Source organism: Aeromicrobium jepli (genome assembly GCF_047246605.1).
GTDB lineage: Bacteria > Actinomycetota > Actinomycetes > Propionibacteriales > Nocardioidaceae > Aeromicrobium.
Map to the genome: position 1 here is coordinate 55283 of NZ_JBFOKO010000001.1, position 57261 is coordinate 112543.

The following is a 57261-nucleotide window of genomic DNA, read 5'->3' on the forward strand; positions in this document are numbered from 1 at the left end:
CCGGTGCGTCCCGGCACTTCTCGATGTAGCGCTGGGCGGTCCGGACCTCGGTGTCTGCGGGGTACTTCTCGTACCAGTCCTTCAGCTCGTCGCATCCGGGATCCGTCGCCAGGAACTCGCCGCGGGTCTCCAGCGTGTACGTCTCGGGAGCGTCTGCGGGTTCGGCTTCGCCGCCGCACGCGGCGAGCAAGCCCGCCATCATCAGGCCGACGAGCCAGGCGCCGAATGCGACCGGCGCGAAGTGACGAGAGCGAGCGGAGCGACGAGCCACGGGACCACCTTCGAACGCGGCCGAGTCCGGCTGGGCGCCGCTCATGCCGGCGGGAACGCTACCGGAGCGGCCGACCAACCGTGGGCGAATCGGCGCGATGCGCGGATTTCGCTGACCGTGCCGTGACGCACGGAGCGCCCGGCAAGCCGCCGGGCGCCCCGTGCGTCAGGGGATCACTTCCGCGAGTACTTCACCCACGGCGTGAACGTGTTCTTGTACGGCAGGTGGTCGACGAGTGCCGGCGTGTACGGGTGGTAGCCGGAGGCGTCGATGTAGCCGGACTGGATGCTGCGAGCGTTCACCCTGACGTACTTCGGGTGGTAGAGGCAGCCGCGCTTCGGCTTGATGTGGATCGTGATCTTGCCGTGCTCGAGGTCGTAGCTCTCGCTGACCGTCTTGCCGCACTTGCCGGGGAACGGGTAGGTCTCCCAGCTCTGGCGGTACTTCTTCGAGCCATTGAGTGCACGGAACCCGCCGTCACCCGGGATGCCGACCTCCTCGGCGAACTCGGCGCCCTTCGAGCGGTGGTTCGTGTCGAGCAGGAGTCGGAACTCGCCGACGGGAGTGGACTCCGCGTTCCAGTCGACCGGCCTCATCTTCACGGTGACCCGCACGCCCTTGGCGTTGTTGACGACCTTGACCTTGTAGAGGTCGAGAGCGCTCGTCCCGCCGCCGACCGGGTCCGCCGTGGTGCGCTGCTGCGCCTGCGCGGACGACGCCGTGCCGACCAGGCCTACGCCGAGCGCGAGCGCCAGCGAAAGGCTGCGCATGACTGGCCGCCGCTGCTTCGAGGCGCCGCGGGAGTTAGTGGTGATGCGATACCTGGGCATGGTGTTCTCCGTTTTCGTGAGCCGTGCGTGTCGCATGAGAGGAGCCAGTCGTTGCGAAGTTCGTACACCGGATCGTGATCCGAAGGACAAATTGCCCCTCTGCGTGGCAGCCGATCGCACGGCTCCATCTGCATACTCGTCTCTCGCCGCGTCCGAGAGCAGTCGGTGTTCCCTGCCGGAGTGCGCGTTGCAGAGCGTGGTGGGCGAGCCTGGGCCTGAGGCATGTTCCGGAACTACAGCCGGCTAGGGCGCTATCTTCAATAGTCCGTGGGCGCCCGCGTCCGCACGAATGACCAGCTCAGTTGCAGAGCCATCGAGCCAAACGGATCACCGTTTCGAATGAACGTACTAATGAAGGGTGTGCCATGTGGTGGCAAAGCCTCTTTAAGGAGCGCCAGCCAAGTCAGTGCCATGGCGCGACAGATGCTGTGGAGGACCCGGGTGCTCGGGATTACCTCAAGATCGAGGAGTCTCGCGCTTTCAAGACGTACCGGGCGCGCGAATCCGCGGCGAGGCGCTTAGGTCAGCGCGCGCGCGCATGGAACGGTGCCCTAGTGGCGTTCTCGACCAGTACCGCCGTCGCTTCGGTCGGGCTGCTCGTCGATCCGAATATGTACGGATCGCAAGGGGATACGCTGATGGTCTGCCTCTCGGTTCTTGTGCTCGTTGTCTCGCTTACGACAGCCAATATTGACTACTCCGGCAGGAGCAGGAACATGTTCCTGAACTATCGAAACATCCAGCGGATAGCTGTTGAGATGGAGGAGTTAGGTCGGCAAACGTCGTCGCCCGTAACGCGGGATGCCGTCAGGGAACTGGTTGATCGCTACCAAGCGGTCCTGGACGAGACCGAAAATCACACGCCGGGCGACCATCTGCGGAATTTCTCCCGCACTCTCCCCCAGAGTCACCCCCACTACTCGTCCAGTGAGCAGTTGTACCGCGAGCGACGACGACGCATGCTGCTCGACTGGTCGATTACTGTCTGGCCGTATGTGACGCTGGTGGTTCCAGTCGCGCTCTTGGTGCCGTTGGTGGCCGGTCTCTGGGGTTGACCTCTTGGGGATGTGTCCGTGGTAGCGTGCCATCGGGTCCCAAGAGGGACTAAACCTCCCGCCTAGAATGCAGCTCCTCGTGGGTCTGCAAGGCGCGGACGTGCACAACGCCCGCGCGCGTGAAGCAGCCTTTTTGAGGCGGGATCAGCCGAGGCGGGGCGTAGTCTTCCGGCTTCGCCCCGCCGTCTCCTGGAGGGTTTGAGTGGAAGAGCTTTCTGCGCTTATCCGAGGCGCCGCGACAGAAAAAATCCGCAAGCATGAACGCAGCGTCAAATCGGCACAGGACGAGACGAAACGCCGTTCCCGACGGACGTCTAGGAGTGGTGCTTCGTTAGAGGTCTCGCGTCCGAGGCTTTGGGAGTACGCCCCAAGCCATGACCCCTTCCGGGTCCGAGCTCGCGCGGACGTAATCGGACACGCCATTGGGACGCGCATCAAAGAAAGGCGTTACCAACCGTTTCCGCCTGCTGGGGTCCAGATCCCAAAAGCAGACGGCTCATACCGGTCGGTGACGGCCTTCGCCATAGCAGACGAGGTCGTGTCAAAACGCCTGTATGTGTCGCTAATGAACAAGAATCGAGCGCGTCTAAGTGCCCGATCATATGCATACCGCAAGGACCTCGGTGTGCACGACGCCATCGCCCACATGCAGTCTGAATGGCGAACAGAACATCGGGTCTACGTTGCAGAGTACGATTTCACGGATTTCTTCGGGTCCATCGACCACCGTCACGTGTGGCGAACCATTGAGGAACTGGGTCTGTCTATCACGCGGACCGAGCGAAAGCTCCTAGGGGCTTTCATGCGGGCCCCCCTTCCCACGATGCTGCCTGCAAAGATGCCAAGCGATGCGCCGCGCAGAGAGAAAGGGATCCACCAAGGGAGCACCATTAGTCTACTGCTGGCGAATATTGCAGCGACGCCGCTCGACAGGCAGTTCGAGCGGCTGGGCGTCTCCTTCGCTCGGTACGCCGACGACGTTGTTGTGTGGAGTCGCGACTATGAGTCAATCAGTCGTGCTGTCGAAGAACTGCACCGGTTTGCAGATCGGTCGCAATGCAGTATCAATCATGGGAAGAGCGAGGGAGTACGCCTTCTCACGTCGCCAGCGTCGAGCAAGGCGGAATTTCGCAGTACGCATGCCATTGAATTCTTGAGTCATAGACTGTCGCTTCGCGAGACAGCTTTGGCTGACAGGGTTGTGGCCGATGTCAAACGCGAAGTGGATCAGTACATATTCAACCATCTGCTGCGCGAGCCTCTTCGCGGCCAGCAGGATCCCCGACGTCTGCGCGATAATCTTGATCGTGACTACGTGGCTCTTCTCTCGCAATTGCGTCGCTATTTCTACGGAAATCTGAGTGAAGGGCAATTGCGTCGGCTGTTGCGGGGGCCATTGCCGCCGAGGATCTCTCTCGGTGGCCTGTTGGGGAGGCAACCGCTCGTCGACGATATGGAACAACTGCGCGAAATCGACGCGTGGGTGCTGTCTCGAGTTTGGCTCGCGCTCCGCAAGCGGGCCAAGCTCCTTCGAGGGCTGGCGCCGTCGGATCCAATGCCTTGGGGTATGACACAGATTCAATTGACGGAATTGATGGCGCGATCTCGTCGCGGTGACAGAGTTGATGGCAGAGTTCCAAGTTTGGTCCGGATGTCGGAGCTTATGCAGCGAGCGGTCCGGGCGCACGGAACGCGTGTCGCACATTACGCAGGGTCTCTATACCAGTGGCATTGAGTCGAAGAGTGGCTTGGCATTGGCGGCGATCGTACTTTTGGGTCGTCCCGTGCAGCCCGTGTTGAGACTCATTCCGTCAATTACGTGTGCGCCGGAAGACCGAAGCCCCCGCGCCCTTCTGGGCGCGGGGGCTTTCTCGTGCTGAACTCAGCGAACCGGGACGCGCCCACCATCAACCGAGAAGGTCTGACCGGTCATGTAGTTGCAGTCCGGGGAGGCCAGGAAGACGTACACGCCGGCGATCTCCTCGGGCTCGGCCCAGCGGCCCAGCGGGATCGACTCGAGGTACTTGTCCTTGAAGCGCTCGTCGGTGCGGATGGTCTCGGTCATCGGCGTGGCCGCGGCGGGGGCGACGGCGTTGACGATGATGTTCGCCGGGGCGAGCTCCTTCGAGGCCGAGCGCATCATGCCGAGCAGGGCGGCCTTGGCGGTCGCGTAGTTGATCTGGCCGATCGTGCCGTTGATGCCGGCGGCCGAGCTGGTCAGGATGATGTGGCCCTGCTTGAGCTCGCGCATGCCCGGCACGACGGCCTGCAGCCAGTAGAACGAGCCGTTGACGTGCGTGGCCTGGACGACGTCCCACTGCTCGTCCGTCATCTTCCACAGCATCGCCGGGCGGGTGACGCCGGCGTTGCTCACCAGGATCGTGATGGTGCCGAGCTTCTCGGCGATCTCGGCGGCGGCGGCGTTGACCGACTCGCGGCTCGAGACGTCGTTCGCGACGCCGATCGCGGTGCCGCCGGCGGCGTTGATCTCGTCGGCCACAGCCTTCGCGCGGTCGCCGTCGATGTCGGTGACAGCGACCTTGGCGCCCTCGGTCGCGTAGCGCTCGGCGATGGCCTTGCCGATGCCCTGGCCGGCGCCGGTGATGACCGCGACGCGGTCCTGCAGAACTCCAGTCATGAAAGTGCTCCTAGATAAGTAGAGAAATCAGAGAGTGGTGGCGTCGCCCAGCAGGGCGGTCACCTGGCTCGACAGCACGCCGCCGTTGCCGTGGACGAGGCCGACATGGGCGTCGGCCACCTGGCGGTCGCCCGCCTCGCCGCGCAGCTGGCGCACGGCCTCGATGATCAGGAAGATCCCGTACATGCCCGGGTGGGCGTAGGACAGGCCGCCGCCGTTCGTGTTCACCGGCAGCGAGCCGCCCGGCGCGATCACACCGCCCGACACGAACGCGCCGCCCTCGCCCTTGGCGCAGAAGCCCAGGTCCTCGAGGAACAGCAGTGTGTTGATCGTGAACGCGTCGTACAGTTCCACGACGTCGACGTCCGACGGCGTCAGGCCGGCGAGCTCGAACGCGCGGGCGCCCGACTCCTTCGCGGCCGTCGTCGTCAGGTCCGGCGTCGTCGAGATGTTCATGTGACGCGACGCCTCGGCCACCGAGAGGATCGGCACGAGCGGCTTGGCGAGGTCCTTCGCCCGCTCGGCCGAGGTCACGATGACCGCGCCGGCGCCGTCGGTCACGAGGCAGCAGTCCCGCACCGACAGGGGAGTGGAGACCATGCGCGCGCCCAGGACATCGTCGATCGTCAGCTCGTCGCGCATGAACGCGTCCGGGTTGAGCTGCGCCCACTTCCGCGCGGCCACGGCGATCTCGGCGAGGTGCTCGCGCGTCGTGCCGTACTCGTGCATGTGGCGCGCGGCCGCGAGCGCGTAGCCCGAGACCGGGAGGCGCGGGCCGAACGGGGCCTCGTACGAGGGAATGAGGTTCGCGCCCGAGGTGGCCAGGCCGCCCGAGTGCGAGCGCTGGTTGCTGCCGTACGCGATGAGCGCGACCTCGGCCATGCCCGAGTTGATCGCGGCCGTCGCGTGGCGCAGGTGCGCGACGAACGAGGAGCCGCCGGTCGCGGTCGTGTCCACGTAGCGCGGCGTCAGGCCGAGGTACTCGCTCAGCGTCGTCGCGGGGAACGTGAAGAAGGCCGAGTGGCAGAAGACGGCGTCCACGTCGGACGGCTTGAGGCCCGCGTCGGCGAGCGCGGCCAGCGAGGCCTCGCCCGCGATCTGCAGGGCCGAGACGCCCGGTCCGACCTCGCCGATCCCGGCATCGCCGACGCCCACGACCGCGGTGCTGCCGCGCAGGTCCTTCTCGAGAGTGCTCATGCGCTGGCCTCCAGGGTGACGCAGGGGTGGGGCTCGCCGCCCTCGGCGATCGGACGGATGTCGACGGCCACGCGGTCGCCGATCGAGGCGTTCACCGCGTCATCGCCGTCAAGGCGCGACATCGCGCGGAATCCCTCGTCGTAGTCGACGATCGCCACCGTGTAGGGCGCCTTGTCGCGCGGGCTGATCGTCGTCGCGGAGTAGATGGTGCCGCGTCCGGCGCTGTCCTCCCACGCCAGCGAGGTCGACCCGCAGGTCGGGCACACCGGGCGCGGGGGGAACACGGCGTGCTCGGCCTCGCACCGCTGGAAGGAGAGGGTTCCGGCCTCGATCCGGGAGCGGTAGGTCGCGTCGAGCGACCGGTGTTCCGCCTGGGTCATCGTGCCTCCTGAGGGGGTTCGGCAGGTCCGATCTGGACGATAGCATTCATGATAGTATACATTCATGCATGAACTTGCACCGACCGAAAGGGAGCGCCATGGCTGACCAGCCGCGCACCGGGGGACCCCTGGAGGGAATCCGTGTCCTGGACCTGACGCGCGTCGTCATGGGCCCGCTGGCCACGCAGGTCCTCGCCGACCAGGGCGCGGACGTGATCCTCGTCGAGGCGCCGGGCGGTGACACCAACCGCGTCATGGGCCCCGGCCCCCACCCCGAGCTCTCGGGCATCGCGCTGAACCTGCTGCGCAACAAGCGCTCCATCGACGTCGACCTCAAGTCCGACGAGGGCCGCGAGATCATCCGCGCGCTCGTCCCGCAGTGCGACGTCGTCGTCGCCACGATGCGCCCGCAGGTGCTGACGCGCCTCGGCCTCGACTACGACTCGCTCAAGCAGCTGCGCCCCGACCTGGTCTACTGCCAGGCGCAGGGCTTCCCGCTCGCCAGCGACCGCGCCGGCGAGCCCGCCTACGACGACATCATCCAGGCCGCCAGCGGCGTCGCCGACATGGTCCAGCGCGTCACGGGCGAGCCCTCGCTGCTGCCCACGATCTTCGCCGACAAGGTCTGCGGCCTCGTCATGGCGCAGGCCATCGTCGCGGCCCTGTTCCACCGCGAGCGCACGGGCGAGGGCCAGCACGTCGAGGTTCCGATGCAGCAGGCCACGGCCGCGTTCATGCTGGCCGAGCACGGCAGCGGCGCGATCTCCGAGCCGCCGGTCAACATCGAGGGCCGCCCCGCCTCGGGCTACCCGCGCGTGCTGTCGCCCGAGCGCCGCCCGCACCCCACGAAGGACGGCCTCGTCCACCTCTTCCCGTACCTGCCGCGGCACTACGCGCGCCTGTTCGCCGCCGCCGGCGTCGAGGGCGCCGAGTCCGACCCGCGCTACGTCGACCAGCGGGCCACGCTGATCCACTCCGACTCGCTGTACCGCGACGTCCGCAAGGTCGCGCCGCAGCGCACCACCGAGGAGTGGCTCGAGTTCTGCCGCACCGAGGGCATCCCGGCCACGCACGTCGCGTCGCTGCAGGACCTCGTCGACGAGCTCGACCTGGCCGAGCACCCGGCCGCCGGCGCGTACCGCGTCATCCCGCAGCTGGCGAACTTCTCGAGGACGCCCGGCAGCGTCCGCCGGCCCGCCCCGCTGATCGGCGAGCACACCGACGAGGTCCTCGTCGAGCTCGTCACGCCGACGGTGACCCATCCCGAGGGCGTCGCGCACGCCGAGACCGCGAGGGAGCTCGCATGAGACTGACACCCACCGTCCTGACTCCCGAGGAGCTCGCGCTCAAGCAGGAGGTCTCTGACTGGCTCGACGAGCGCCTGCCCGAGGGCTCGTACCCGCTCGGCCTGGGCATGGCCGGCGCGATCGATCCCGAGTTCTCCAAGGACCTCGGCTCGCAGGGCTGGATCGGCATGTCGCTGCCGAAGGAGTACGGCGGACACGGCCGCACCGCGGTCGACCGTCTCATCGTCGTCGAGGAGCTGCTCGCCCGCGGCGCCCCGGTCGGCTACCACTGGATCGCCGACCGCCAGTTCGGCCCGGGCATCAACGCCAACGGCACCGAGCAGCAGAAGAAGGAGCTCCTGCCCGGCATCGCCGCGGGCGAGTTCTCCTTCTCGATCGGCATGAGCGAGCCGGACTCCGGCTCCGACCTGGCCTCGGTGCGCACGCGCGCCGAGCAGGTGGACGGCGGCTGGCGCATCAACGGCACCAAGATCTGGACCACGGGCGCCTACACCGCCACCCACATCGTGGCGCTGCTGCGCACCTCCGAGGACCGTCACCACGGCCTCACGCAGTTCATCATCGACCGGCACACGCCCGGCCTGACGGTCTCGCCGATCGAGTTCATCGACGGCACGAAGGACTTCTGCGAGCTGTCGTTCGTCGACGTCGTCATCCCCGACGACCGCCGCCTCGGCGCCGTGGGCGCCGGCTGGTCGCAGAACACCGGCGAGCTCGCCCTCGAGCGCGGCGGCGTCGACCGCTGGATGACCGCGATGCCGCTGCTGGAGCGCTGGGCGCGCCGCGAGGCGCAGGGCGCCTCGGCGTCCGCCGCCACCGAGCTCGGCACGATCACCGCCAAGGCCTGGGCTCTGCGCGGGATGTCGCTCTCGGTCGCCCGCATGGTCGACGCCGGCAAGTCGCCCGTCACCGAGGCCGCCCTGATCAAGGAGATGGCCACCCGGTTCGAGCAGCAGTGCGTCGACACGATGGTCCGGTACCTCGGCCGCCCGCCGCGCCCGGACAGCGACGACCCGTACGAACGCCTGCTCGCCACCGCCGTGCAGGTCAACCCGTCGTGGACGATCCGCGGCGGCACGAACGAGATTCTCCGCTCGGTCATCTCGAAGGGACTGAGGAACCAGTGAGCACCGTCGACCCCGACCTGCTGGACCTGCTGCAGGACTTCTTCGCGTCCGAGGTGACGCCCGACGTCGTCGACGCGGCCGAGCGCGCCGGCGCCCTGCCCGCCGACCTGTGGGCGCGCGCCGAGTCCGTCGAGATCCCCTGGATCGGCATCGCCGAGGAGCACGGCGGCGTGGGCGGCTCACTCGCCGACACCGTCGCGATGGTCGAGGAGGCCGCTCGCCGCGCCACCCCGTTGCCGCTCGTGGAGCACCACCTCGCCGCCTGGCTGCTGGGCCTCGTCGGCGCCGACCGGATCGGCGGCCCGCTCACCGTGGCCGGTCTGCGGGACGAGATCACGGTCTCGAACGGCGCCGTCGGAGCCATCGAGGAGGTCGCCTGGGCCGCCGACGCTCTCGCCGTCGTCGCCCTCGCCCGCGAGGACGACCGCGACGTGGTCGTCGTGCTGGACCGCGACTCCTACGACGTCGAGCCGGGCACCGACCTGGCCGGCATCCCCGTGCCCACGGTCGTGCCGGGGCCCGGCACGACCGTGCGGATCTTCCCCCTGCCGGTTCCGGCCGAGGAGGTCCGCCGCCGCGCCGAGCTGCTGCGCTGCGCCCAGCTCGCCGCGCTCACCGACGCGATGGAGGAGCTGACCCGCGGCTACGTCGCCGAGCGCCACCAGTTCGGCAAGCCCGTCGGCTCCTTCCAGGCCGTGCAGGTCCACACGGTGACGCTCGCGCAGGCCGCGTCGATGTCGCTGCTCTCGGTCGACCGCGCGGTCCTGGCCCTCGAGGCCGGCTCCGGCGAGTTCGAGGTGGCCGCCACGACCGTGGTCACCACGCAGAACGCCGTCGCCGGTGCCGCCGCGGCGCACCAGGCGCACGGCGCGATCGGCATGACGCGCGAGTACCCGCTGCAGTTCCTCACGCGCCGCGTCCACGCGTGGCGCCAGCGCTGGACCGCCCAGCCCGCCGCCGAGCGCGTGGTCGGCGACTGGGCGCTGGCCGCGCCCGCCCTGTCCAAGCTCGTCTCCCGCCACCACGACGAAGGAATCCCCGCCTGATGACCGACGGACTGAACGTCTCCCGCGACGGCCACGTCACCCTGATCGAGGTCGACCGCCCGCCGACGAACTACTTCGACGTCGAGGTGCTGACGGGGATCGCCGACGCCGGCATCGCCGCCGCCGAGGAGGGCAGCCGCGCGATCGTGCTGGCCTCGAACGGCAAGCACTTCTGCGCCGGCGCCAACTTCGGCTCGGGCCCGATGGCCGACGACCGGGTGGCCTCCACGCGCCGCGTCTACGCCGCGGCGGCGCGCATCTTCGAGGTGCCGATCCCGATCGTCGCGGCCGTCCAGGGCTCCGCCGTGGGCGGCGGCCTCGGCCTCGCGTGCGCGGCCGACTTCCGCGTCGCCGCGCCCTCCACCCGCTTCCACGCGAACTTCTCGGCGCTGGGCTTCCACCAGGGCTTCGGGCTGAGCGTCTCGCTGCCGCGCATCGTCGGCCACCAGCGCGCCTCGCGCATGCTGCTGGAGTCGTGGCGCCTCACCGGCGAGCAGGCGCTCGAGATCGGCCTGGCCGACGAGATCGCCGCCGACGGCGAGGTCCGCGAGTCGGCGTTCGCCTTTGCGCACCGTCTCGCCTCTCGGGCACCCTTGGCGGTGCGCTCGATCCGTGCCACGCTGCGCGGGGGCCTGGCCGAGGAGGTCAAGGCCGTCCTCGAGCACGAGATCGGCGAGCAGACCTGGCTCTGGCAGACCGACGACTGCTCGGAGGGCATCGCGGCCAACCTGGCGCGCCGCGATCCGGAGTTCACCGGACGCTGACTGAGAGGACCACCATGCAGATCCGAGGAGCCGTGCTCGACCGCATCGGCGACCCCGCCCCGTTCACCGCGTCGCAGCCGTTGCGCGTGACCGACCTCGAGCTGGCGGCGCCCGGCCCCACCGAGGTCCTGGTGAAGGTCGAGGCCGCCGGCGTGTGCCACTCGGACCTGTCGGTGGTGGACGGCAACCGGCCGCGCCCCGTGCCGATGCTGCTCGGCCACGAGGCCGCGGGCCGCGTCGTCGAGGTCGGCTCCGAGGTCTCCGACCTCGCCGTCGGCCAGCGCGTCGTCATGACGTTCCTGCCGCGCTGCGGCGACTGTGCCGGCTGTGCCACCGACGGCCTCGCGCCGTGCCAGCCCGGCTCCGTCTCGAACGGCGCGGGCGAGCTGCTGGGCGGTGGCGGCCGCCTGACCGACGGCGACTCGCCCGTGGCGCACCACCTCGGCGTCTCGGGCTTCGCGACCCACGCCGTCGTGGACCACCGCTCGCTCGTCCCCGTCGACGACGACGTCCCGCCGCACATCGCGGCCGTCCTCGGCTGCGCCGTGCTGACCGGCGGCGGCGCCGTCCTCAACGTCGCCAAGCCCAAGCCCGGCTCGACCCTCGCGGTCGTCGGCCTCGGCGGCGTCGGCCTGGCCGCCGCGCTCACGGCGCTGGCGTTCGAGGGCGTCCACGTCGTCGGCATCGACCCGCTGCCGCACAAGCTCGAGGCCGCGAAGGCCCAGGGCGTGCACGAGGTCATGACCCCGCAGGAGGCCGTCGAGCGCGGCTTCAAGGCCGACAAGGTCATCGAGGCCGTCGGCCGCGGCTCCGTGTTCGCCGCGGCGATCGCGCTGACGGCTCCCGGCGGCTCCACCATCACGGTCGGCCTGCCCACGCCGGACGACACGATCGAGCTCTCGCCGCTGTCCCTCGTCGCCGAGGGCCGCACGGTCGTCGGCAGCTACCTCGGCTCGGCCGTCCCGAAGCGCGACATCCCGCTGTTCGTGGAGCTGTGGCGCGCGGGCAAGCTGCCGCTCGAGGGCCTCATCAGCTCGTCCATCGCGCTCGAGGACATCAACCGCGCCATGGACCAGCTGGCCGACGGCAGCGAGCTGCGCCAGGTCATCACGTTCGAGGACGGTGCCGCGTGAGCGTCGACGCCTTCATCGAGGACCTGCTGGCCGGCAAGCCCGGCGACGCGTACATCTACGGCGCCTGGACCGAGGCGGCGGACGGCAAGCGCTTCACCGTCTTCGATCCGGCGACCGGCGAGGCGATCACCTCCGTGGCCGACAGCTCCGCCGCCGAGGGCTCGGCCGCGCTCGCCGCCGCCGACGCCGCGCAGGAGGCCTGGTCGCAGGTCCCGCCGCGCGAGCGCTCGCGCCTGCTCATGGCCGCGTACGACGCCGTCGTCGCGAACACCGAGGCGTTCGCGCGCCTCATCACGGCCGAGATGGGCAAGTCGCTCGCCGAGGCCCGCGGCGAGGTCGCGTACGGCGGCGAGTTCCTGCGCTGGTTCGCCGAGGAGGCCGTGCGCATCGACGGCCGCTTCGGCACGCTGCCGAACGGCCGCCTGCGGATGATGGTCGACCGCCGTCCCGTCGGTCCGTCGCTGCTCATCACGCCGTGGAACTTCCCGCTCGCGATGGCGACGCGCAAGATCGGTCCCGCGCTCGCGGCCGGCTGCACGGCCGTCGTGAAGCCGGCCGAGCTGACACCGCTCACGACCCTCGCGCTCGCGAAGGTCCTCGAGGAGGTCGGCCTGCCCGCCGGCGTCGTCAACGTCGTCACGACGACCGATCCGGGCGGTGCCACCGGGCACCTGCTGTCCGACCCGCGCCTGCGCAAGCTCTCGTTCACCGGCTCCACGCCGGTCGGCAAGATGCTGCTGGCCCAGGCCGCCGAGGGCGTCCTGCGCTGCTCGATGGAGCTGGGCGGCAGCGCGCCGTTCGTCGTCTTCGAGGACGCCGATCTCGACGCCGCCGTCGAGGGCGCGATCGCCGCCAAGACCCGCAACATCGGCGAGGCCTGCACGGCCGCCAACCGCTTCCTCGTGCACGAGTCCGTCCGCGAGGAGTTTGTCGCTCGCTTCGGTGTCGCGATGGGTGCCCTGCGCGTCGGCGCCGGCACGCAGGAGGGCACGGACCTCGGTCCGCTCATCGACGAGCGCAGCCGCGAGCGCGTGCACTCGCTCGTCGAGGACGCCGTGGAGCGCGGTGCGCGCGTGGTCGTCGGTGGCGAGCTGCCGTCCGGCCCCGGCCACTTCTACCCGGCGACCGTGATCGACGGCGTCCTCCCGGGCTCGCGTGTCGTCACCGAGGAGATCTTCGGTCCCGTCGCGCCGGTCCAGACGTTCACCACCGAGGACGAGGCCGTCGCGCTCGCGAACGAGACTCCCTACGGCCTGGTCGGCTACGTCTACACGCGCGACCTCGACCGGACGATGCGGTTCGTGCCGCGCCTGCAGTTCGGGATGGTCGGCGTCAACACCGGCGTCGTCTCCGACCCGGGTGCACCCTTCGGCGGCGTCAAGGAGTCGGGTCTGGGCCGCGAGGGCGGCCGCGAGGGCATCGACGAGTACCTCGAGTACCAGTACGTCGGCCTGGCCCACTGACGACGGTTTCCCCGGTTAAGTAGGTTTCCTGTCACTTCACGAGGGTTGCGATCCCCGTGAAGTGACAGGAAACCGTGTTCAGTCGGCGCTGCCGGCCTCACTCGGAGGGCTTGACCGCCAGCACCTCGCACGGCGCATCGAGGATGAGGCGCTGGGCGATGCTGCCGAGGAGCAGCTTGCCGACGGGGGAGCGGTGGCGCAGGCCGATCACGAGCACCTCGGTGTCGTGCGCGCTGACCGCCTGAAGCACGCCTTCGGCGACGTCGGAGCTCTCGATCTGCTGGACGGACGCCTCGACACCCGTGGCGGCGGCCTGACGGACGATCTCCTCGAGTTCGGCCTCGGGCGCGGCGTTGGCCTCCACGAGCGCACCGCCGCGCTGGACGTTCAGCACCACCAGCGGGGTCTCGCGCAGCTGCGCCTGGCGGATGGCGGCGGGCACGGCGGCCGCGCCGGCGGGAGTGGGCGTGTAGGACAGCAGGACGGTCATGGCCTGAGTATACCGATATGTATGCATATTCGGTGTACTGTTCGTCGGCCAAGAAAGAAAAACAAACAGTCTTGACTGTTTCTGGAATCGGGCCCAGACTCGACCCGTGCGAACTCTGCGTGTGGGCAACTGCTCCGGCTTCTACGGCGACCGCTTCTCGGCGATGCGCGAGATGCTCGAGGGCGGCGAGCTCGACTACCTGACCGGCGACTACCTGGCCGAGCTCACGATGCTGATCCTCGGCCGTGACCGGATGAAGAGCGCCGACCTCGGGTACGCCAAGACGTTCCTGCGTCAGGTCACCGAGAACCTCGCGCTGGCGAAGGAGCGCGGCGTCCGGATCGTCGCCAACGCGGGCGGCCTCAACCCCGCGGGCCTGGCCGCGGCGCTGCGAGAGGCGGCCGCGGAGCAGGGCGTCGACGTGGTGGTCGCGCACGTCGAGGGCGACGACCTCATGGCACGCTCGGCCGAGCTCGGCTTCGGCGACGCGATCACGGCCAACGCCTACCTCGGCGCCTTCGGGATCGCGGAGGCGCTGCGGGCCGGAGCGGACATCGTGGTGACCGGCCGGGTGACGGACGCGTCGGTCGTCCTGGGTCCGGCCATCGCCGAGTTCGGCTGGGGACGTGAGGACTTCGACCGCCTCGCCGGCGCCGTCGTGGCGGGTCACGTCATCGAGTGCGGCGCGCAGGCGACGGGCGGCAACTTCAGCGGCTTCCGCGACATCGACACGTCGCGCCCGCTCGGCTTCCCGCTCGCGGAGATCGCCGAGGACGGCACCGTCGTCATCACCAAGCACGAGGGCACCGGCGGCGCGGTGACGGTCGACACCGTCACGGCGCAGCTGGTCTACGAGATCCAGGACCAGCGCTACCTCAACCCCGACGTCGTGGTCGACCTGACGTCGATCGAGCTCGCCGCCGACGGCGACGACCGCGTGCGCATCTCGGGCGTGCGCGGCAGCGCGCCACCGGCCTCCACGAAGGTCTGCCTCAACGCGTTCGGCGGCTTCCGCAACAGCGTCGAGTTCGTGCTGACCGGACTCGACATCGAGGAGAAGGCGGCGTGGGTGCGCCGACAGATCGAGGAGGCGCTGGCGGCGAGCCCGCCGGCCGAGATCGCGTGGGACCTCGTGCGCACCGACCGTGAGGACCCGGAGACCCAGCCGCAGGCGGCGGCGCTGCTGCGCTGTCACGTCAAGGACGCCGACCAGGCCAAGGTGGGTCGCGCGTTCAGCGGCGCCGCGGTCGAGGTGGGTCTCGCGTCGTACCCCGGCTTCACGATGACCGCGCCGCCCGGGCGCGGCGCACCGTACGGCCTCTACCGCGCGGCCTACGTCCCCCAGGCCGAGGTGCCGCACGTCGTCGTCCACGCCGACGGCTCGCGGACCGAGATCGACCCGCCGAAGGTGACCGCCGACGCGCCCACGGACGACTTCTGGAACGGGATGAACGCTTCGGTGGACGACGCACGTGGATCCCGTTCCGAAAGTTGCCGGGAGGTCCCGCTCGGCCGCCTCGTCCACGCGCGCTCGGGCGACAAGGGCGGCAACGCGAACGTCGGCGTGTGGATCCCCGCGACCCACCCGCGGCGCGACGAGGCCGCCGCGTGGCTCGCGGGATTCCTGACCCCCGACCGGATCAAGCAGCTGCTGCCCGAGGCCGCCGACCTCGAGGTCGAGGTCCACCCGCTGCCGAACCTCGCCGGCGTCAACGTGCTGCTGCACGGGCTGCTCGGCGAGGGCGTCGCCTCGTCCACCCGCTTCGACCCCCAGGCCAAGGCCGTCGGCGAGTGGCTCCGCGCCCGCATCGTCGCCATCCCCGAGGAGCTGCTCGCATGACCACCGACATCTGGACCACCCCCGAGCGGCAGGCCCTGCGGACGGCGGTCGAGGACTACACCCGCACCGAGATCGCGCCGCGCCTGCCGCAGTGGGAGGACGACGGCGAGCTCCCGCGCGACCTGCACCGCCAGACCGCGAAGGCCGGCTTCCTGGCCATCGGCTTCCCCGAGGAGGTGGGCGGCGACGGCGGTGACCTGGTCGACGCGTGCATCGCGGCCGAGGCGATGCTCCACGCGGGCGGCAGCAGCGGCCTGCAGGCCAGCCTGTTCACCCACTCGATCTCGACTCCCCACATCATCGACTCGGGCAACGCCGACCTGATCGACCGCTACGTCCGCCCGACGCTGGCCGGCGAGATGATCGGCTCGCTCGGCGTGACCGAGCCCGGCGGCGGCTCGGACGTCGCCAACATCTCGACCCGCGCGGTCCGCGACGGCGACCACTACGTCGTCAACGGCGCCAAGACGTTCATCACGAGCGGCGTCCGCGCGGACTTCGTGACCACCGCGGTCCGCACGGGCGACGCCGGTCACGGCGGCATCAGCCTGCTCGTCATCGACAAGGACACGCCCGGCTTCACGGTGGGCCGCAGCCTGCGCAAGATGGGCTGGCACTGCTCCGACACGGCCGAGCTCTCCTTCGAGGACGTCCGGGTCCCCGTCGAAAACCTCGTCGGCGAGGAGAACGCGGGCTTCTACTACATCGCGCAGCAGTTCGTGAGCGAGCGCATCAACCTCGCGACGCAGGCGCACGCGACGGCCCAGCGCAGCCTCGACCTCGCTGCGGCGTACGCCCGCGAGCGCGAGACGTTCGGCAAGCCGCTCATCGCGCGCCAGGTCATCCGCCACAAGCTGGTCGAGATGCACTCGCGCACGGCGGCGGCGCGCGCGCTCACGCACGAGGTCGTGGAGCGCTCGCTCGAGACCGACAAGTCCGACCCGAGGCTGATCCTCGACGCCGTCGTCGCCAAGAACGTCGCCGTCGCCTGCGCCGAGTTCGTGGTGAGCGAGGCCGTGCAGGTCTTCGGCGGCATGGGCTACATGCGCGAGTCCGAGATCGACCGCCACTACCGCGACGCCCGCATCCTGGGCATCGGCGGCGGCGCGACCGAGGTCATGAAGGACCTCGCGGCGAAGCTGCTGGGGTACTGACCGTGGACGTCCAGCGTGATCTCGATACGCCCCTCGCTTCGCTCGTGAGCTACTCGATCGACGGGTCCGGTGGTCGAGTGCCGGCGAGCGCAGCGAGACGGTGTGTCGAGACCACGAGGCTCGTCGGATGACGCCCGACCGGCTCCGCGGCGAGCGCATGGCCCGCCAGCGGCTGCTCGGCGAGCCGTTCCCCGACCTCGTGTCGTGTGTCGGGACGCTCGGCGCCGTGCAGTTCCAGGAGTTCGAGGACTCGCTGTGGGCGCTCGCGCGGCGCACGAAGGACCGTCCCGCGCGTGACGCCATCGCCGCGGAGATCGCCGGCGGCGCGCTCGTGCGCCACCACGTGCTGCGCCCGACGTGGCACGTCGTGCGGACCCAGGACCTCGACTGGATGCTCGACCTGACCGCCGACCGGATCCGCGCGCAGATGCGACCGCAGCTGCGCGCGACCGGACTGCTCGAGGACCGCGACCGGCTCGTCGGCCTCGTCGGCGAGATCGTCGAGGCCGCGGACGGCCCGGTCACGCGCAAGGAGGTCGGCGACGCGCTGCGCGAGCGGGGCGTGGACCTCAAGGGGCAGGCGCTCGGCCACGTCACGTTCAGCGCCGAGCTCGACAAGGTCGTCACGACGGGCCCGCGCCGTGGCAACTGGGACACGTTCGTCCCGTATGCCGCGCGCATCCCGACCGTCGAGCTCGACCGCGACGAGGCGCTTGTGCGGCTCGCCGCGACGTACCTCGCCGGCCACGCGCCCGCGACCGCCCACGACTTCGCGTGGTGGGCCGGGCTGACCGTCACGGACGCCAAGCGGGGGTTCGAGCAGGTCGAGCCCGACGAGGTCACGCCCGCCACCTCCGACGACACCGCGTTCCTGCTGGGCCTCTACGACGAGCTCGTCATCGCGTACCAGGACCGCTCGATGTACGAGGTCCCGCTCGGCTCCGGCGGCACGATCGACGTCTGGGGCGGGAACCTCGTCCTGCTCGACGGCCGCGTCGCCGGCACGTGGCGTCGCCGCAAGCCCGCCCGCAAGGCCGACCCGGCCACGGTCGAGATCGTCCCCGCGCGGGAGCTCTCGCCCACCGACCGCGAGCGCGTCGAGGCCGATGCCGCCGCGTTCGTCGACCACCTCGACATCCCCGTAGACCTGCAGTGGAAGGACGCCCCATGAGTGCAGCCCGGACCGCCGTCGACCCCACGTCGGCGACCTACACCCAGAACCGGGAGGCGATGCTCGAGCGCGTCGCCGACCTCGCCGAGCAGCACGCCAAGGCGCTCGCCGGCGGCGGCCAGAAGTACGTCGACCGCCACCACGCCCGCGGCAAGCTCACCGCGCGCGAGCGCATCGAGCTGCTGCTCGACCCCGACACCCCGTTCCTGGAGCTGGGCGCGCTGGCGGGCTGGGGCACCGACTTCACCGTCGGCGGCTCGATCATCACCGGCATCGGCGTGGTCGAGGGCGTCGAGTGCATGGTCATCGCCAACGACCCGACCGTGAAGGGCGGCTCGTCCAACCCGGTCACGGTCAAGAAGGGCTTCCGCGCGGCGCAGATCGCGGCCGAGAACCGGCTGCCCACGATCAACCTCGTCGAGTCCGGCGGCGCCGACCTGCCGACGCAGAAGGACATCTTCATCCCCGGCGGCGCGAGCTTCCGCAACATCACGCAGGCCAGCGAGGACCGCCGCCCCACGGTCGCCCTCGTGTTCGGCAACTCGACCGCCGGCGGTGCGTACGTGCCCGGCATGAGCGACTACGTCGTCATGGTCGACGGGGGAGCGAAGGTCTTCCTCGGCGGCCCGCCGCTGGTGAAGATGGCCACGGGCGAGGAGTCCGACGACGAGTCGCTCGGCGGCGCGCAGATGCACGCGAAGACGTCGGGCCTGGCCGACTACCTCGCCGTCGACGAGCGCGACGCGATCCGCCTCGGCCGCCAGATCATGCGCCGCATCAACTGGCGCAAGGCCGGCCCCACGCCGAAGGCCCGGTACAGCGAGCCGCTGCTGCCGGCCGAGGACCTGCTGGGCATCGTCCCGACCGACCTCAAGGTGCCGTTCGACCCGCGCGAGGTCATCGCCCGCCTCGTCGACGGCAGCGAGTTCGACGAGTTCAAGCCGCTGTACGGCCAGAGCCTCGTCACCGGCTTCGCGCAGCTGCACGGCTACCCGATCGGCATCCTCGCGAACGCGCAGGGCGTGCTGTTCAGTCAGGAGGCCCAGAAGGCGGCGCAGTTCATCCAGCTGGCCAACCAGGTCGACACGCCGCTGCTGTTCCTGCACAACACGACCGGCTACATGGTCGGCGCGGAGTACGAGCAGGGCGGCATCATCAAGCACGGCGCGCAGATGATCAACGCGGTCTCGAACAGCAAGGTCCCGCACATCTCGATCGTCATGGGGGCGTCGTACGGCGCGGGCCACTACGGCATGAGCGGCCGCGCGTACGACCCGCGCTTCATGTTCAGCTGGGTCGGCGCGAAGTCCGCGGTCATGGGCCCGGCGCAGCTGGCCGGCGTCATGGAGATCGTGGCGCGGCAGTCCGCCGAGTCCAGGGGCCAGGTGTTCGACGCCGAGGGCTTCCAGGGCATCAAGGACCTCGTCGAGGCGCAGATCGAGGAGCAGTCGCTGGCGTACTTCACGAGCGGCATGGGCTACGACGACGGCGTCATCGACCCGCGCGACACCCGCACGATCCTGGGCATCTGCCTCTCCGCCATCGCCAACGCGCCCGTCGAGGGCGCCCGGGGCTACGGGGTGTTCCGCCTGTGAGCCGGGTCCACCCGAAGGGACGGGATCTCGATACACCGTCTCGCTCCGCTCGCCGGCACTCGATCAGCGAGTACCCCGGCGGTCGAGTAGCTCGCGAGCGCAGCGAGCGGCGTATCGAGACCACGGCCTACCAAGGAGTTTTCGCATGACCATCAAGAAGGTCCTCGTCGCCAACCGTGGCGAGATCGCACGGCGCGTGTTCCGCACGTGCCGTGACCTCGGCATCGAGACCGTCGCGGTGTTCTCCGACGCCGACGCCGGCATGCCGTTCGTGGCCGAGGCCGACCTGTCGGTCCGGCTGCCCGGCAGCGCGCCGTCCGAGACGTACCTGCGCGGCGACCTCGTGATCGAGGCGGCGCGCCGGAGCGGCGCCGACGCGATCCACCCCGGCTACGGCTTCCTGTCCGAGAACGCCGACTTCGCCCGTGAGGTCGAGAAGGCCGGCCTGACGTGGATCGGCCCCAGCCCGGAGTCGATCGACCAGATGGGCAGCAAGATCCGCGCCAAGGAGATCATGGCCGCCGCCGGCGTCCCGATCCTCTCGGTCGACGTGAGCAACGTGAGCGACGCCGACCTGCCGCTGCTGGTCAAGGCCAGCGCGGGTGGCGGCGGTCGCGGCATGCGCGTCGTCGAGCGCCTCGCGGACCTCGAGGGCGAGCTGGAGAAGGCGCGGGCCGAGGCGGCGTCCGCGTTCGGCGACGGAACGGTCTTCGTCGAGCCCTACCTGCCGCGCGCCCGCCACGTCGAGGTGCAGGTCCTGGCCGACACGCACGGCACGACGTGGGCCGTCGGCGACCGCGACTGCTCGATCCAGCGTCGTCACCAGAAGGTCGTCGAGGAGGCGCCCGCGCCGAACCTCTCCGAGACCGCGCGCACGACGCTGCACACCGCGGCCCGCGCCGCCGCCGAGGCCGTGGACTACCGGGGCGCCGGCACGGTCGAGTTCCTGGTCGACGGCGACCGTGTGTTCTTCCTCGAGATGAACACCCGCCTGCAGGTCGAGCACCCGGTGACCGAGCTCGTGCACGGCATCGACCTCGTCGCCGCGCAGATCCTCATCGCCGAGGGCAAGCCGCTGGAAGGCGAGGTCCGCGAGCCGCAGGGCCACGCGGTCGAGGTTCGCCTGTACGCCGAGGACCCGTCGGACGACTGGGCGCCGCAGACCGGCACGATCCGCGCCTTCGAGTTCCCGGACACCGTCCGCGTCGACTCGGCCGTCGAGGTCGGCAGCACGGTCGGCATCCACTACGACGCGATGATCGCCAAGGTCATCGCGCACGGACCGGACCGCACGACCGCGATCCGCGCCCTCGTCGACGCGCTGCGCCGCGCCCGCATTCACGGCGTCACCACCAACCGGTCGGCGCTGCGCCAGATCCTCGAGGCGCCGCAGGTCCAGGACGCCGACCTGTGGACGTCGATGCTCGAGGAGCACGGCGACCAGTGGCTGAAGGCGACCGCGATCGACCCGCTCGCGCCCGTCGCCGCGGCGCTCGCCGAGGCCACCGTCGCGGCCGCGTCCTCACCCGTGCTGGGCCGGATCCCGGCCGGCTACCGCAACGTGCCGAGTCAGCCGCTGTCGCGCGAGTACGAGGGCCTCGAGCCCGTGCAGTACCGCCACGAGGGCGGCCGCCTGGTCGTCGACGGCATCACGGTCGTCTCGATCGACGCCGGCGCCGGCCCGGTCCAGGTCCTGCTGGAGGCCGACGGCGTCACCCGCCGCTACACGGTCGCCCTGCGCGAGGACGGCGCCGACGTCGACGGCCCCGAGGGCTCGGTGAGCCTCACGGCCGTGCCGCGGTTCGTCGACCCGGCCGACGTGGTCGCCGAGGGCTCGCTGCTGGCACCGATGCCGGCCGCGGTCACGGACGTCAAGGTCGCCGAGGGCGATCGCGTCTCGAAGGGCGACGCGGTCATCGTCCTCGAGGCCATGAAGATGCAGCACACCATCTCGGCGCCCACCGACGGCGTCGTCAGCGGCCTCGCCGTGAGCGTCGGTCAGCAGGTCGAGGCCGGTGCGGTCCTCGCCGTCATCGAGGAGGAAGCCGAATGAGTCAGTTCACCGAGTCCGAGGAGCGCCGCGAGCTGCGCAAGGCCGTCGCGGCCCTGGGCGCCAAGTACGGCGAGCACTACTTCTACGACGCCGCCAACTCGGGCCGCAAGACGACCGAGCTGTGGTCCGAGGCCGGCAAGCTCGGCTACCTCGGCGTCTCGATCCCGGAGGAGTTCGGCGGCGGCGGTGGCGACATCGGCGACCTCGCCGCGGTGTGCGAGGAGCTCGCGATCGCCGGCTGCCCGCTGCTGCTGATGGTGGTCTCGCCGGCGATCGTCGGCACGGTCATCGCCCAGTACGGCACGCAGGAGCAGAAGGAGCGCTGGCTGCCCGGCCTGGCCGACGGCACCGCCACGTACGCCTTCAGCATCACCGAGCCCGACGCCGGGTCGAACTCGCACAACCTCGTCACGAACGCGACGAAGACCGAGGACGGCGGCTGGATCCTCAAGGGCGGCAAGACGTACATCTCGGGCGTCGACGAGGCCAGCCACGTGCTGGTCGTCGGTCGCACCGCCGATGCGAAGAGCGGCAAGCTCAAGCCCGCGCTGTTCATGGTCCCGACCGACGCCGAGGGCTTCAACGCCCAGGAGATCGACATGGGCCTGACGAGCCCCGAGAAGCAGTTCACGCTGTTCTTCGACGACATCCGCCTGCCCGCGGACGCGCTCGTCGGCAGCGAGGACGCCGGCCTCGAGCAGCTCTTCGCCGGCTTGAACCCCGAGCGCATCATGGCCGCCTCGATGGGCACGGGCACGGCGCGCTGGGCGCTCAACAAGGCCGTCGCGTACGCCAAGGAGCGCGACGTCTGGGGCAAGCCGATCGGCGCCCACCAGGCGATCGCGCACCCGCTGGCGCAGCTGCACATCGACATCGAGATGGCCCGCCTGCTGACCCAGAAGGCGGCCGCGCTCTACGCCGCGGGCGACCTCATGGGCGCCGGCGAGGCCGCCAACATGGCCAAGGTCGCCGCCGGCGACGCGGCCGCCAGGGCGGTCGACACGGCGATCCAGACCCACGGCGGCAACGGCCTGGCCAACGAGTACGGTCTCGTGCAGGCGCTGGCCTCGTCGCGACTGTCGAACATCGCCCCGGTCAGCAAGCAGATGGCGCTCAACTTCGTGGCGCAGTTCTCGCTCGGCCTGCCGAAGTCGTATTGAGCAAACCGGGGTCTCGATACGCGCCTCGCTTCGCTCGTAGAGCTACTCGACCGCCGGGTTCCGGTGGTTGAGTAGCCGGGCGAGGAACGAGCCCGCGTATCGAAACCACCGTCACCTGAACGGAGCACCATGACAGAACTGGTTCACCTCGACGTCGCGGACGGCGTCGCGACGATCACGCTCGACAGCGAGCACAACCGCAACGCGCTGAGCCGCCAGCTGGTCACCGAGCTGCGCGACCACCTGGCCACGGCGGAGGCCGACGCCGACGCGAAGGTCGTCGTGCTGCGCTCGGCGCACCGGGTGTTCTGCTCGGGCGCCGACCTCTCGGAGGCCGCCGAGGGCGGCATGGAGCAGGGTGCGCAGACGCTCGTCGACCTGCAGCGCTCGATCGCCAGCAGCGCCAAGCCGGTCGTGGTCGTGCTGGCCGGTCCCGTGCGCGCGGGCGGCCTCGGGCTGGTCGGCGCGGCGGACCTCGTCCTCGCGGCGGAGTCCGTCACGTTCGCGCTGACCGAGGTGCGGCTCGCGCTCGCGCCGGCCGTCATCAGCCTCTCGCTGCTGCCGCGCCTGTCGCCGCGCGCCGCCTCGGACGTCTTCCTCACGGGCCGCACGTTCGACGCAGCCGAGGCGGCCGAGATCGGCCTCGTCACCCGGGTCGTGGCCGACGACCAGCTCGACGAGGCGCTCGCGGGCGTGCTGGCCGAGCTGGCGCAGGGCTACCCGCAGGGCTTCCGCGAGACGAAGGCGCTGCTCAACCACGACCTGGTGGAGCGCATCGACCGGCTCGGGCCCGAGATCGCGGCGCAGTCCGCGCGACTCTTCGGCAGCGACGAGGCCCGCGAGGCGATGCTCGCGTTCCTCTCCCGCCGCCGCTGACCGACGAACGATGAGGCATCCGGGTGCCCCAGCGGGGCCGGATGCATCATCGTTGGTCACCCGGAGGGCGCGCGCCCCGGTGCGCGTCAGCTCGTGGGCACGGTCAGCAGCGGCAGCGCGTTGATCGAGCACCGCACGCGCGGGGCGATGACGGTCGCCATCTCCGGGGAGTTCGTCGAGGGGTGGAGCATGAGCACCCGCTGGCCGGTGAGGTCGGCGCGGATCGGGACCGGGGCGCGGCCCGGTGCCAGCGGCGTGGGGGTGACCTTCGGCTCGGTGTCGCCGGCGAACCGCTTGAGCACGACCGTCGTCAGCGTCGCCGGGGTCGTCTCACCGTCGGGCACGGCGGCCGTCGCCTTGAAGGTGGTGCAGCGCCACGACACGTCGAACATGTCGGCGGCGAAGCGGTACGTGAGCGCGCTGGGGTAGGTCCGGCCGGCGACCGTGACGGGTCCGCGGACGGCTCCTCGGCCGGTGGGCGTCATGCTCGGCTGCTGGGTCAGGTCGAGCCAGCGGAAGCCGGTGAGCGCGCGGGTTTTGCTGTGCCCGGCGCGGCGCTTGCTGGACTTGGGTGCGACGACGCGGAAGTACTGCCGTCCGGCGGTGGTGACCTTGACCTTCGTGGAGTAGCGGGCCCGCGACGTGGTGCGGACCTTCCTGACCGTGCGCCACTTCCCGCTGCCGACCTTGCGCTGGATCGCGAGGCGCTTCTTCGCGGCCTTGGGGCCCGCGACCCTGCCGGCGATCCGGATGGTCTGGCCGACGTCGGCCTGGGTGCGCGAGATCTTGATCGAGACCTGGTAGGCGCGCTTCGGGGCGGCCTCGGCCGTCGTGGGTGCGAGGGAGGCGATGAGCGCGACGGTCGTCGCGACCGCGAGGGTGCGCAGCTTCATAGGGAGGTCACTCCTGTTCGGACGCGATGTCGAACGGCAACGTATCTCGCGCGGAACAAGGCGGGACGGCGGGGGTCAGCCGGCGGTGGGCAGGGTGGCCTTCGGCAGGGAGTTGACGGTGCAGTGCAGGCGCGGCGAGATCAGCACGGCGCGGTGGTCCTGCGAGGAGCTGAACAACCCGAACTCGAGGTGGTCGGACTCGGTGCGCAGCGCCCACGTCGCGGTGAGGGGCGTGTTGCCGCCGCTCACCCAGGGCTCGATGCGCGCGAGGGCGGGGGCCAGCTCGGCACCCTGGCCCTGCATGAGGTCGAGCAGCGCCCAGTTGTTCATCTCGCCGCCCACGCCGGCGGAGTAGCTCACGGCGTCGCAGCGCCCGTCGAAGCGGACGAGCAGCTTGCCGGAGCCGCGCGGGGCGACGGTCAGGCCGGAGTACCGCGAGCCGTGGACCGTCACGGTGCCGGCCTGGAGGTTGCTCGAGACGCCCGAGCGCGCGGCGTCGATCCAGCGCCAGCCGGTCAGGCCGCGGGCCGCGCTGGTGCCCGCGCGCCGGACGGACGAGCGAGGGGCGACGACGCGCAGGGACTGCGCGCCGGCGGTGCTGATCCGCACCGCGGCGGAGTACCGCGCCGAGGCGGTGGTGCGGACCTTCTTCACGGTGCGCCAGGCGCCGGTGCCCACCCGGTGCTGCACGAGCAGTGCCTTGCGGGCGGCGCGAGGACCGGTGACGCGGCCGGAGACCGTGACGGTCTGGCCGACGTCGGCCTTCGTGGCGGACAGCGCGATCGACACGCGGTAGGAGGCGGGAGCGGCCTGCGCCGCGCCGGCCGGAGCCAGGCACGCGACGAGTCCGACGGCTGCCGCGACGGAGAGGAAACGCATGCGCATGGGGGACCTCCGACTCGAAGACGCACTGACCAGAAGGAACTAGTGAGTGTTACCGATGGGACTAGTGGGAATAGTGTGACTAGTGTTACTCCGGAAATTCGAAAGTGGAAGTGGAATCACTGCTACGAAACGGTGAAGAAGAAAAGAAGCGCCCCTCCCGAGCCGGGAGGGGCGCTTCTTTCGTGGTGGGGAGGTCAGAGCGGCGGCAGCTCCGCCTCAGCCAGGCGGTTGACCTTGCAGTGCACGACCGGGTCGACCGCGGTGACCGGCCCCGAGTCGCCGGAGCCCATGGCGAAGAGCTCGGCGCCAGAGATGACCCTGCGGACCGTCTTGGCCGGCGCGCCGGGGGAGACCGGCGTCCTGGTGTCCGAGAACGCGCTGCCCGTGGTGGTGAGCGTGACGAACGAGGACTCCGTCTCGAGGCCGTCCTTCACGCCCGCGCCGAGGCGGACCGTGTCGCAGACGCCCTCGACGTTGTAGTAGCGGCCGGCGTTCGTGAACGTGATCGCCTTGGCGTACTTCCTGCCGGCGATGGTCACCGGACCGACGACGGACTCCCCGGCCAGCTGGGTGGGCTGGGTCGTCAGGTCGAGCCAGCGCCAGCCGGTGAAGGCGCGGGTCCGGCTGGCGCCGGCCTTCGCGCGCTTGGACGTGGGCGCGAGGACGCGGATGGACTGGGCGCCGGCGGTCCTGACCTTGACCTTGGCGGCGTAGCGGCGGGTCGTGGTGGTGCGGACCTTGGCGACGGTCTTCCAGGCGCCCTTGCCGACCTTGACCTGGACGGCGAGGCGCTTCTTGGCGGCGAGGGGGCCGGCGACCTTGCCCGAGACCTTGATGGTCCGGCCGACGTCGGCCTTCGTGGCCGAGGTCGAGATCGAGACCTTGTAGGTGGGCTTGGCGGCGGCCTCGGCCGCGACGGTGGGGGCCAGGGAGGCGACGAGACCGACCGCCGTGGCCACCGCGAGGGTGCGAACGCGCATGGGGCTTCCTTTCAGCGAGGCGGGGCTCAGTCGAGGATGTCGGCGACCGAGGGGAGGCGGTTGACGGTGCAGTGGACGAGCGGATCGACCGTCGACACGGTGCCGCTGCCCGCGCCCATCGCGAACATCGTCATGCCGGACACGGACTGCCGGACGGTCTTGACCGGAGCGCCGGCCGTGACGGGGGTCTCCCGGTCGTCGCCCATCGCGGGCGTGGCGACGATCGTCAGGAGGGAGGCGTTCTCGTCCAGCCCGTCCTTGACGCCGACACCGGACTTGAACGTGTCGCAGGCGCCGTTGATGTTGAAGTACGTGCCGGAGTTGCTGAAGGTCATCGCCGTGGCGTGGCGCTTGCCCGCGATGGTGACGGGCCCGACCGTCACGGGGCCTTCGTTCCGGGTCTCCTGCTTGGTCAGGTCGAGCCAGCGCCAGCCGACGAAGCCGCGGGTCCGGCTGGCGCCGGCCTTCGCGCGCTTGGACTTGGGCGCGAGGACGCGGATGGACTGGGCGCCGGCGGTCCTGACCGTGACCTTGGCCGCGTAGCGGCGGGTCTTGGTGGTGCGGACCTTGGCGACGGTCTTCCAGGCGCCCTTGCCGACCCTGACCTGGACGGCGAGGCGCTTCTTGGCGGCGAGCGGGCCGGCGACCTTGCCCGAGACCTTGATGGTCTGGCCGACGTCGGCCTTCGTGGCCGAGGTCGAGATCGAGACCTTGTAGGTGGGCTTGGCCGCGGCCTCGGCCGCGACGGTGGGAGCGAGCGAGGCGACGAGGCCGACGGCCGTCGCGGCCGCGAGAGTGCGCAGGCGCATGCGAGAACTTCCTGGGGAGTCGAGGGGGATCGGTCATGAAACTATCCCGATAGCAACACCCGTCACAGGGGAAACGGCAAACCCGGCATGGCCCATCCGGATGGTTTTCTCCGCCGGCACCCCGTTCTCGCGCGGGTTCCACACGTTTTGGTCCGAGCGGGGGTCCAGGCCGACGTAAGGTCACGGAGTGATCCCCAGTCTCACCAGCCACATCCGGCGCCGCGTCCTGGTGCCGCTCCTCACCTTCCTCGTCGCCGTCGGCGGCCTCGTGTCGATCGCCTCGCCTGCGCAGGCCGGCGAGGAGGCCGTCCACGTCCGCACCGTCGGCTCCTACGGCGGCGCGGAGGACCAGTTCGGGGAGGCCTCGGACATCGCCGTCGGGCCCAACGGCCATGTCTACGTCGCTGACGCGGACAAGCGCCGGATCGTCGAGCTCGCGGCGGACGGCACCTACCTGCGGAGCGTCGCCGCGAACGAGGCCGTCTACGGAGTCGACGTCGACGCGGCGGGCGACATCTACGTCATGGGGCCGGAAACGGTCTCGAAGTACGCCGCGTCCGACGGTCGGCGGCTGTACCGGGAGCCGTGGGGTGGCTACCGGGACTTCACGGTGGGCGACGACGGCTCCGTCTACTTCTTCGCCGACTGGGGTACCCCGGGGATCATCCGCGAAGGGCCGAACGGCGTGGAAGGAGCGTGGCTGCCTCTCGCGGACGAGAACGGCCCGATCCCGAGCATGAGCAGCTACGACGTGACCCTCACGTGGAGCGCCGGGATCCTGCACGTCACCGACACGAAGGTCGGTCGGGTCCTGCGGGTGACGAGCGACGGCGACTACGTGCCGCCGCTGTACCCCGCCGCGCCGCCGGAGTACTCGTGGCTCACCAGCCTGGCGGTCGATCGCATGGGACGGTTCGCCGCGACCACCTACGGCGCGACGGCCACCTTCGGGTCCGACTGGCAGTTCCGAACCGGATGGCCGATCAGCGAGCCGCTCGACTACGAGTGGCCCCGACGAGTCGCCTACGGCGACGACGGACTCGTGTACACCCTGACGAACTACTCGAGGATCCAGATCACTCGCGTCGGCCGGGCGTTCGACGACTTCACCCCGCAGATCACCGGCTCCGGACGAGCCGGCGAGGAGCTGACGGTGGCCGCTTCCACGGCACCCGAGCCCGCCTCGTGGTCGTACGCGTGGACGGTCAGCGGCAGCGACGAGGTCCGCTCGACCACACGCTCCTTCACGCCGACCGTTTCGGACGTGGGCCGGACGGTCTCCGTCGCGGTGACGGCGAAGGGCACCGACGGCAGCCCGTCGGACCGCACGTCGACGGCCTCGCGCACGGTCGCGCCCGCGACGATGACCGCCACGGCGACCCTGTCCGACTCCACGCCGGCCACCGCGCCCACGACGGGCGACGTGCTCTCGGTCGACCTCGACCGATCGACGCTCCCCGCAGGGGCGACCAGCGCGATCCGCTGGGGCCGGATGGAGGCGGGCGCGTGCGCCGTCGCCGGATCGGCTCACGACACGTACACCGTCCGCGACGCGGACGCCGGTGCCACGCTGTGCGCCGTCGTCACCACGAAGGCGGCCGGTCACGAGGACCTCGTCACGTCGGTCGCCGCCCGTGACACGGCGATCGGCACGTTCACCGTGCCCTCCCCGAGCTTCGACGTCGCGTCGCCCGTCGTCGGTGGCACCGTCACCGGCTCGCTCGACCTGAGCGGCGCCCCGGCCGGCGCCGGGGTCTCGGCGTGGCGCTGGGGTCACACGACCGACGGTTCCTCGTGCGAGCTCATCGCCGGCGCGGAAGGGCGCACGTTCACCCCCGACGTCTCCGACTTCGAGAAGCGGCTCTGCCTCCGGGTCACTGTCGCCGCCCCGCACCACACGGCGACGGAGACGCTCGGCACGCTTCCCGCCGTCGCGGCCGGCCCGTTCGGGCAGAAGCCCACGGTCACCGTCCCGGACTGGGCGCAGGTCGGCGTCGAGCTGAACGCCGAGGTCACGGGCGGCGACCCGGGCGACGCGAGCCGTGCCTACCAGTGGCGCCTCGACGGCGCGCCGATCGAGGGTGCGACAGGGGCGACGTACACGCCGCGCGCCGCCGACCGCGGGCACGACCTCTCGGTCACCGTCACGTCGACGGCGCACGGCTACGTCGACGACGTCACGACCTCGTCCTCGGTCGAGGTGGGCGCGGGCCGCCTGCAGGTGCCCGTGCCGCAGCTCGACACCGACCGCCCGGTCGTCGGCACGCCCGTCTCGTTGGCCGTGGACCTCACCGACGCGCCCGCGGGCGCGGAGGTCGAGCGGACGTGGGGCATGCGCGTCGGCGAAACCTGCGAGCCCGTCGGCGGCGCCACGGGCGAGTCCTTCACGCCGACTGCGGCCCAGCTCGGAAACCCGCTGTGCGTGACCGTCCGCGTGACCGCACCGGGCTACGACCCGCTCGAGGCCACCTTCACGGCGGAGCACGCCGTCGCGCGCGGCATGCTGCCGGCGATGAGCGCGATCCTGAGCACGACCACGCCCGAGGTCGGCGAGACGCTGACGGCGACGCTCGTCTCGGGCGAGCTGCCGGCGGGCGCGGCGACCCGGATCACGTGGGGTCATGCAGCCGCCGGTGAGGAGTGCGTGGCCGACGAGGCCGGCACGTCCTTCGAGGTCGCCCGCGGCATGGGCGGCGGCACGGTCTGCGCGCTCGTCACCGTCACGGCGCCGGGCTACGCGGAGTGGTCGACCCGGCTGACCGCCCAGGTCGTCCAGGACCAGATCCAGGTCCCGTCCCCGGCGTTCAGCACGGACCGTCCCGCCGTGGGCGTGCCGGTGTCCCTGCCGCTCGACCTGACCGGCGCACCCGAGGGCGCGCAGGCCACGCGCCAGTGGGGCGTCCGCGCCGGCCGCGAGTGCGTCGCCATCGATGGCGCGACCGGCGAGTCCTTCACGCCGACGCCGGCCCAGGTCGACGAGGTGCTGTGCGCCGACGTGCGCGTCACCGCGGCCGACCACGTCCCGTTCGAGGCGACCGTCTCCGCCGCGAACCCCGTCGTGCGCGGCACCCTCCCCACCCTGCGCGCGGTGCTCAGCACCTCCTCGCCGAAGGTCGGCTCCACGCTGACGGCCTCGGTGCTCTCGGGCGCGCTGCCCGCGGGTGCGACGACGACCGTCACCTGGGGTCGCGCCGCGGCCGGTGCGGTCTGCCGCCCGGCGACGGCCGCGCGATCGCTCACCATGACGAGGGCGATGGCGGGGAACACCGTGTGCGCCCTCGTGAAGGTGACCGCTCCCGGCTACGCCGAGTGGACGACCCTGCTCAAGGCCGGACCGGTGAAGGAGGCCGCGAAGGCGACCTCCTCGCGGAAGGTGGTCCGCGGCACCGACCGGTTCGTCGTCAGGGCCCAAGGGCTGGCCCCCGGCCAGCGGTACCGGATCTCGATCCGCCACCGCACGTTCACGGGCAAGGCCGACTCGCACGGGCGCCTCGCCCGCACGGTCCGCTACGGCACGGGCCTGCGGTCCGTGAGGCGGACGATCGTCGTCCGCGGCTACACGGGCTCCAAGGTCACGTACACGAAGCGGTTCACGATCGACTACCGCGCGCGCTGAGCCCCACGAAGCCGCCCTCCGCACTCCTCCGGCGGGCGGCTTCGTAGTCCATTCGGATGGGATTCTCCGGTTCCGCCACGGACGCCACCGGCGCAACGTACGTTCCTTTGGTGATCTCCAGTCCCATCCATCACATGGATTCCCCGTCCTCGCGCGGTACGCGGCCCCTCTCCTTCCTCGCCGCGTTCCTCGTGGCCCTCGCCGGCCTCGTCGCGATCGCCACCCCCGCGCACGCGGCGGACGAGGTCACCCACGTCGGCGTCTTCCCGCCGGCGTCCTCGGGCACGCCGACCGTCGACCGTTCCTGGGCCCTGGACATCGGGCCGAACGGCGACCTCTTCGTGGCTGACGGAGCGGCCATCCGCCAGTTCACCCCCGCCGGGGAGCTCGTCCGCTCCGTCGACGCCCGTGAGATCGGCGCCGTCTACGGCGTGGAGGTCACCGGTGACGGCACGATCTACGCCGCCGGCGGCGCCGGCATCGCGAAGTTCCGGGCCGACGGCACGCACGTGGCCACGTTCCCCAGCAACTGGGGTCCGACGACCGACCTCGCCGTCGCGCCGGACGGGTCGATATACGTCATGGCGTGGGGCGGTCGCGAGGTCCGCAAGCTCGACGCGGCCGGTGCGCTCGTCTCGCAGTTCTCCGCGGCCCCCGGCGGATCCTACGGTCTGGCGCTCGATCGTGACGGCTTCCTGTGGGTCCCGGACTTCGGCGGGCACGAGCTGCGCAAGTACACCCAGGACGGCGTGCCCGTGGCCACCATCACCGAGAGTGCCGACGGCCGCCGGCTCAGCTACCCGTTCAAGGTGGACACCACCGTGAACGGCGACGTGGCGCTGGGCGAGTACGGTGCCGCCGGCTTCACGGTCTACGCAGCCGATGGCAGCGTCCGGGCGTCGCTGGTCCGCGCTCCCGGCTTCAGCAACGTCTTCGGGATCGCGATCGACGACGACGGCCGGATCTTCGTGTCGGACCAGAACAACGCTCCCGGCATCCACCAGTTCAGCCTGGGCCCGGTGTTCGCGGCGTTCACGCCGCAGATCACCGGCTCGGGCCGAGTCGGCGACGAGCTGACGGTCACCGCCTCGACGACGCCCGAGCCCGCCTCGTGGACCTATGCGTGGACGGTCGCCGGCAGCGACGAGATCCGCTCCACGGCCGCCACGTTCACGCCGATCGCCGCCGACCGAGGCAGGACGGCGACCGTCACCGTCACCGCGAAGGGCACCGACGGAGAGCCGGCCGATCGCCGCGCGACGGCGACCAAGGCGATCACGGGTCGGCTGATGGAGCCGTCCGCGTTCACGATCACCGACTCGACGCCGGACTCGGGACCGACCCGCCTGGATCTGCTCACGGTGACCGTCGACGAGGCGCTGCTGCCGCGTGACGCCGCCGGATCGGTCCGCTGGGGCCGCATCGCGAACGAGGAGTGCGTGGTCCCCGAGGACGCGCCCGACTCCAGGACGTACCGCGTGACGAACGCCGACGCGGGCGCCACGCTGTGCGCCGTCGTGTCGTTCGCGGCCGCCGGCCACGAGGACCTCACGACGACGCTCTCCGCCGCGTCGCCCGCCCGTGGCAGCTTCGTGTCCGCCGGCGTCGTCATGGACGACGAGTGGCCCGTCGTGGGCCAGACGGTCGAGGCGGTCCTGGCCGTCGAGGAGGAGCCCGCCGGCACGCAGATCAAGGCCGTGCAGTGGGGACGGTACGACCGCACGGCCGACGAGTGCGTCGCGATCGAGGGGGCGACGGAGCGCACCTACACCGTCGAGGTGTCCGACTTCGCGACGTCGCTGTGCCTCACGGCGACCGTCGGGGCCCCGCACTACGACGACGTGACGGGGACCATGATCGCCGGCCAGGTCGCGGCCGGTGTCTTCCCGCAGGCGCCGACCGTGACGCTCGGCGACTGGGCGCAGGTCGGCCAGGAGTCCCGGGCCGACGTCAGCGGCGGCGACCCGGCCGACGCGGACCGCGCCTACCAGTGGAGCCTCGACGGCGAGCCGATCGACGGTGCCACGCAGGCGACCTACACGCCGAAGGGCGGTGATCGTGGCAAGAGCCTGTCGGTGACGGTCACCTCCACCTCCCGTGGCTACGTCGCCGACGAGACCACCTCGAACGCGGTCGAGGTCGCCTCGGGCCGCCTCAGCGTCCCCGAGCCGGCGTTCAGCACGGACCGGCCGGCCGTCGGCACGCCCGTCTCGCTGCCGCTGGACCTGACCGACGCGCCCGAGGGTGCCGCGGGTCACTGGCAGTGGGGTCTGTGGGACGACGAGGCCGAGACGTGCGTCGCGACCGACGGCGCCACGACGGACACCGTCACGCCCACGCCGGACCAGCTCGGCGAGGTGCTGTGCGCCGTCGTCGGCGTCACGGCTCCGGGCTACGGCTCGCTGGAGGCGACCTTCGTCGCCGAGACCTCGGTGACGCGCGGCACGCTCCCGACGATTCGTGCGGTGCTCTCGAGCACGACGCCCAAGGTCGGCTCCACGCTGACGGTGGCGCTGCTGGCCGGCGCGCTGCCCGCGGGCACCACGACGACCGTGACGTGGGGCCAGGCGGTCGCCGGTGCGGACTGCCGTCCGGCGAAGGCCGCCGGCGCGTACCGCGTCACGGCCGACACGGTGGGCCGCACGGTGTGCGCACTGGTGACCGTGAGCGCTCCGGGTCACACGGAGTTCTCCACGGTGCTGAAGACCGCCGTGGTCAAGGAGGCCGCGAAGGTCGCCCCGTCGCGCAAGGTCGTCCGCGGCACGGACGCCTTCGCGGTGAGGGCGCAGGGCCTGGCCCCCGGCCAGCGGTACCGGATCTCGATCCGTCATCGCATGTTCACCGGCACGGCCGACTCGCACGGCCGCGTCGTGCGCACGGTGCGCTACGGCAAGGGCCTCAAGTCGGGCAAGCGCACGGTCATCGTGCGTGGATTCACCGGCACGAAGGTGACCTACACGAAGAGGTTCACGATCACCTACCGCGCGCGCTGAGGCCGTCCGGCGCGCGCACGCACCGCAGCGCCCCGCAGGTGCCGGCCGACCCCCGTTCGCGCGGTCGGCACCCGCGGGGCGCTGCCGTTCGTGAGACGCGTGACCGGCTCCTGATACAGGTGCGGCACCAAGGTGAGCCACGGCGCGGACAAGCCGGGTGTCGGGTGGGTGACGGTGCCTAGAATGGGGAGTTGCCCACCCCATCCCTGAGGACGTCGATGACCCACGCTTCGCCCGACGAACGCGAGCTGCAGCACGAGCAGGCGTACGTCGACACCGTCTACGAGCGGCTGGACGAGTCGGCCAAGGTCGCCCGGTCCCTCGTCGCCGAGGGGATGGCCCGCGGCCACATCGGCCACGAGGGCGGTCTCGTCGAGCGTGACGCGATGGTCTACCAGGCCTCGCGCCGGCTCAGCGCGCTGCACGCCGCACACGACGGCCTCGTGTTCGGCCGCCTGGACCTGAAGGGCGGCGAGGCCCGCTACATCGGCCGCATCGGCGTCCGCGACGAGGACCGCGAGATCCTGCTGATCGACTGGCGCGCACCTGCGGCCTCGGTCTTCTACCAGGCCACGGCCCAGGACCCGGCGGGGGTGATCCGCCGCCGCGTGCTGCGCTGCCGGGGCGACCGCGTCATGGGCATCGAGGACGAGCTGCTCGACGCCGACGCCGCACCCGACGACATGGTCGTGATCGGCGAGGGGGCGCTGCTGGCCAGCCTCAGCCGAGCCCGCGACAGCTCGATGCACTCGGTCGTCGCGACGATCCAGAAGGAGCAGGACGAGGCCATCCGCGCCCCCGCCCGTGGCGCCACGATCATCGGCGGCGGCCCCGGCACCGGCAAGACGGTCGTCGCGCTGCACCGCGCCGCGTACCTGCTCTACACCGACCGCCGCCGGTTCGAGTCGGGCGGCGTGCTCGTCGTCGGTCCGTCCGGCGTCTTCATGAACTACATCGAGCGCGTCCTGCCCAGCCTGGGCGAGACCAGCGTGACGCTGCGCTCGATCGGCCAGGTGGTCGAGGGCATCGACGCCACGGTCCACGCCGCCCCCGAGGTCGCGGCGCTGCTCGGCCGCCCGCAGATGGCGACGGTCCTGTCGCGGCTCGTGAGGGCTCCCCAGCAGGGCGCGCCCACGCGCTTCGAGTACTTCTACCGCGACGACCGGCTCGTCCTCGAGGCGTCCGACCTGGCCAGGATCCGTCGCCGGGCCCACGGCATGGGACTGCCGAACGCCGCCGGCCCGGCCGTGCGCGAGGCGCTCGTCCAGGCGCTGTGGGAGCGCGTCACGGGCGACCGCGCCCTCGACCGCGGTCCCGAGGCGTTCTCCGACCAGCTCGACGGCGACGAGCGCTTCGAGGCGTTCTTCGAGCAGTGGTGGCCCGAGCTCGACCCGGTCGACCTGTGGCGCGTGCTGCCGACGCGCCTGGGCGAGCTCGCGTCGGACCTGCTCACCTCGTTCGAGCAGCAGGTGCTCCGCCGCGAGTGGCCGCAGGAGCCGACGATCGAGGACGTCCCGCTCATCGACGAGCTGCGTCACCTCGTGGGCGAGGTGCCGCCGCCGTCCGAGGACGACTTCGACAACCCCAAGCAGCTCATGAGCTTCGAGTGCCGCGAGCGCGAGGACCGCGTGCGGGTCACGGGCGACATCGAGGACGAGGGCTACGCGCACGTGCTCGTCGACGAGGCGCAGGACCTCTCGCCGATGCAGTGGCGCATGCTCGGCCGGCGCGGCCGCACCGCCAGCTGGACGATCGTCGGCGACGAGGCGCAGTCCTCGTGGCCCGTGCCGGCCGAGTCGGCCGCCGCGCGCGACGAGGCCCTCGGGTCGCTCGCGATCCACCGCTTCCGGCTCTCGACGAACTACCGCAACTCCGCCGAGATCTACGAGTTCGCCGCCAAGGTCGCCGTGCGCGGGATCGACCACCCCGACCTGGCCGAGGCCGTCCGCCGCACGGGCGTCGAGCCCCGGCACGAGGTCGTCCCGGCCGCCGACCTGACCGGCCGGGTCGCCGCCGAGGCCGCGACCCTGCTCGAGCAGGTCGACGGCACGGTCGCGGTCGTCGCGCCCGCCGGCCGGCTCGCCGAGCTGGCCTCCGCCGTCCCGGCGGACGAGCGCCTGCGTGTGCTCGACCCGCTCGACACGAAGGGCCTCGAGTTCGACGCCGTCCTGCTCGTGGACGCCGACGGGATCGTCGCCGAGGCGGCGTCCGGCTGGCGCACGCTGTACGTGGCGCTCACGCGCGCCACGCAGCGCCTCGTCACCCTCGGCACCAGCCGCTCCTGGCTCGACCGGGTGGGCGCGTGAGGCGGTACCTGCCGCTGCTCGCGCTGGTGGCGGCCGGCCTCGTGGTCGGGCTGTCGGTCGCGGCGACCTCGTTCGTCAACACCGAGCGCGCCGTCACGATCGGCGCGCACAACGCGATCGCCAGCCCCACGTTCGACGGGCACGTGACGATCGTGGCCGGGCCGCTGCTGCCCGAGCTGCGCATGCCCTCCGACGCCGTCCTGGGCATCGGCGCCGAGGTCGTGCTGCGCGACAGCCCCGACACCGACCTGCAGAACGTGCTGGCGCAGGACGCCGCGATCGCCAGCCAGCCCGAGGGCGAGATCGCCGCCATGACCTCCGAGATCGCGGACATGGCCGTCAGCGCCCTCCAGCGCGGTGCCGCGGCCGCCGTCATCGCGATGGTGCTGGGCGCGGCCGTGTGGTGGGCGCTGGGCCGCCGTCGCCGTCGCGAGCTGCGCGAGTCCTGGCCTCCCGAGCCGCGCACCGCGCTCGTGGCCGGCGTCATGGGCATCGCGCTGGTCGGCGCGCTCATGGTCTACCTCCCCGACCCCAGCACGCACCGCGAGGTCGCGTGGGTGCCGATCCGGCAGGAGTTCCCCGAGCTGCCCGACGAGCCGAGGCTGGCCAGCGTGCAGATCTCGCGTGGTGCCGCGACGGCCACCAGCAAGGCGATCGTGCAGGGCGCGCTCGACACGTACCAGGAGTCGCTGACCTTCTACTCCGAGCTCGCCGAGAAGGCGAAGGACCTGCCGGTCCGGGCGCCCGGGGAGGGCCAGACCACGGCGCTCGTCGTGACGGACCGCCACGACAACGTCGGCATGGACCCCGTCGCCCGCGAGGTCGCGGACGCGGCGCAGGCGTCGTTCGTGCTCGACCTCGGCGACGACACGTCGAACGGCGCCTCGTGGGAGGCGTTCAGCATCAAGTCGCTGCGCGAGACGTTCTCGGACCTGCCGATCGTCGCGGTCGCGGGCAACCACGACACCGGCCAGTACATCCAGCGCGAGATGGAGCGCAACGACTTCGTGCTGCTCGACGGCGAGCCCGTCGACGTCGAGGGCGTGCGCATCATCGGCGAGAGCGACCCGCGCAGCTCGGGCCTGACCGCCGGCTACAACGGCAACGAGGGCGACAACATCGCCGCCATCACCGAGCAGAACTCCGCGCTCGCCGAGGCGGCGTGCGAGGACGGCGAGATCACGGTGCTCGCCACCCACAGCTCGGCGTCCGCCAAGGCGGCCGTCGCCCAGGGGTGCGCGGACATCGCGATCAGCGGCCACCTGCACCGTCAGGTCGGCCCGACCTCGACCGCCGGCCCGAACGGCACCACCACGGCGGTCTCGATCGGCTCCACGGGCGGCGCGGTCTACGCGTTCGCCCTCGGCACGAAGCTGCGCCGCGACGCCCAGGTCGCGGTCCTGACCTTCGAGGACGGCCGTGCCGTGGGCCTGCAGATCGTCACGTTCAAGCCGGGCGCCGTCATCGAGCTCGGCGACTACACGCCGCTGCCGATCGCCGCGCCCCACGACGTCGAGTGACGCCGGCGCTCGCGGCGCGGTCGCGGCGCCGCCGCGCTACCGTCGGGAGACGATGACTCCTCGCACCGACCTCCGGTTCCCGCGCGGCGCTCGGGTGCTGCACGTCGGGCCCCACAAGACCGGCACGACCTCGCTGCAGCGCGCCTTCCACGCCGAGCGCGAGGCCGTCGCCGCGCAGGGTGTGCACTACGCCGGCTCCACCAGCCAGCCGATCGACGAGGTGCTCGCGCTGCTCGCGCGCGAGAACCCGAGGCCGCCCGCCGACGCGCCGTCCAGCGACCGTCCCTGGCGGCGCCTCGTCCGCGAGGTCAAGGAGGCCGAGGGCACCGTCCTGGTCAGCAGCGAGTTCCTCGCCGACGCCCGCGAGGCGGCCATGGCGGCCGCCGTCCGCGAGCTCGGCGGCGACGATCCCTGGGTCCTGGTCACACTGCGACCGCTCGCGAAGATCCTGCCGTCGCAATGGCAGCAGTACGTCCAGAACGGCATGCGGACCGCGTACGGGCGCTGGCTCAAGGCGATGCTCCGCGAGGCGGACACCACGACCCTCTCGCCCTCGTTCTGGTGGCGGCACCGGCACGACGAGCTGGTCGCGCGCTGGGCCGGCGTGGTGGGGCCCGAGCGCGTCGTCGTCCTCGTGCTCGACGAGTCCACGCCCGACCAGCTGCTGCGCGACGTCGAGACGCTCTTCTCGCTCGCCCCCGGGACGCTCGAGGTCCCGGCCTCGGACAACCGCTCGCTGACGCTGCCCGAGATCGAGCTGATCCGGCAGTTCAACAAGCAGTTCGCCGCGAGCGGCCTGCCGCGGTCGGTGCACCACCACGCGATGCGCTTCGGCACCGCCCGCTACCTGCAGCAGCGGGCGCCCCGCCCCAACGAGCCGCGGCTCACCACGCCCTACTGGGCCGCGCGGGCCGCGGTCGGCCTCGGCGCCGCGATGGCCGAGCGGATCGCCGCGAGCGGGGTGCACGTCGTGGGCGACCTCGGGGCGCTGTCCGCGATGCCGGCGAGCGGCGTCCGCGCGAAGGGCGAGCCCGCGCCGAAGGTCAGCCTGCGACCCGAGCTCGCCGCCACCGCGCTCATGGGGATGGTGCACGCGAGCGGCCTGCCCGAGATCGTCGGCGAGGGCAAGGTCGCCGAGCCCGAGGGCGCCCAGCCCGTGCCGACGGTGGGCTTCGCGCGCGCCGCCTGGCGCCGCGCTCGCGACCGAGTGCGCCGCGAGCTGACCGAGCGCCGTCCGGAGATCGGACCGGACGCGCCGGCACCCGACGACGGACAGGTACGCTGACGCCATGTCGACGACCATGTGGTGGCCCCTCCGCTGAGGAGGCCTGTCGACGTACCCCACGCCCAGACCCCTCGTTGGCGGTCTGGGCGTCGTTCGTCCGACCGCGGGAAGAAGACTCCGATGACGCACACGATCCTCGACGACCTGCTGGCCCAGCCCGCGTTCGCGCTGATCCGCGGCCGCGAGACGGACCGGGTCACGCTGATCGGCGGACCCCGCACCGACGTCGAGCGGCTGGCCGACGTGCCGCTGGCCGACGGCCCCGGCCCGTCGTGGGACCACCTCGTCCTCGTGCCGTACGCGCAGGTGGTCGAGCGCGGCTTCGAGGCGCACCAGGACGGCACGCCGCTGTCGGTCATCGAGGCCCGGGTCAACCAGGACGTGGCCCTCGCCGACCTGCTGGAGGCGCTGCCGGACGCGCCGATCGACCTCGCCGACCGCGGCGGCTTCGAGACCTCGGACGAGGAGTACGCGGCGATGGTCCGCCGCGTCATCGACGACGAGATCGGCCAGGGCGAGGGCGCGAACGTCGTGATCGGCCGCCGGTACCGTGCGCAGGTCGCCGACTGGGACCACACCCGGGCGCTGAGCGTCCTGCGCCGCCTGCTCGAGCGCGAGCGCGGCGCCTTCTGGACGTTCTGCATCTTCACCGGCGACCGCTACCTCATCGGCGCCAGCCCCGAGCGCCACGTCAGCCTCGACGCGGGCCAGCTGCGCATGAACCCGATCAGCGGCACGTTCCGCATGCGCGGCCTCGACACGCACGCCGAGCGCAAGCGCGAGCTGCTGAGGTTCCTGTCCGACGAGAAGGAGATCTACGAGCTCTTCATGGTCGTCGACGAGGAGCTCAAGATGATGTGCGACCTGTGCCACGAGGGCGGCCTCGTGCTCGGTCCGTACCTCAAGCCGATGACGCATCTCGTGCACACCGAGTACCTGCTGGCCGGCCGCACCGACCGCGACCCGCGCGAGATCCTGCGCGACTCGATGTTCGCCGCCACCGTGACGGGCAGCCCGGTCGAGAACGCGTGCCGCGTCATCAAGCAGTACGAGCCGCAGGGCCGCGGCTACTACGCCAGCGTCGCCGCGCTGCTCGGCCGCGACGAGCAGGGCGCGCCGCGACTGGACGCCCCGATCCTCATCCGCACCGCCGACGTCGACCTCGAGGGCAACCTCGTCGTGACGGCCGGGGCCACGCTCGTGCGCGACTCCGACGCCGAGTACGAGACCAACGAGACCTGGGCCAAGGCCTCCGGCATCCTCAGCGCCTTCGGCCTGGTCGAGTCGGCGCCGCCCGCGGTCGAGGGCTTCGACGCGTTCACCCGCGAGGACGACGTGCTCATCGCGCTCGGCTCGCGCAACCAGCGGCTCTCGCAGTTCTGGCTGAGCGACCAGTCGGGCACGCCGCAGGTGCCGGCCCTGACGGGCAAGCGGGTGGTCGTGCTCGACGGCGAGGACGACTTCGTCAACATGCTGTCGCACGTCTTCGGCGTGATGGGCATGACGACCGACGTCGTGCGCCACGACGAGTGGACCGAGACCGCGCTCGACGGCCACGACCTCGTGGTCGTCGGCCCCGGTCCGGGCGACCCGCGTGACGGCGACGACCCCAAGATCGCGAACCTTCGCGCGGCCACCGCGCGGCTGCTGGACCGCCGGCAGCCGTTCCTGGCGATCTGCCTGGGCCACCAGACGCTGTGCCACCAGCTGGGTCTCGACCTGGCCTACAAGGACATCGTCTTCCAGGGCACGCAGAGCGCCCTGCCCGTGCTGGACCGCACCGAGACCGTCGGCTTCTACAACACGTTCGTGGGTCGGGTTCCCGCGTCGGGGCTGCCCGAGGGCGTGACGGTGCAGACGGACCCGGAGTCCGGCGACATCCACCTCGTGGCCGGCCCGCACTACCGCGGCATCCAGTTCCACGCGGAGTCGATCCTGACGCAGAACGGCTACGCGATCCTGCGCGATCTCGTCGAGGCCGTCCTCACGGACCGCTGAGCGCGAGCGCTCGCCCCGCCTTTCCCCGAGATGTGGAACGGGATCCACGTTCCGGTCGGTGCCGGACGTGGATCCCGTTCCAGAAGTCGCCCCCGTGGGGCGGCGGTCAGTCCTGCTGGCGGGCGGTGGCGCCGCCGTCGCTGTCGAGCTTGACCTTGATCTCCTGCGACTTGTCGCCCCGCAGGACGGTCAGCGTGACCTCGTCGCCGGGCTTGTAGCCCCGGATCGTCGCGACGAGCGCCGAGTTGCTCGAGATCGGGTTGCCGTCGACCTTCGTAACGATGTCGCCGGCCTTGAGGCCCGCCTTCTCGCCCGCGCCGCCCATCGTGACCTCGCCGATCAGGGCGCCGATGCTGGTGATCTTGTCGTCGCCGGTGGCGTTGCGGACCTCGACGCCGATGCGCGCGTGCTCGACGGTCTTGCCGTCGAGGATCTGCGTCGCGACGTTGTTGACCAGGTTGATCGGGATCGCGAAGCCCAGGCCGACCGAGCCGTTGCCGTTGCCGCCGGTGTTGATCGCCGAGTTGATGCCGATGACCTGGCCGTCGAGGTTCACGAGCGGGCCACCCGAGTTGCCGGGGTTGATCGCCGCATCGGTCTGGATCGCCGGGAACGTCGTGGTGGTGCCGCCCTGCTGGAACTGCGAGCCGTCGCCGGGGCTGACGGGGCGGTTGAGCGCCGAGACGATGCCGGTCGTGACGGTCGCGTCGAGGCCGAACGGCGAGCCGATCGCGACGACCGTCTGGCCCACCTGGACCTCCTGGGAGTTGCCCAGCGTGGCGGGGGTCAGGCCGCTCACGTCCTCGGCCTGGATGACCGCCACGTCGGTGGCCACGTCGCGCCCGATGATCGTCGCCTTGGCGTTGCGGCCGTCGTTGAAGGCGACGGTGATCGTGCCACCGTCGGCCGCCGCCTCGATCACGTGGTTGTTCGTGATGATCTTGCCGTCCTCGCTGATGACGACGCCGGTGCCGGTGCCGGACTCGCCCTGGCCGGCCACGTTGATGACGACCGTCGCGGGCAGGACCGCGTCCGCGACCGCGCTGATGTCGCTGTTGGCCTGCTTCGCCGAGGCGGGGCGGTCGAGCGTGGTGCCCGTGCTGGTCGTCGTGACGGTGCCGTCGTCCTCGAGGGCGCTGTAGATCGCGGCGCCGCCCGCGGCCGAGGCGCCGGCGAGCAGGATGATGCCCGTCGCGGCCGCGACGAGGCGACCCGCGCGCCGCTTCCTGCGCGGAGCGGGCGCCGGCGCGGCGAACGCCGGCGGGACCTGGCCGCCGCCGTTGCCGCCGTCGCCCGAGCCGCCGCCGAACGCGACCGTCGGCTCGTGGACGGCGACGGTCGGCTCGTGATCGCCCGGTGCGTCGTACGTGGACGTCGCGGGCTCCGGCGTGGGCTCCTCGGCCCGGGCGCGGGGCTCGGCGAAGGGCCAGCCGCCGCCCGCGTCCTGCGTGGGCTGCTGCGGCGTCGGGGGCACGTACGGGCGGTCGGCGTACGGATCACGCTGGTCTGTCATGGTTCAACCTTCCTCCGGCGACCTGAGAACTGCTTGTGAACAGGCTGGGGCGTAGCGAAATGTCTGCGGTCACGTGGCGTCGAGCGGGACGCGGAACGTGAAGGTCGCGCCCTCGCCCGGCCGCGACTGCACGGTGACCGCGCCGCCGTGGCGGTCGGCCGCGCGCTTGACGATCGCCAGTCCGAGCCCCGAGCCGGGCAGGGTCCGGGCCTCGGTCGAGCGGTAGAAGCGGTCGAACACGTGCGGCAGGTCCTCGGGCCGGATGCCCGGCCCCTCGTCGCTGACGGTGACCGTGCCGCCGCTCAGGCGGACGCGCACGGTGCCCTCGGGCGGGCTCCACTTCGCGGCGTTGTCGAGCAGGTTCGTCACGGCGCGCTCGAGCAGCTGGCTGTCGCCCAGCACCCACGAGGGCTCCAGCAGGGCGTCGAACGTGACGCTCGGGGCGCGCAGGTGGACGCGCTCGACGGCGCGGCGGACGACGTCGGCGAGGTCGAGCGGCTCGGGATCGCGGTGCAGCGGCTCGTCGCGAGCGAGCTCGGTCAGGTCGCCCACGAGCGTCGAGAGCTCGTCGAGCTGGGCGCGCACGTCGTCGAGCAGCTCGCGGTGCGCGGTGGCGTCGAGACGGCGCTCGGGCTCGGCGCTGGCCTGGCGCAGCAGGTCGATGTTGGTGCGCAGGCTCGTGAGCGGCGTGCGCAGCTCGTGGCCGGCGTCGGCGATGAGCTGGCGCTCGCGGCGCTGGGTCTCGTCGAGGGCGCGCAGCATCTCGTTGAAGGCGTGCGACAGCCGCGTCAGCTCGTCCTCCTTGCCGGTGACCTCGATCGGCGTGAGCTCGCGCGTGCGGGCGATGCGCTCCGCGACGGCGGTGAGCCGGCGGACGGGACGCAGGCCGTTGCTGGCGACCGCCCAGCCCGCGAGCCCGGCGAAGATCATGCCCGACAGCGTCGACAGGATCAGCACGATCTGCAGCCGCTCGAGGGCGCGCACGGTCGACTCCATCGACTGCGCGAGCACGAACGCCTGGCCCGACCCGGCCTGGATCGCGACGACCCGGTACGGCGTGCCGCCGACGTCCGCGGTGCGCGCCGAGGTCTTCGCGTAGCCGAGCGCGACCTCGCGCTCGCGGTTGTCGTACGGGAACGTGTCGTTGGGGCGCGGGCCGACGAACACCCGGCCGCCGCCGCTCTGGATCGCCAGCAACCGGATGCCGGCCAACGAGAGCAGGTCGGCCTCCTTGGCGGTCAGGTTGGTCGGCGTGTAGCCGGCCGCGACGGCCTCGTTGGCGCGCTTGAACATCGAGTCGTCGAGCGAGCCGACGATCTCCTGGCGGACCAGCACGTAGACGCTGACGCTGATGAGCGTCAGCACCGCGGCGACGGCCGCGGTGGTCAGCAGCGCGACGCGGCCCGCGAGCGAGAGCCGCTTCGTGATCGGCTCGAAGGCGTCGTGCGCGTGCCCGTGCAGCCGCTCCAGCAGGGTCACGGCGGCGTCTCCCGCAGCACGTAGCCCACGCCGCGGACCGTGTGCAGGAGGCGGGGCTCGCCGTCGGCCTCGAGCTTGCGCCGGACGTAGCCGACGTAGACCTCGAGCGAGTTCGCCGTGGTGGGGAAGTCGAAGCCCCACACCTCCTCGAGGATGAACGAGCGCTCCAGGACGCGCTTCGGCCGCTGCATGAACAGCTCCAGCAGGGCGAACTCGGTGCGGGTGAGCGAGATCTGCCGCTCGCCGCGGCGCACCTCGCGGGTCACCGGGTCGAGCGTGAGGTCGGCGAACTCCAGCGGGGGCTCGTCGTCGGGGTCGTCGGCGCGCCGCGTCACGCGCCGCAGCAGGGCGCGCACGCGGGCGAGCAGCTCCTCGAGCGCGAACGGCTTGGTGAGGTAGTCGTCGGCGCCCGCGTCGAGGCCGTCGACCCGGTCGCTGACGGCGTCGCGCGCCGTCAGGACGAGGATCGGCACGTCGTTGCCGGCGGCGCGCAGCGCGCGCGTGGCGTCGAGGCCGCCGAGCCGCGGCATCATCACGTCCATCACGATCGCGTCGGGGGCGGACTGGGCGACCTTGGCCAGCGCCTCGGCACCGTCGCCGGCGATCTCGACCGTGTAGCCGTTGAACTCCAGGGAACGGCGCAGCGAGTCGCGCACGGCGCGGTCGTCGTCGACGACGAGGATGCGCATCGACCCCTCCTTCCGTCAGGACCGGCTGTCGAGCAGGCTCTGCGCGGCTGCGGCGGCGCGCGGTCCGTAGGCGCCGCCGAACATCATCGCGTGCACGAGCAAGGGGTGCAGTTGGTGCAGCGGGACCCGGTCGGCCCAGCCGTCCTGCAGGGGAGCGACCTCCTGGTACGCGTCGACGATCCGCTGCAGGTGCGGGGCGCCGAAGAGGGCCAGCATCGCCAGGTCCGTCTCGCGGTGGCCGCCGTGGGCGGCCGGGTCGATGAGGTGGACGCCCTCGGCGGACCACACGAGGTTGCCCGACCAGAGGTCGCCGTGCAGCAGGGCCGCGGGCTCGGGGTCGGCCGTGAGCGAGGGCAGCCGCTTCATGGCCTGCTCGATGACGGCGGCCTGCTCGAGCGAGAGCGAGCCGCGGTCCACGGCGGCCTTCACGTACGGCATGACGCGGCGGCTGGCGTAGAACTCCTCCCACGTCGGCAGCGGCCGGTTCGGCAGGGGAGCGAGCCCGACGTAGCCGTCGTGCTCGGCGCCGAAGCCGCCGGCGCCCTGCGCGTGCGTCGCAGCGAGGGCGCGACCGAACGCCTCGGCCAGGTCGGTGGTCGGCTTCGTGGGCTCGATCCACTCCAGGATGATGCACTCGTCGTCGGCCGCGAGGACCTCGGGGACGGGGGCGCCGCCGGCCGCGCGGAGGCGGTTCAGGCCCTCGGCCTCGGTCGTGAAGAAGCGGGCGGGCGCCTGCGGCCGGGTCTTGATGACGGCGCTGCGCCCGTCGGTCAGGCGCAGCCGCGTGGTGGTGCAGATGTCGCCGCCCGCGACCGACGTCGTCGACACCACGGCCACGTCCAGCAACCGCTCCGCCAACGCCGCCGTTCCCGCCATTCGTGCCATGCAGTGAAACCTACCGGCTGCCCGTCGCGCGCGGTCGCAGAGCGGTCCGCGCGGAGGGCGGGGTCAGCGCTCGGACAGGTGCCTGACGATCTCGTCCGTCGTCCGCTCGACCATCGCGAGCACGTCGTCGAAGCCCTCGGGCCCGCCGTACCAGGGGTCGGGCACCTCGGCGTCCGGCGTGTCCGCCTCGGGGTCGAACGAGCGGTACATGCGGACCTTCGCGCGGTCCTCGTCGGTCCGGGCGAGGGCCAGCACGTCGGCGTGGTTGGACGCGTCCATCGTCAGGATGAGGTCCTGCTGGTCGAACCACTCGGCGGTGAAGGTGCGGGCGCGGTGACGGCTCGCGTCGTAGCCCGCGGCCGTCAGCTTCTCGGCGGCGCGCTCGTCCATCGGCTGGCCCACGTGCCAGTCGCCGGTGCCGGAGGACGACACCACCACGTCGTCGATCCCGGCCTCGGCGAGGCGGTGCTCGAGGACGACGTCCGCCATGGGGGAGCGGCAGATGTTGCCCAGGCACACCATGGCCACGCGGGTGGTCATCGGAACAGCACCGACAGGATCGACTGGCAGATCGAGATGACGATCGAGGCCAGCAGCGCCCAGCCGAACCCGGCGACCATGAACTCGACGCCGAACGAGGTGGTGAGCCACTCCGTCAGGAGCAGCAGCAGCGCGTTGATGACGACCAGCAGCAGGCCGAGGGTCAGCACGATGAACGGCAGCGAGATCAGCTTGACGATCCCGCCGACGAACTCGTGCACGATCGTGAAGACCAGGCCGACGACGGCCAGCGCGAGGACACGGTTGAGCGTCGACTCGTCGGCCCCGCCGATCGACATCTTGGTGCCCAGGATGAGGGCGGCCAGGGCGAGGGCGAGGCTGCTGACGAACCACGTGGACAGGAAGCGTTCCATGGTCCTCACCCTAGAGGGCCGGAGGCAGCTCCTCCTCGGGCACGTGGCGCGCCGTCTGGGCCAGCACGATGCCCGCCAGAACGCCGAGGACGCCGATCACCTGCACCGTGGTGAGGGTCTCGGAGAACCACAGCCAGCCGACGACGACAGCCACGACCGGCTCGAGCATCGCCGTCACCGAGGCCTTCGAGCTGGACAGGTCGCGCAGCGAGGCGAGGTAGAGGAAGAACGGCGTGACCGTGCCGAACAGCACGACCGAGCACATCGCGAGCCACGCCGGGACGGTGAGGTCCGAGAGCCGGCCGAGCATCGAGGCGGGGTCGCCCAGCGCGTCGACGCCCTCCCAGCCGCCGAGGACGTTCATCGTGATCGCGCCGACGCCGAAGGACCACACGACGGTCCGCAGCGCGGTCAGCGGCTCGCCGGACGTCGCCGTCAGCGTCTCGCCCAGCAGGAAGTACGCCGCGAAGCAGAACGCGGCCGCGAGCGCCATGGCCAGGCCGAGCGCGTCGAGGGTCAGCCCGTTCCAGATCTGTCCGACCAGCGCGAGGCCGGCGAGCGCCAGCGCGATCGCGGGCCACACGCGCGGGTGCACCGGCTCGCGCCGCACGAAGCGCACCCACAGGACCACCAGGACCGGCGCGAGGTACTCGATGAGCAGCGCGATGCCGATCGGCAGCCGGGTCAGCGCGATGTTGTACGTCCACTGGACGAAGGCCACCCCGACGATGCCGAGCGCGACGATCAGCAGGGCGTCGCGGCCGCGCGGCCGGCGCAGCGCCGACCGGTCGAACACGACCGCGATGAGCAGGAACACCAGGAACGCGCCGGTGGCGCGCACCGTCGTGTAGGTCGAGGTGGGCAGGCCGGCCTCGATGGGGATGCGGGTGACGCCGGCGTTGATGCCGAACAGGACCGCGGCCGTGACGACGAGCGCCAGCCCGCGACGCGCATGACGCTCGCTCACGCGGCGATTGTCGCACCGCTCGGTCACCGCTCACGCGCGAGTCGCCGGTCGTAGGCTCAGGGCCATGACGCAACCCCGTCCCCGTGACGTCCTGGCGTCGATCCCGGCCTACCGGCCGGGTCGCCCCGCCGAGGACGAGCGCCTCAAGCTCTCCAGCAACGAGAACCCCTTCCCGCCCCTGCCCGGCGTGATCGACCAGGCGGCTGCGCAGCTCAACCGGATCAACCGGTACCCCGACCCGGGCGTGACCGCGCTCGGGCAGGCGCTCGCCGAGCGGACCGGGCTGACGGCCGACCACTTCGCGTTCGGCACGGGCTCGGTGTCGGTGCTGTTCGCGCTGCTCGACGCCTGGTGCGGGCCGGGTGACGAGGTCGTCTACGCGTGGCGCTCGTTCGAGGCGTACCCGATCGCGGTCGACCTGCCGGGCGCCGTCTCGGTGCGGGTCCCGCTGACCGAGGACCACCGTCACGACCTGCCGGCGATGGCCGCCGCGATCACCGACCGCACGAAGGTCGTGCTCGTCTGCACGCCGAACAATCCGACGGGCCCGATCGTCGAGGCCGAGGCGTTCGAGGAGTTCATGGCCTCGGTGCCGTCCCACGTGCTGGTCGTGGTGGACGAGGCGTACCTCGAGTTCGTCCGCGATCCCGCGGCGGTGAAGGGCCTCGAGGCGCTGCGGCACCCGAACGTCGTGGTGCTGCGGACGTTCTCGAAGGCGTACGGCCTGGCCGGCCTGCGGGTCGGCTACTCGATCGCGCACCCCGAGATCACCGAGTCGATCCGCAAGGCGCTGCCGCCGTTCGGCGTGAGCGACCTCGCGCAGGCCGCGGCGCTGGCGTCGCTGGACGCGCAGGACGAGCTCGACAAGCGGGTCGAGTCGCTCGTCGCCGAGCGCGACCGGGTGACGGCGGCGCTGCGCGAGCAGGGCTGGGACGTGCCGGACTCGCACGCGAACTTCGTCTGGCTGCCGCTGGGGGAGCGGTCCGCCGAGTTCGCCGAGCACGTCCGGCCGCTCGCCGTCCGGCCGTTCCCCGAGGGCGTGCGCGTGAGCCTCGCCGACCCGGACGCGAATGACCTGCTGATCGCTCGCGCCGCCGCCTTCCGGGCTGACGGTTTCCCCGGTTAAGTAGGTTCTCTGTCACTCAACGTGGGTTGCGAACCCCGTTGAGTGACAGCTTCCCTCGTTCAGTGGGTCCGGTCGGCCATCGAGTGGCGGATTCCGGGTGGTCGCGTCATCGGCGCGACTGAACGAGGTTCCCTGTCACTTCGCGTGGGTCGCAACCCTCGCGAAGTGACAGGAAACCCGCTTAACCGGGGAAACCGACACCACCTGCTACCCTCGAGGCCAGATGTGATGCCCGTCACATCGGCGGTCCGCACGCTCACCACAACCGAGCCTGGACCGCGTCAACGGAGCGGCGACCCCGCTCCCGGCACAGGAGGCAGTCATGGGCCTACCCATCTCCCGGACGCTGACGCCTGACGGCGAGCTCGTCGCAGCACACGACTTCACCCTCGAGGACCTGCGCGGCTTCCACCGCGACCTCGTCCTCGCGCGGCGCATCGACTCCGAGGCGTTCGCGCTCCAGCGGCACGGCGAGCTGGGCCTGTGGGCCCCGCTGCTCGGCCAGGAGGCCGCGCAGATCGGCAGCGGCCGCGCCCTGGCCCCGAACGACTTCGTCTTCCCGTCCTACCGCGAGCACGCGGTCGCGTGGTGCCGCGGCATCGACCCGGCGCTGCTGCTGGGCCTGTTCCGCGGGACGAGCCTCGGCGGCTGGGATCCGGCGCAGTACAACTACGCGCTGCCGGCGATCATCATCGGCGCCCAGACGCTGCACGCCGTCGGCTACGGCATCGGGTTGACGCTCGAGGGCCGCGAGGACGCGGTCGTCGCCTACTTCGGCGACGGGGCGACGAGCCAGGGCGACACGAACGAGGCGTTCGCCTGGGCCGCCTCGTACAACGCGCCGGTCGTGTTCTTCTGCCAGAACAATCACTACGCGATCAGCGTCCCGCTCGAGCGCCAGACCCGCGTCCCGATCGCGCAGCGGGCGGCCGGCTTCGGGTTCGAGGGCGTCCGCGTCGACGGCAACGACGTCCTGGCCGTCCACCAGGTCACCAGCGAGGCGCTGCGGAAGGCACGCGAGGGCGGCGGTCCCACGCTCATCGAGGCGATCACGTACCGGATGGGCGCGCACACGACCTCCGACGACCCGAGCCGCTACCGCGACCCGCACGAGTCCGACGAGTGGGCCGAGCGCGATCCGCTGCTGCGGCTGCGCCTGCTGCTCGAGGCGACCGACCCGGACTTCGCCGCGTTCGACGCCGAGGTCCAGGCCGAGGCCGACCGCCTCGGCGAGCACCTGCGCGAGGTCTGCCGGGGCCTGCCCGATCCCGACTTCGCCGAGCTGTTCCAGCACGTCTACGCCGACCTGCCACCGGAGCTGGTCGAGCAGCGGGAGGAGGTCCGGTCATGGAGCTGAGCATCGCCAAGGCCATCAACGCGGGCCTGCGGGCCGCGATGGACGACGACCCGAAGGTCGTCCTGCTGGGAGAGGACATCGGCCGCCTCGGCGGCGTCTTCCGCGTCACCGACGGCCTGCAGAAGGACTTCGGCGAGCAGCGCGTCATGGACACGCCGCTCGCGGAGTCCGGCATCGTCGGCGCCTCGGTGGGCCTCGCGTACCGGGGCTTCCGGCCGGTCGTGGAGATCCAGTTCGACGGGTTCGTCTACCCGGCCTACGACCAGATCGTGAACCAGGTCGCGCGGCTTCGCTTCCGCAGCGAGGGTGCCGTGACCGTCCCGATCGTCATCCGCATCCCGTACGGCGGCGGCATCGGAGCGGTCGAGCACCACTCCGAGAGCCCGGAGGCGCAGTTCGTCATGACGGCCGGCCTCACGGTGCTCGCGCCGTCGAACCCGCACGACGCGTACTGGATGATCCAGCAGGCGATCGCCTCGGACGACCCGGTGATCTTCCTCGAGCCCAAGCAGCGCTACTGGCAGACCGGCGAGGTCGGCGACTCCGCAGGCATCGGCCTGCACGAGAGCCGCGTCGTCCGTGAGGGCACCGACGCGACCGTCGTCACCTACGGGCCGACGGTCAGGACGTGCCTCGAGGCGGCCGAGGAGGCGCAGGCCGAGGGCACGTCGCTCGAGGTCGTCGACCTGCGCTCGCTGTCCCCGCTCGACCTCGGACCCGTCTTCGCGTCCGTCCGGCGGACCGGCCGCGTCGTCGTGGTGCACGAGGCGGCGCGCACGCTCGGGCTCGGCGCCGAGCTGGCCGCCCGGATCACGCAGGAGTGCTTCTACTCGCTCGAGGCGCCCGTCCAGCGCGTCACCGGCTACGACGTGCCGTATCCGCCGTGCCGGGTCGAGCACGACCACCTGCCCACGGTCGAGCGCGTGCTCGACGCCGTGGCCGTCACGGGGGAGTACCGATGAGCGAGTTCCGCCTGCCCGACGTGGGCGAGGGCCTGACCGAGGCCGAGATCGTCACATGGCGCGTCGAGGTCGGTGACGAGGTGAAGGTCAACGACCCGATCGTCGACATCGAGACGGCCAAGTCGATCGTCGAGCTGCCCAGCCCGTTCGCGGGCGTCGTCGAGGAGCTGCTCGTCGCCGAGGGCGACACCGTCGCCGTCGGCACGGTCATCGTCCGCATCGGCGAGGGTCAGGCGAGCGGTGATCTCGATACACCGTCTCGCAAGCTCGCCGGCACTCGATCGCCGGGCACTGGTGGTCGAGTAGCCGACGAGCGAAGCGAGGCGCGTATCGAGACCACGGCCGAGTCTCCGCAGCCCGAGTCCGCAGAGACCCGCCCGAAGGTCCTCGTCGGCTACGGCCCGAGCGAGCGTCGTCGCCGCACCCGCAGCGCCCGCACCGAGATCCGCCCGTCCACCTCGGTCCGCGTCCTGGCCAAGCCGCCGGTGCGCAAGCTCGCGAAGGACCTGGGCATCGACCTCACGCAGGTGCCGTCGACCGGCGACGTCGTCACGCGCGCCGAGGTCGAGGCGTTCGCGCGCAGTCACGAGACCGCCTCCACGGCCACGCCGGTCTCCGGCGTCCGGAGGGCGACGGCGGAGGCGATGGTGGCCTCGGTCGCCGTGCCACAGGCGACCGAGTGGGTGACCGTCGACGTCTCGGCCACGGTCGAGCTGGTCGCCCAGCTCAAGCAGGACCGGCGGTTCGCGGACGTGAAGGTCACGCCGACGCTCATCGCGGCGCGCGCCGTGTGCTTGGCCCTCGGCCGGACGCCCGACCTGCACGCGCAGTGGCGGGGCGCCACGATCGAGCACCCGCCGTCGGTCGGCCTGGGGATCGCGGCGGCGACCGAGCGGGGCCTCGTGGTGCCGGTCGTCCGCGAGGCCGAGACGCTGTCGCTCGCCGACCTCGGCCGGGCGATCGACGAGCTCGTCGCCACCGCGCGCGAGGGCCGGGTCCAGCCGGCCCAGCTCTCGGGCGGCACGTTCACGATCACGAACGTGGGCGTGTTCGGGGTCGACGGCGGCACGCCGATCCTGCCGCCCGGCCAGTCGGGCATCCTGGCGCTCGGCCAGGTGGCGCGGCGGCCGTGGGTGGTGGACGACGGGGTTGTCCCGCGCTGGGTCACGACCCTGGCGGTCACGTTCGACCACCGGGTGGCCGACGGCGAGCAGGCGTCGCGCTTCCTCGCGGACGTCGCGACGCTGATGGGGAACCCGGCGATGGCGCTGGCCTTCTGAGCAGCCGGCCGTCACGGTTCCGGGGTTGCTGCGAGAGGCGACCCCGGGACGTGGCGGCCGGCGCTGCAGGCGCACAATGGCTTGAGTGAGCGTCCCGGAGCAGAACAGCAAGGGCGCCTACCTCGTCTGGCTCGTCGGCCTGGCGGCCTACCTGCTGGCGGTCTTCCACCGCTCGTCGCTCGCCGTGGCGGGCCTGGTCGCCTCCGAGCGCTTCGACATCACCGCGGCGCAGCTCTCGACGTTCGTCATGCTGCAGCTGCTGGTCTACGCCGGCATGCAGATCCCCGTCGGCCTCGCGGTCGACCGTTTCGGGCCGCGTGCCGTGATGCTGGGCGGCGCCGTCGTGCTGACGGTCTCGCAGGGGGCGTTCGCGTTCGCCGAGTCCTATGCGACCGCGCTGACCGCCCGCTTCTTCGTCGGCATGGGCGACGCCATGACGTTCGTGTGCCTGCTGCGCCTGGTCAACGCGTGGTTCTCGCCCGGCAAGGTCCCCCAGATCACCCTGCTCACCGGCCCGATCGGCCAGCTCGGCGCGATCATCGCGGCCGTGCCGATGACGTGGGCGCTCAGCGAGCTCGGCTGGACCAACGCCTACCTGCTCGCGGCCGGGCTCGGACTCGTCGTGACGATCGGCGTGCTGGCGTTCGTGCGCGACGAGCCGCACGCCCGCTCGGTCCGCGGCGCGCCGCTGTCGTGGACCAACATCCGCACGTCGCTGGCGGCGTCCTGGGAGCACCCGGGGACGCGGCTGGGCTTCTGGATGCACTTCGTCACCCAGTTCAGCTCCACCGTGCTGGGCCTGCTGTGGGGCTATCCGTTCTTCGTCACCGGCGAGCACACGTCCGAGGCCTTCGCGGGCACGCTGCTGACCCTCATGGTGGTGGCCGTCATGGTGGCCGGGCCCGTGCTGGGCCGGCTCATCGGGAACCACCCGTGGCACCGCTCCACGATCGTGCTGGTGATCGTGAGCTCGATCGTCGTGGCCTGGACCGCGGTGCTGGCCTGGCCGGGCGACGCGCCGGCGTGGCTGCTCGTGGTGATGGTCATCGTGGTCGGCGTGGGCGGCCCGGCCTCGATGATCGGCTTCGACCTGGTGCGCACGTCCAACCCGATCGACCGGCTCTCCACGGCGACCGGCATCGTCAACCAGGCCGGCTTCCTGGCCAGCCTCATCACCGTCATCGCGGTCGGCGTGATCCTCGACCACACCGACCAGAGCTACAGGGCCGCGATGAGCTTCCAGTACGTGCTGTGGGCCCTCGGCCTCGCCCAGGTCTGGCGCTACCGCGTCAAGACCCGCGCGCGACTCGTTCGCGACGACCCGCAGCGCTGGGCCCGCCACGCGGGCCTCGGCTGATCGTCGGTCCGCGCCGCCCGGCGAGACTCAGGTGGCGGGGAAGGACAGCCCCGTCGCGGCCTCGCTGGCCGACCAGGCCTCGGCCGCCAGGACGGGGTCCTTCGCGGCGGGCGTCATGCCGACGCGGCGCGGGCGGCCTCGCGACTGGCGGAACCCGTCCGGGCCGAGGTACTCGCCGCCGGTCAGCGTCGGGTCGCTCGCGGCACGCAGCGACGGCCACGCCCCGGCCGTCGCGGGCTGGCTCACCGCGCCGGCGAGGAAGTGCAGCGCCGAGCCGCCCGTCCGGGTCAGGTTCGTCGAGCTGAGCCCGGGGTGCGCCGCGACCGTCACGACGGGCAGGTCCGCCCGCCGGACCTTCCGGTCGAGCTCCTTCATGAACAGCAGGTTCGCCAGCTTCGACTCCGCGTACGAGCGCCAGCGCCGGTACCTGCGCGGGTCGCCGTCGGGCACGAGCGCGCGCAGGTCGAGCGTCTTGGTCATCGAGTGCGCCAGCGACGACACGGTCACGATGCGCGCGCCCTGCCTGAGGACCGGCCACAGCGTCGCGGTCCACGCGAAGTGCCCCAGGTGGTTGGTCGCCATCTGCAGCTCGAAGCCGTCCTTCGTGCGGCTGAACGGCGGCACCATCACACCGGCGTTGTTGACGAGGATGTCGATCGACCGGCCGTCGTCCACGAGGCGCTGCGCGGAGGCGATCGTGCCCGCCAGGTCGGCCAGGTCGAGCGACACGACCTCGACGTCGCCGCCGAGCTGTCGGACCGTGTCCGCGGCCTTGCGGTCGTCGCGCGCCGTGATCGTCACGCTCGCACCGTGCCGCAGCAGCTGCCGGGCGGTCTCGGTGCCGATGCCGCTCGTGGCTCCCGTGACGACCGCCCGCTTGCCGGTCAGGTCGCCGATCTCGTCCGTGGTCCAACCCGCCATGAGTCCTCCGTCGTCATCGGGGCAGCACCGCGAACCACGGCACCGACCATCCACCGAGCCTGAACCTACTCGTCGCGAACGCCTCGCGCCCGATCCTCAGCATCCGTCCGGCGCTCGGCTCGTAGACGCGCAGGCGGTTCTGCTCGGCCGAGACGACGAGGACGACGTGCGCCGGGTGCAGGGCGTCCCCGACGTACAGGGGCACGGTGTGGCCGGCGCTCGCGGCGGCCAGGATGCGGTCGAACTCCGCGCCGAGGTCGTCCGGATCGAGCGCGCGGGCCGCGTAGCGCGTGCCCCGCCCGGACCGCTCGGGGCCGCCGCCCATCTGGCGGGCGGCGCCCCAGGGCGAGGTCCCCACGACGCGCAGCCACGGCCACTGCCAGCGGCCGTCGTGGTCGCGCAGGCCCCCGACGCGGCGGTGCATCGCGAGCACCTCGGCGCGCCAGTGCGCCGGGTCGGCCATGACGTGGGCGGCGTAGGCCTCGTCGCGCAGCATCCGCGCGAACACGAGGGAGGCGGCGCCGCACGAGGTGTCGTCCGGCTGGCGGAAGTCGAGGGCGCGCTCGGTCGGGTCGAGCGAGAGGGGCGCGGGGGCGAGCGGTCGCGCGGTGGCGGTGGCGGCAGGGCGCTGCCGGCGCGCGACGGCCCGTCGTGCTCGACGCACGACCTCGGTGGCCGGACCGGCGAGCCGCGCGCGCATCAGGTCGTGATGGCCATGGCGGCCAGCACCCGCCGTCCGAGCTCGGTGTCGCCGTCGATCGCGACCTCGACGTCCTCGGGCCCGCGGCGGCCGCCGGCCAGGACCGTGAACGCCTCGGTGTCCATCGTCAGCGTGACGTCCGCGGTGGCCTCCGTCGGCCGCGCACGGCCGTCCTCGCCGATCCCGATCGTGGAGTCCAGCGCGACGGGACCCGTGACGTGCCAGCGCACGACGCTGCCGGCGGGCGCTCCCGCCCGGCGGCCCAGGACGAACGGCAGTGCGGCGCCGAACGAGGCGGTCGTGACGTGGGCGCCCAGCGAGTCGAGGCCACCGGTCAGACCGGTCGCGCGGCGGATGTCCTGCTCGTGCGTCCACAGGTCGATCGCCCGGTTGCGCAGCGCGACGTCCCACGTCCACTCGACCCCCGCCGGGGTGCGCTCGGCCCTCGCCTGCGGATCGGGCAGCTCGGCGAGCGTCTCGGCGCGGCGGGCGACCAGGTCGCGCAGGTCGGCGCGCAGCTGCTCGACCGGCACGCCGCGCAGCGCGTCGACGCCCGCGTTCGTGTAGTCGCTCGGCACCTGGGCGCCGCCGATCCGCTGCGTCTCACCCTCGACCAGCACGCGCTCGAGGTGCACGAGGTGCGCCAGGACGTCGCGCGCGGTCCAGCCGGGCAGGTCGGTCGGCGCGTCCCAGTCGTCCGGCTCGAGGCCGAGAACGGCCTGCGCCGACTCGTGCCAGGCGTCGACGTAGGTCCTCAGGTCAGTCATGGGCGAGCATCCTCCGGGTGCGGGCGGTCAGGGTGGCGCCGGCCAGCGCGAGGCCGGCGAGCAGCCCGATCCACGCGACGGCCTGTCCCGCGCCGACGCGGCTGGACAGGTTGACCAGCGCGGTGCCGTAGCGGGCGGTGTCGGTCTGCTTGTCGGCGGGACGGCAGACGACGCGGGCCTCGTCGGGTGCGTCGGAGAGCACGCCGAGCAGGTGCCAGCGGCTGCCGTCGCTGTCGACGATGACGTCGACCGTGGCGGCCGGGATGGGGACGCGCTTCTTGCCGGCGCGGGCGACGCAGCTGATCTGCCGCTCGGGCTGGGGCAGGTCCGTCAGGACGGCGAGGTCGTCGTCCGAGGTCACCTGGATGGGCTGGCCGACCGGCACGACCGTGGCCGAGCGCAGCGGGTCCCACGCGGAGGCCGCGAACGCGGTGCCGGCGATCCACGCGACCACCGCGATGAGCGCGGCGACCAGGTACCAGCGTCGTCGGGTCAGCTCCACCCCGTCAGCCTAGAGGGGCGACACCGTCCGCCCGCGGACCCCGGGCCGGACCCCCGAACGCGCGAACGGCGCGCACCCTCGAGGGGTGCGCGCCGTTCGGCGGTGCGTCGGCTCAGAAGGCCGCTTCGTCGAGCTCCATGACGTCGAGGTCGACGATCTCGGCCATCGCGCGCTCGGCGGCGAGGCGCGGCAGGACCGTCTTGGCGAAGAAGGACGCCGCGGCGACCTTGCCCTCGTAGAACGACTTGTCCGCACCCGACGCGCCGGCGTCGAGCTTGGCCTGGGCGACCTCGGCGCCGCGCAGCAGCAGCCACGCCACGACCAGGTCGCCGAGCACGTACACGAGGCGCGTCGTGTTGAGCGCGACCTTGTAGACGTTGCGGACGTCGCCGTTCTCGTCGGCCGGGTTCGAGGCCATGAGGTCGGTGAACATCGCCGTGATGACGGCGGTGGTGTCCTCGAGGCCCTTCGCCAGCAGGTCGCGCTCGACCTTGAGGCGGCCGTTGCCGGCCTCGCTGTCGATGAACGACTTGATCTCCTCGGACAGCCAGCCGAGCGCGCGGCCCTGGTCCTTGACGATCTTGCGGAAGAACAGGTCCTGGCCCTGGATCGCCGTGGTGCCCTCGTACAGGGTGTCGATCTTGGCGTCGCGGACGTACTGCTCGAGCGGGTACTCCTGCAGGAAGCCGGAGCCGCCGAAGGTCTGCAGGGACTCGGTGCCCAGCAGGACCCACGAGCGCTCCGAGCCGTAGCCCTTGACGAGCGGCAGCAGCAGGTCGTTGATCGCGGCCGGCAGGCTCGCGTCCTCGCCGGCGGCCTTCTTGACCATGACCTCGTCCTGGAACGTGGCCGCGTAGATCATGAGCGAGCGCAGGCCCTCGGCGAACGCCTTCTGCGTCATGAGCGAGCGGCGCACGTCCGGGTGGTGCGTGATCGTGACGCGCGGGGCGTCCTTCGCCGGGTTGGTCAGGTCGGCGCCCTGCACGCGCTCCTTGGCGTACTCGAGC

At 71.8% G+C, this 57261-nt stretch carries 48 protein-coding genes (2 of these 48 only partly in view); 26 read left to right on the forward strand and 22 right to left on the reverse strand.

The window, feature by feature from the left end:
- Positions 1-271: the 5' end (the start) of a hypothetical protein gene (locus AB3M81_RS00275; RefSeq protein ID WP_412901901.1), read on the reverse strand. The gene continues 488 nt to the left of window position 1, outside the view; only the first 271 of its 759 coding nucleotides appear in the window; its start codon is at positions 269-271; its stop codon lies off the left edge, out of view.
- 173 nt (positions 272-444) lie between these two features.
- Entirely contained in the window at positions 445-1101 is a 657-nt protein-coding gene (locus AB3M81_RS00280; protein WP_412901902.1) for a ferredoxin reductase domain-containing protein, read from the reverse strand.
- A 365-nt stretch (positions 1102-1466) separates the two neighbouring features.
- Between AB3M81_RS00280 and AB3M81_RS00285 the strand changes: the two genes are divergently transcribed.
- Together AB3M81_RS00285 and AB3M81_RS00290 are read left to right on the forward strand one after the other, a co-directional pair.
- On the forward strand, positions 1467-2156 hold the full coding sequence (locus AB3M81_RS00285) for an SLATT domain-containing protein (protein ID WP_412901903.1): 690 nt from the start codon (positions 1467-1469) through the stop codon (positions 2154-2156).
- A gap of 202 nt (positions 2157-2358) precedes the next feature.
- Positions 2359-3891, forward strand: coding sequence for a reverse transcriptase domain-containing protein (locus AB3M81_RS00290; protein ID WP_412901904.1), 1533 nt, complete (start codon positions 2359-2361; stop codon positions 3889-3891).
- A 147-nt stretch (positions 3892-4038) separates the two neighbouring features.
- Here the strand turns inward: AB3M81_RS00290 and AB3M81_RS00295 are convergent, their stop codons facing one another.
- The 3 genes from AB3M81_RS00295 to AB3M81_RS00305 are packed head-to-tail and all read right to left on the reverse strand — an operon-like array spanning position 4039 to position 6371.
- Positions 4039-4794 carry an SDR family NAD(P)-dependent oxidoreductase gene (locus tag AB3M81_RS00295; protein WP_412901905.1) on the reverse strand — a complete coding sequence of 252 codons (756 nt, stop codon included), beginning with the start codon at positions 4792-4794 and terminating at the stop codon, positions 4039-4041.
- A gap of 27 nt (positions 4795-4821) precedes the next feature.
- A complete protein-coding gene (locus tag AB3M81_RS00300) occupies positions 4822-5991 on the reverse strand; it encodes an acetyl-CoA acetyltransferase (protein WP_412901906.1) in 1170 nt (389 codons plus the stop codon).
- A complete protein-coding gene (locus AB3M81_RS00305; RefSeq protein ID WP_412901907.1) occupies positions 5988-6371 on the reverse strand; it encodes a Zn-ribbon domain-containing OB-fold protein in 384 nt (127 codons plus the stop codon). The genes AB3M81_RS00300 and AB3M81_RS00305 overlap by 4 nt, the downstream gene beginning before the upstream one ends.
- 98 nt (positions 6372-6469) lie before the next feature.
- On the opposite strand from AB3M81_RS00305, the gene AB3M81_RS00310 reads away from it, so the two are divergent.
- The 6 genes from AB3M81_RS00310 to AB3M81_RS00335 are packed head-to-tail and all read left to right on the forward strand — an operon-like array spanning position 6470 to position 13211.
- Positions 6470-7678: a CaiB/BaiF CoA transferase family protein gene (locus AB3M81_RS00310; protein WP_412901908.1), complete on the forward strand. Its 1209-nt coding sequence runs from the start codon at positions 6470-6472 to the stop codon at positions 7676-7678.
- On the forward strand, positions 7675-8805 hold the full coding sequence (locus AB3M81_RS00315) for an acyl-CoA dehydrogenase family protein (protein WP_412901909.1): 1131 nt from the start codon (positions 7675-7677) through the stop codon (positions 8803-8805). Before AB3M81_RS00310 ends, AB3M81_RS00315 begins: the two co-directional genes overlap by 4 nt.
- On the forward strand, positions 8802-9851 hold the full coding sequence (locus tag AB3M81_RS00320) for an acyl-CoA dehydrogenase family protein (RefSeq protein ID WP_412901910.1): 1050 nt from the start codon (positions 8802-8804) through the stop codon (positions 9849-9851). Before AB3M81_RS00315 ends, AB3M81_RS00320 begins: the two co-directional genes overlap by 4 nt.
- Entirely contained in the window at positions 9851-10615 is a 765-nt protein-coding gene (locus tag AB3M81_RS00325; RefSeq protein ID WP_412901911.1) for an enoyl-CoA hydratase/isomerase family protein, read from the forward strand. The genes AB3M81_RS00320 and AB3M81_RS00325 overlap by 1 nt, the downstream gene beginning before the upstream one ends.
- A gap of 14 nt (positions 10616-10629) precedes the next feature.
- The gene (locus AB3M81_RS00330) at positions 10630-11748 is read left to right on the forward strand and encodes an alcohol dehydrogenase catalytic domain-containing protein (protein ID WP_412901912.1); all 1119 of its coding nucleotides are present in this window, start codon (positions 10630-10632) and stop codon (positions 11746-11748) included.
- The gene (locus AB3M81_RS00335; protein ID WP_412901913.1) at positions 11745-13211 is read left to right on the forward strand and encodes an NAD-dependent succinate-semialdehyde dehydrogenase; all 1467 of its coding nucleotides are present in this window, start codon (positions 11745-11747) and stop codon (positions 13209-13211) included. Before AB3M81_RS00330 ends, AB3M81_RS00335 begins: the two co-directional genes overlap by 4 nt.
- A 97-nt stretch (positions 13212-13308) precedes the next feature.
- Here the strand turns inward: AB3M81_RS00335 and AB3M81_RS00340 are convergent, their stop codons facing one another.
- On the reverse strand, positions 13309-13701 hold the full coding sequence (locus tag AB3M81_RS00340; protein ID WP_412901914.1) for a universal stress protein: 393 nt from the start codon (positions 13699-13701) through the stop codon (positions 13309-13311).
- A gap of 106 nt (positions 13702-13807) precedes the next feature.
- Here AB3M81_RS00340 and AB3M81_RS00345 point away from each other — a divergent pair, with 106 nt between their 5' ends.
- The 7 genes from AB3M81_RS00345 to AB3M81_RS00375 all read left to right on the forward strand — a co-directional run bounded on the left by AB3M81_RS00345 (position 13808) and on the right by AB3M81_RS00375 (position 23550).
- The gene (locus tag AB3M81_RS00345; RefSeq protein ID WP_412901915.1) at positions 13808-15541 is read left to right on the forward strand and encodes an acyclic terpene utilization AtuA family protein; all 1734 of its coding nucleotides are present in this window, start codon (positions 13808-13810) and stop codon (positions 15539-15541) included.
- Positions 15538-16695 (forward strand): acyl-CoA dehydrogenase family protein, encoded by a 1158-nt coding sequence (locus AB3M81_RS00350; protein WP_412901916.1) that lies wholly within the window; start codon positions 15538-15540, stop codon positions 16693-16695. The genes AB3M81_RS00345 and AB3M81_RS00350 overlap by 4 nt, the downstream gene beginning before the upstream one ends.
- 127 nt (positions 16696-16822) lie before the next feature.
- Complete coding sequence (locus AB3M81_RS00355; RefSeq protein WP_412901917.1) at positions 16823-17866, forward strand: winged helix DNA-binding domain-containing protein; 1044 nt, start codon at positions 16823-16825, stop codon at positions 17864-17866.
- Entirely contained in the window at positions 17863-19461 is a 1599-nt protein-coding gene (locus AB3M81_RS00360) for an acyl-CoA carboxylase subunit beta (RefSeq protein WP_412901918.1), read from the forward strand. Before AB3M81_RS00355 ends, AB3M81_RS00360 begins: the two co-directional genes overlap by 4 nt.
- 145 nt (positions 19462-19606) lie before the next feature.
- Complete coding sequence (locus AB3M81_RS00365) at positions 19607-21514, forward strand: acetyl/propionyl/methylcrotonyl-CoA carboxylase subunit alpha (RefSeq protein ID WP_412901919.1); 1908 nt, start codon at positions 19607-19609, stop codon at positions 21512-21514.
- Positions 21511-22674 (forward strand): acyl-CoA dehydrogenase family protein, encoded by a 1164-nt coding sequence (locus tag AB3M81_RS00370; RefSeq protein WP_412901920.1) that lies wholly within the window; start codon positions 21511-21513, stop codon positions 22672-22674. The genes AB3M81_RS00365 and AB3M81_RS00370 overlap by 4 nt, the downstream gene beginning before the upstream one ends.
- A gap of 129 nt (positions 22675-22803) precedes the next feature.
- Positions 22804-23550, forward strand: a complete 747-nt coding sequence (locus AB3M81_RS00375) for an enoyl-CoA hydratase-related protein (RefSeq protein ID WP_412901921.1) — start codon at positions 22804-22806, stop codon at positions 23548-23550.
- An 86-nt stretch (positions 23551-23636) separates the two neighbouring features.
- Here the strand turns inward: AB3M81_RS00375 and AB3M81_RS00380 are convergent, their stop codons facing one another.
- The 4 genes from AB3M81_RS00380 to AB3M81_RS00395 form a co-directional block, all read right to left on the reverse strand.
- Positions 23637-24443 (reverse strand): hypothetical protein, encoded by an 807-nt coding sequence (locus AB3M81_RS00380; RefSeq protein WP_412901922.1) that lies wholly within the window; start codon positions 24441-24443, stop codon positions 23637-23639.
- A gap of 75 nt (positions 24444-24518) precedes the next feature.
- Positions 24519-25328 (reverse strand): hypothetical protein, encoded by an 810-nt coding sequence (locus tag AB3M81_RS00385; RefSeq protein ID WP_412901923.1) that lies wholly within the window; start codon positions 25326-25328, stop codon positions 24519-24521.
- 194 nt (positions 25329-25522) lie between these two features.
- Entirely contained in the window at positions 25523-26308 is a 786-nt protein-coding gene (locus AB3M81_RS00390) for a hypothetical protein (RefSeq protein ID WP_412901924.1), read from the reverse strand.
- A gap of 26 nt (positions 26309-26334) precedes the next feature.
- Positions 26335-27117, reverse strand: a complete 783-nt coding sequence (locus AB3M81_RS00395) for a hypothetical protein (RefSeq protein WP_412901925.1) — start codon at positions 27115-27117, stop codon at positions 26335-26337.
- Between the two features lie 187 nt (positions 27118-27304).
- Between AB3M81_RS00395 and AB3M81_RS00400 the strand changes: the two genes are divergently transcribed.
- The 6 genes from AB3M81_RS00400 (at position 27305) to AB3M81_RS00425 (ending at position 40835) form a co-directional block, all read left to right on the forward strand.
- Entirely contained in the window at positions 27305-30733 is a 3429-nt protein-coding gene (locus AB3M81_RS00400) for a hypothetical protein (protein ID WP_412901926.1), read from the forward strand.
- A 134-nt stretch (positions 30734-30867) separates the two neighbouring features.
- The gene (locus AB3M81_RS00405) at positions 30868-33726 is read left to right on the forward strand and encodes an NHL repeat-containing protein (RefSeq protein ID WP_412901927.1); all 2859 of its coding nucleotides are present in this window, start codon (positions 30868-30870) and stop codon (positions 33724-33726) included.
- A 218-nt stretch (positions 33727-33944) separates the two neighbouring features.
- Positions 33945-36032: a HelD family protein gene (locus tag AB3M81_RS00410; RefSeq protein ID WP_412901928.1), complete on the forward strand. Its 2088-nt coding sequence runs from the start codon at positions 33945-33947 to the stop codon at positions 36030-36032.
- Positions 36029-37552, forward strand: coding sequence for a metallophosphoesterase family protein (locus AB3M81_RS00415; RefSeq protein ID WP_412901929.1), 1524 nt, complete (start codon positions 36029-36031; stop codon positions 37550-37552). The genes AB3M81_RS00410 and AB3M81_RS00415 overlap by 4 nt, the downstream gene beginning before the upstream one ends.
- A gap of 52 nt (positions 37553-37604) precedes the next feature.
- Positions 37605-38837, forward strand: coding sequence for an HD domain-containing protein (locus AB3M81_RS00420; protein WP_412901930.1), 1233 nt, complete (start codon positions 37605-37607; stop codon positions 38835-38837).
- A gap of 120 nt (positions 38838-38957) precedes the next feature.
- Positions 38958-40835 carry an anthranilate synthase family protein gene (locus AB3M81_RS00425; RefSeq protein ID WP_412901931.1) on the forward strand — a complete coding sequence of 626 codons (1878 nt, stop codon included), beginning with the start codon at positions 38958-38960 and terminating at the stop codon, positions 40833-40835.
- A gap of 106 nt (positions 40836-40941) precedes the next feature.
- Here the strand turns inward: AB3M81_RS00425 and AB3M81_RS00430 are convergent, their stop codons facing one another.
- The 7 genes from AB3M81_RS00430 to AB3M81_RS00460 all read right to left on the reverse strand — a co-directional run bounded on the left by AB3M81_RS00430 (position 40942) and on the right by AB3M81_RS00460 (position 47282).
- A complete protein-coding gene (locus AB3M81_RS00430) occupies positions 40942-42348 on the reverse strand; it encodes a S1C family serine protease (protein ID WP_412901932.1) in 1407 nt (468 codons plus the stop codon).
- Positions 42349-42417: 69 nt separating this feature from the next.
- Positions 42418-43827 carry a HAMP domain-containing sensor histidine kinase gene (locus tag AB3M81_RS00435; protein ID WP_412901933.1) on the reverse strand — a complete coding sequence of 470 codons (1410 nt, stop codon included), beginning with the start codon at positions 43825-43827 and terminating at the stop codon, positions 42418-42420.
- Positions 43824-44516 carry a response regulator transcription factor gene (locus AB3M81_RS00440; protein WP_412901934.1) on the reverse strand — a complete coding sequence of 231 codons (693 nt, stop codon included), beginning with the start codon at positions 44514-44516 and terminating at the stop codon, positions 43824-43826. The genes AB3M81_RS00435 and AB3M81_RS00440 overlap by 4 nt, the downstream gene beginning before the upstream one ends.
- Before the next feature lie 15 nt (positions 44517-44531).
- Positions 44532-45401 carry a fructosamine kinase family protein gene (locus AB3M81_RS00445; RefSeq protein ID WP_412901935.1) on the reverse strand — a complete coding sequence of 290 codons (870 nt, stop codon included), beginning with the start codon at positions 45399-45401 and terminating at the stop codon, positions 44532-44534.
- Positions 45402-45464: 63 nt separating this feature from the next.
- A complete protein-coding gene (locus tag AB3M81_RS00450; RefSeq protein WP_412901936.1) occupies positions 45465-45941 on the reverse strand; it encodes a low molecular weight protein-tyrosine-phosphatase in 477 nt (158 codons plus the stop codon).
- A complete protein-coding gene (locus tag AB3M81_RS00455) occupies positions 45938-46315 on the reverse strand; it encodes a phage holin family protein (RefSeq protein ID WP_412901937.1) in 378 nt (125 codons plus the stop codon). The genes AB3M81_RS00450 and AB3M81_RS00455 overlap by 4 nt, the downstream gene beginning before the upstream one ends.
- A 10-nt stretch (positions 46316-46325) precedes the next feature.
- Entirely contained in the window at positions 46326-47282 is a 957-nt protein-coding gene (locus tag AB3M81_RS00460) for an EamA family transporter (RefSeq protein ID WP_412901938.1), read from the reverse strand.
- 64 nt (positions 47283-47346) lie between these two features.
- Here AB3M81_RS00460 and hisC point away from each other — a divergent pair, with 64 nt between their 5' ends.
- The 5 genes from hisC (at position 47347) to AB3M81_RS00485 (ending at position 53364) form a co-directional block, all read left to right on the forward strand.
- Positions 47347-48408: a histidinol-phosphate transaminase gene (gene hisC, locus AB3M81_RS00465; protein ID WP_412901939.1), complete on the forward strand. Its 1062-nt coding sequence runs from the start codon at positions 47347-47349 to the stop codon at positions 48406-48408.
- Between the two features lie 322 nt (positions 48409-48730).
- Positions 48731-49765 (forward strand): pyruvate dehydrogenase (acetyl-transferring) E1 component subunit alpha, encoded by a 1035-nt coding sequence (pdhA, locus tag AB3M81_RS00470; RefSeq protein WP_412901940.1) that lies wholly within the window; start codon positions 48731-48733, stop codon positions 49763-49765.
- The gene (locus AB3M81_RS00475; protein WP_412901941.1) at positions 49756-50727 is read left to right on the forward strand and encodes an alpha-ketoacid dehydrogenase subunit beta; all 972 of its coding nucleotides are present in this window, start codon (positions 49756-49758) and stop codon (positions 50725-50727) included. Before pdhA ends, AB3M81_RS00475 begins: the two co-directional genes overlap by 10 nt.
- The gene (locus tag AB3M81_RS00480; RefSeq protein ID WP_412901942.1) at positions 50724-52007 is read left to right on the forward strand and encodes a dihydrolipoamide acetyltransferase family protein; all 1284 of its coding nucleotides are present in this window, start codon (positions 50724-50726) and stop codon (positions 52005-52007) included. Before AB3M81_RS00475 ends, AB3M81_RS00480 begins: the two co-directional genes overlap by 4 nt.
- A gap of 85 nt (positions 52008-52092) precedes the next feature.
- Positions 52093-53364, forward strand: coding sequence for an MFS transporter (locus tag AB3M81_RS00485; RefSeq protein ID WP_412901943.1), 1272 nt, complete (start codon positions 52093-52095; stop codon positions 53362-53364).
- 27 nt (positions 53365-53391) lie between these two features.
- On the opposite strand, the gene AB3M81_RS00490 is transcribed toward AB3M81_RS00485, so the two are convergent.
- From AB3M81_RS00490 to AB3M81_RS00510, 5 genes are all read right to left on the reverse strand, one after another.
- Positions 53392-54285, reverse strand: coding sequence for an oxidoreductase (locus AB3M81_RS00490; RefSeq protein ID WP_412901944.1), 894 nt, complete (start codon positions 54283-54285; stop codon positions 53392-53394).
- A 13-nt stretch (positions 54286-54298) separates the two neighbouring features.
- Positions 54299-54985, reverse strand: coding sequence for a hypothetical protein (locus AB3M81_RS00495; RefSeq protein ID WP_412901945.1), 687 nt, complete (start codon positions 54983-54985; stop codon positions 54299-54301).
- Positions 54985-55752, reverse strand: a complete 768-nt coding sequence (locus AB3M81_RS00500) for a maleylpyruvate isomerase family mycothiol-dependent enzyme (RefSeq protein WP_412901946.1) — start codon at positions 55750-55752, stop codon at positions 54985-54987. Before AB3M81_RS00500 ends, AB3M81_RS00495 begins: the two co-directional genes overlap by 1 nt.
- On the reverse strand, positions 55745-56254 hold the full coding sequence (locus AB3M81_RS00505; RefSeq protein WP_412901947.1) for a hypothetical protein: 510 nt from the start codon (positions 56252-56254) through the stop codon (positions 55745-55747). The genes AB3M81_RS00500 and AB3M81_RS00505 overlap by 8 nt, the downstream gene beginning before the upstream one ends.
- 112 nt (positions 56255-56366) lie before the next feature.
- A protein-coding gene (locus AB3M81_RS00510; RefSeq protein ID WP_412901948.1) for an acyl-CoA dehydrogenase crosses the window boundary here: on the reverse strand, positions 56367-57261 show its final stretch. It continues 974 nt past the right edge of the window; only the last 895 of its 1869 coding nucleotides appear in the window; its start codon lies off the right edge, out of view; its stop codon occupies positions 56367-56369.

What these genes read in the sequence shown, in the direction of transcription:
- AB3M81_RS00355 (WP_412901917.1), top strand. Translation starts at nt 16,823, where the DNA reads ATGACGCCCGACCGGCTCCGCGGCGAGCGCATGGCCCGCCAGCGGCTG.
- AB3M81_RS00370 (WP_412901920.1), top strand. Translation starts at nt 21,511, where the DNA reads ATGAGTCAGTTCACCGAGTCCGAGGAGCGCCGCGAGCTGCGCAAGGCC.
- AB3M81_RS00300 (WP_412901906.1), bottom strand. Translation starts at nt 5,991, where the DNA reads ATGAGCACTCTCGAGAAGGACCTGCGCGGCAGCACCGCGGTCGTGGGC.
- AB3M81_RS00285 (WP_412901903.1), top strand. Translation starts at nt 1,467, where the DNA reads ATGTGGTGGCAAAGCCTCTTTAAGGAGCGCCAGCCAAGTCAGTGCCAT.
- AB3M81_RS00480 (WP_412901942.1), top strand. Translation starts at nt 50,724, where the DNA reads ATGAGCGAGTTCCGCCTGCCCGACGTGGGCGAGGGCCTGACCGAGGCC.
- AB3M81_RS00420 (WP_412901930.1), top strand. Translation starts at nt 37,605, where the DNA reads ATGACTCCTCGCACCGACCTCCGGTTCCCGCGCGGCGCTCGGGTGCTG.
- AB3M81_RS00340 (WP_412901914.1), bottom strand. Translation starts at nt 13,701, where the DNA reads ATGACCGTCCTGCTGTCCTACACGCCCACTCCCGCCGGCGCGGCCGCC.
- AB3M81_RS00305 (WP_412901907.1), bottom strand. Translation starts at nt 6,371, where the DNA reads ATGACCCAGGCGGAACACCGGTCGCTCGACGCGACCTACCGCTCCCGG.
- AB3M81_RS00360 (WP_412901918.1), top strand. Translation starts at nt 17,863, where the DNA reads ATGAGTGCAGCCCGGACCGCCGTCGACCCCACGTCGGCGACCTACACC.
- AB3M81_RS00380 (WP_412901922.1), bottom strand. Translation starts at nt 24,443, where the DNA reads ATGAAGCTGCGCACCCTCGCGGTCGCGACGACCGTCGCGCTCATCGCC.
- hisC (WP_412901939.1), top strand. Translation starts at nt 47,347, where the DNA reads ATGACGCAACCCCGTCCCCGTGACGTCCTGGCGTCGATCCCGGCCTAC.
- AB3M81_RS00385 (WP_412901923.1), bottom strand. Translation starts at nt 25,328, where the DNA reads ATGCGCATGCGTTTCCTCTCCGTCGCGGCAGCCGTCGGACTCGTCGCG.
- AB3M81_RS00365 (WP_412901919.1), top strand. Translation starts at nt 19,607, where the DNA reads ATGACCATCAAGAAGGTCCTCGTCGCCAACCGTGGCGAGATCGCACGG.
- AB3M81_RS00490 (WP_412901944.1), bottom strand. Translation starts at nt 54,285, where the DNA reads ATGGCGGGTTGGACCACGGACGAGATCGGCGACCTGACCGGCAAGCGG.
- AB3M81_RS00330 (WP_412901912.1), top strand. Translation starts at nt 10,630, where the DNA reads ATGCAGATCCGAGGAGCCGTGCTCGACCGCATCGGCGACCCCGCCCCG.
- AB3M81_RS00500 (WP_412901946.1), bottom strand. Translation starts at nt 55,752, where the DNA reads ATGACTGACCTGAGGACCTACGTCGACGCCTGGCACGAGTCGGCGCAG.
- AB3M81_RS00450 (WP_412901936.1), bottom strand. Translation starts at nt 45,941, where the DNA reads ATGACCACCCGCGTGGCCATGGTGTGCCTGGGCAACATCTGCCGCTCC.
- AB3M81_RS00495 (WP_412901945.1), bottom strand. Translation starts at nt 54,985, where the DNA reads ATGCGCGCGCGGCTCGCCGGTCCGGCCACCGAGGTCGTGCGTCGAGCA.
- AB3M81_RS00425 (WP_412901931.1), top strand. Translation starts at nt 38,958, where the DNA reads ATGACGCACACGATCCTCGACGACCTGCTGGCCCAGCCCGCGTTCGCG.
- AB3M81_RS00410 (WP_412901928.1), top strand. Translation starts at nt 33,945, where the DNA reads ATGACCCACGCTTCGCCCGACGAACGCGAGCTGCAGCACGAGCAGGCG.
- AB3M81_RS00280 (WP_412901902.1), bottom strand. Translation starts at nt 1,101, where the DNA reads ATGCCCAGGTATCGCATCACCACTAACTCCCGCGGCGCCTCGAAGCAG.
- AB3M81_RS00315 (WP_412901909.1), top strand. Translation starts at nt 7,675, where the DNA reads ATGAGACTGACACCCACCGTCCTGACTCCCGAGGAGCTCGCGCTCAAG.
- AB3M81_RS00475 (WP_412901941.1), top strand. Translation starts at nt 49,756, where the DNA reads ATGGAGCTGAGCATCGCCAAGGCCATCAACGCGGGCCTGCGGGCCGCG.
- AB3M81_RS00295 (WP_412901905.1), bottom strand. Translation starts at nt 4,794, where the DNA reads ATGACTGGAGTTCTGCAGGACCGCGTCGCGGTCATCACCGGCGCCGGC.
- AB3M81_RS00390 (WP_412901924.1), bottom strand. Translation starts at nt 26,308, where the DNA reads ATGCGCGTTCGCACCCTCGCGGTGGCCACGGCGGTCGGTCTCGTCGCC.
- AB3M81_RS00430 (WP_412901932.1), bottom strand. Translation starts at nt 42,348, where the DNA reads ATGACAGACCAGCGTGATCCGTACGCCGACCGCCCGTACGTGCCCCCG.
- AB3M81_RS00375 (WP_412901921.1), top strand. Translation starts at nt 22,804, where the DNA reads ATGACAGAACTGGTTCACCTCGACGTCGCGGACGGCGTCGCGACGATC.
- AB3M81_RS00445 (WP_412901935.1), bottom strand. Translation starts at nt 45,401, where the DNA reads ATGGCACGAATGGCGGGAACGGCGGCGTTGGCGGAGCGGTTGCTGGAC.
- AB3M81_RS00325 (WP_412901911.1), top strand. Translation starts at nt 9,851, where the DNA reads ATGACCGACGGACTGAACGTCTCCCGCGACGGCCACGTCACCCTGATC.
- pdhA (WP_412901940.1), top strand. Translation starts at nt 48,731, where the DNA reads ATGGGCCTACCCATCTCCCGGACGCTGACGCCTGACGGCGAGCTCGTC.
- AB3M81_RS00405 (WP_412901927.1), top strand. Translation starts at nt 30,868, where the DNA reads ATGGATTCCCCGTCCTCGCGCGGTACGCGGCCCCTCTCCTTCCTCGCC.
- AB3M81_RS00455 (WP_412901937.1), bottom strand. Translation starts at nt 46,315, where the DNA reads ATGGAACGCTTCCTGTCCACGTGGTTCGTCAGCAGCCTCGCCCTCGCC.
- AB3M81_RS00440 (WP_412901934.1), bottom strand. Translation starts at nt 44,516, where the DNA reads ATGCGCATCCTCGTCGTCGACGACGACCGCGCCGTGCGCGACTCGCTG.
- AB3M81_RS00310 (WP_412901908.1), top strand. Translation starts at nt 6,470, where the DNA reads ATGGCTGACCAGCCGCGCACCGGGGGACCCCTGGAGGGAATCCGTGTC.
- AB3M81_RS00350 (WP_412901916.1), top strand. Translation starts at nt 15,538, where the DNA reads ATGACCACCGACATCTGGACCACCCCCGAGCGGCAGGCCCTGCGGACG.
- AB3M81_RS00395 (WP_412901925.1), bottom strand. Translation starts at nt 27,117, where the DNA reads ATGCGCCTGCGCACTCTCGCGGCCGCGACGGCCGTCGGCCTCGTCGCC.